Source organism: Pseudomonas fildesensis (genome assembly GCF_001050345.1).
In the GTDB taxonomy this organism is placed as follows: Bacteria; Pseudomonadota; Gammaproteobacteria; order Pseudomonadales; family Pseudomonadaceae; genus Aquipseudomonas; species Aquipseudomonas fildesensis.
On record NZ_LFMW01000039.1, the window covers coordinates 115344 to 173014 of the forward strand.

The 57671-nt window shown below is 62.0% G+C and carries 47 protein-coding genes and 1 pseudogene (1 of these 48 only partly in view); 16 read left to right on the forward strand and 32 right to left on the reverse strand.

The window, feature by feature from the left end; all coding sequences use genetic code 11:
* Together ACR52_RS27790 and ACR52_RS27795 are read left to right on the forward strand one after the other, a co-directional pair.
* Positions 1-1591: the 3' portion of an ATP-binding protein gene (locus ACR52_RS27790; RefSeq protein ID WP_048731461.1), read on the forward strand. The gene continues 1838 nt to the left of window position 1, outside the view; the window shows 1591 of its 3429 coding nt (coding positions 1839-3429); its start codon lies beyond the left edge, outside the window; its stop codon occupies positions 1589-1591.
* Entirely contained in the window at positions 1566-2231 is a 666-nt protein-coding gene (locus tag ACR52_RS27795) for a response regulator (RefSeq protein WP_048731463.1), read from the forward strand. The genes ACR52_RS27790 and ACR52_RS27795 overlap by 26 nt, the downstream gene beginning before the upstream one ends.
* A gap of 82 nt (positions 2232-2313) precedes the next feature.
* Here the strand turns inward: ACR52_RS27795 and nadE are convergent, their stop codons facing one another.
* The 3 genes from nadE to ACR52_RS27810 are packed head-to-tail and all read right to left on the reverse strand — an operon-like array spanning position 2314 to position 5001.
* On the reverse strand, positions 2314-3123 hold the full coding sequence (gene nadE / locus ACR52_RS27800; RefSeq protein WP_048731465.1) for an ammonia-dependent NAD(+) synthetase: 810 nt from the start codon (positions 3121-3123) through the stop codon (positions 2314-2316).
* Position 3124: 1 nt separating this feature from the next.
* The gene (gene pncB, locus ACR52_RS27805; RefSeq protein WP_048731467.1) at positions 3125-4342 is read right to left on the reverse strand and encodes a nicotinate phosphoribosyltransferase; all 1218 of its coding nucleotides are present in this window, start codon (positions 4340-4342) and stop codon (positions 3125-3127) included.
* A gap of 11 nt (positions 4343-4353) precedes the next feature.
* Complete coding sequence (locus tag ACR52_RS27810; protein ID WP_048731468.1) at positions 4354-5001, reverse strand: nicotinamidase; 648 nt, start codon at positions 4999-5001, stop codon at positions 4354-4356.
* 146 nt (positions 5002-5147) lie between these two features.
* Between ACR52_RS27810 and ACR52_RS27815 the strand changes: the two genes are divergently transcribed.
* On the forward strand, positions 5148-5840 hold the full coding sequence (locus ACR52_RS27815; RefSeq protein WP_048731469.1) for an NUDIX hydrolase: 693 nt from the start codon (positions 5148-5150) through the stop codon (positions 5838-5840).
* A 312-nt stretch (positions 5841-6152) separates the two neighbouring features.
* Here the strand turns inward: ACR52_RS27815 and ACR52_RS27820 are convergent, their stop codons facing one another.
* Together ACR52_RS27820 and ACR52_RS27825 are read right to left on the reverse strand one after the other, a co-directional pair.
* On the reverse strand, positions 6153-6926 hold the full coding sequence (locus ACR52_RS27820) for an L-iditol 2-dehydrogenase (RefSeq protein ID WP_048731471.1): 774 nt from the start codon (positions 6924-6926) through the stop codon (positions 6153-6155).
* Positions 6927-6944: 18 nt separating this feature from the next.
* Entirely contained in the window at positions 6945-8204 is a 1260-nt protein-coding gene (locus ACR52_RS27825) for an ABC transporter substrate-binding protein (protein WP_236692216.1), read from the reverse strand.
* Between the two features lie 276 nt (positions 8205-8480).
* Here ACR52_RS27825 and ACR52_RS27830 point away from each other — a divergent pair, with 276 nt between their 5' ends.
* From ACR52_RS27830 to ACR52_RS27840, 3 genes are all read left to right on the forward strand, one after another.
* Positions 8481-9419, forward strand: coding sequence for an AraC family transcriptional regulator (locus ACR52_RS27830; RefSeq protein ID WP_048731474.1), 939 nt, complete (start codon positions 8481-8483; stop codon positions 9417-9419).
* A 155-nt stretch (positions 9420-9574) separates the two neighbouring features.
* Complete coding sequence (locus ACR52_RS27835; RefSeq protein ID WP_048731475.1) at positions 9575-10537, forward strand: nucleoside-specific channel-forming protein Tsx; 963 nt, start codon at positions 9575-9577, stop codon at positions 10535-10537.
* A gap of 60 nt (positions 10538-10597) precedes the next feature.
* Positions 10598-11635: a purine-nucleoside phosphorylase gene (locus ACR52_RS27840; RefSeq protein ID WP_048731476.1), complete on the forward strand. Its 1038-nt coding sequence runs from the start codon at positions 10598-10600 to the stop codon at positions 11633-11635.
* Positions 11636-11753: 118 nt separating this feature from the next.
* On the opposite strand, the gene ACR52_RS27845 is transcribed toward ACR52_RS27840, so the two are convergent.
* The 3 genes from ACR52_RS27845 to ACR52_RS27850 form a co-directional block, all read right to left on the reverse strand.
* Positions 11754-12713 (reverse strand): quinone oxidoreductase family protein, encoded by a 960-nt coding sequence (locus tag ACR52_RS27845; protein ID WP_048731477.1) that lies wholly within the window; start codon positions 12711-12713, stop codon positions 11754-11756.
* A gap of 30 nt (positions 12714-12743) precedes the next feature.
* Positions 12744-12917 (reverse strand): DUF1427 family protein, encoded by a 174-nt coding sequence (locus tag ACR52_RS29990; RefSeq protein ID WP_082143267.1) that lies wholly within the window; start codon positions 12915-12917, stop codon positions 12744-12746.
* Positions 12918-13006: 89 nt separating this feature from the next.
* The gene (locus tag ACR52_RS27850; protein WP_048731478.1) at positions 13007-13771 is read right to left on the reverse strand and encodes an AraC family transcriptional regulator; all 765 of its coding nucleotides are present in this window, start codon (positions 13769-13771) and stop codon (positions 13007-13009) included.
* A gap of 116 nt (positions 13772-13887) precedes the next feature.
* Here ACR52_RS27850 and ACR52_RS27855 point away from each other — a divergent pair, with 116 nt between their 5' ends.
* Positions 13888-14130: a DUF6555 family protein gene (locus ACR52_RS27855; RefSeq protein WP_048731479.1), complete on the forward strand. Its 243-nt coding sequence runs from the start codon at positions 13888-13890 to the stop codon at positions 14128-14130.
* A 16-nt stretch (positions 14131-14146) separates the two neighbouring features.
* Positions 14147-14419, forward strand: a complete 273-nt coding sequence (locus ACR52_RS27860; RefSeq protein ID WP_048731482.1) for a hypothetical protein — start codon at positions 14147-14149, stop codon at positions 14417-14419.
* Between the two features lie 101 nt (positions 14420-14520).
* Here ACR52_RS27860 and ACR52_RS29995 read toward each other — a convergent pair whose 3' ends face one another.
* The 3 genes from ACR52_RS29995 to ACR52_RS27870 all read right to left on the reverse strand — a co-directional run bounded on the left by ACR52_RS29995 (position 14521) and on the right by ACR52_RS27870 (position 15727).
* Positions 14521-14691 carry a metallothionein gene (locus tag ACR52_RS29995; RefSeq protein ID WP_082143268.1) on the reverse strand — a complete coding sequence of 57 codons (171 nt, stop codon included), beginning with the start codon at positions 14689-14691 and terminating at the stop codon, positions 14521-14523.
* A gap of 90 nt (positions 14692-14781) precedes the next feature.
* Positions 14782-15234 (reverse strand): DMT family transporter, encoded by a 453-nt coding sequence (locus ACR52_RS27865; protein WP_048731484.1) that lies wholly within the window; start codon positions 15232-15234, stop codon positions 14782-14784.
* 4 nt (positions 15235-15238) lie between these two features.
* A complete protein-coding gene (locus ACR52_RS27870; protein WP_048731486.1) occupies positions 15239-15727 on the reverse strand; it encodes a DMT family transporter in 489 nt (162 codons plus the stop codon).
* Between the two features lie 118 nt (positions 15728-15845).
* On the opposite strand from ACR52_RS27870, the gene ACR52_RS27875 reads away from it, so the two are divergent.
* From ACR52_RS27875 to ACR52_RS27885, 3 genes are all read left to right on the forward strand, one after another.
* On the forward strand, positions 15846-16835 hold the full coding sequence (locus ACR52_RS27875; protein WP_048731488.1) for a LysR family transcriptional regulator: 990 nt from the start codon (positions 15846-15848) through the stop codon (positions 16833-16835).
* A gap of 83 nt (positions 16836-16918) precedes the next feature.
* The gene (locus tag ACR52_RS27880; protein WP_082143269.1) at positions 16919-17278 is read left to right on the forward strand and encodes a type II toxin-antitoxin system Phd/YefM family antitoxin; all 360 of its coding nucleotides are present in this window, start codon (positions 16919-16921) and stop codon (positions 17276-17278) included.
* Complete coding sequence (locus tag ACR52_RS27885; RefSeq protein ID WP_048731492.1) at positions 17275-17652, forward strand: type II toxin-antitoxin system VapC family toxin; 378 nt, start codon at positions 17275-17277, stop codon at positions 17650-17652. Before ACR52_RS27880 ends, ACR52_RS27885 begins: the two co-directional genes overlap by 4 nt.
* A gap of 64 nt (positions 17653-17716) precedes the next feature.
* Here ACR52_RS27885 and ACR52_RS27890 read toward each other — a convergent pair whose 3' ends face one another.
* The 4 genes from ACR52_RS27890 to ACR52_RS27905 all read right to left on the reverse strand — a co-directional run bounded on the left by ACR52_RS27890 (position 17717) and on the right by ACR52_RS27905 (position 23711).
* Positions 17717-19681, reverse strand: a complete 1965-nt coding sequence (locus tag ACR52_RS27890; protein WP_048731493.1) for a hypothetical protein — start codon at positions 19679-19681, stop codon at positions 17717-17719.
* A gap of 247 nt (positions 19682-19928) precedes the next feature.
* The gene (locus tag ACR52_RS27895) at positions 19929-21248 is read right to left on the reverse strand and encodes an Nramp family divalent metal transporter (protein WP_048731495.1); all 1320 of its coding nucleotides are present in this window, start codon (positions 21246-21248) and stop codon (positions 19929-19931) included.
* A 41-nt stretch (positions 21249-21289) separates the two neighbouring features.
* The gene (locus ACR52_RS27900; RefSeq protein ID WP_048731496.1) at positions 21290-22843 is read right to left on the reverse strand and encodes a DUF726 domain-containing protein; all 1554 of its coding nucleotides are present in this window, start codon (positions 22841-22843) and stop codon (positions 21290-21292) included.
* 94 nt (positions 22844-22937) lie between these two features.
* Entirely contained in the window at positions 22938-23711 is a 774-nt protein-coding gene (locus tag ACR52_RS27905) for an AraC family transcriptional regulator (RefSeq protein ID WP_048731498.1), read from the reverse strand.
* Between the two features lie 103 nt (positions 23712-23814).
* Here ACR52_RS27905 and ACR52_RS27910 point away from each other — a divergent pair, with 103 nt between their 5' ends.
* The gene (locus ACR52_RS27910) at positions 23815-24693 is read left to right on the forward strand and encodes an EamA family transporter (RefSeq protein WP_048731802.1); all 879 of its coding nucleotides are present in this window, start codon (positions 23815-23817) and stop codon (positions 24691-24693) included.
* An 84-nt stretch (positions 24694-24777) separates the two neighbouring features.
* Positions 24778-25179: a RidA family protein gene (locus ACR52_RS27915; protein ID WP_048731499.1), complete on the forward strand. Its 402-nt coding sequence runs from the start codon at positions 24778-24780 to the stop codon at positions 25177-25179.
* Here ACR52_RS27915 and ACR52_RS27920 read toward each other — a convergent pair.
* Positions 25169-26065 carry a LysR family transcriptional regulator gene (locus ACR52_RS27920; protein ID WP_236692212.1) on the reverse strand — a complete coding sequence of 299 codons (897 nt, stop codon included), beginning with the start codon at positions 26063-26065 and terminating at the stop codon, positions 25169-25171. The two genes, ACR52_RS27915 and ACR52_RS27920, sit on opposite strands and share 11 nt — an antisense overlap.
* A 726-nt stretch (positions 26066-26791) precedes the next feature.
* Between ACR52_RS27920 and ACR52_RS27925 the strand changes: the two genes are divergently transcribed.
* Together ACR52_RS27925 and ACR52_RS27930 are read left to right on the forward strand one after the other, a co-directional pair.
* Entirely contained in the window at positions 26792-28600 is a 1809-nt protein-coding gene (locus ACR52_RS27925; protein WP_048731501.1) for a monovalent cation:proton antiporter-2 (CPA2) family protein, read from the forward strand.
* A 72-nt stretch (positions 28601-28672) separates the two neighbouring features.
* Complete coding sequence (locus ACR52_RS27930; protein WP_048731503.1) at positions 28673-29227, forward strand: DcrB/PsbP domain-containing protein; 555 nt, start codon at positions 28673-28675, stop codon at positions 29225-29227.
* Between the two features lie 149 nt (positions 29228-29376).
* On the opposite strand, the gene ACR52_RS27935 is transcribed toward ACR52_RS27930, so the two are convergent.
* From ACR52_RS27935 to ACR52_RS27950, 4 genes are read right to left on the reverse strand one after another with little or no spacing between them, the layout of a single operon-like run.
* Complete coding sequence (locus ACR52_RS27935; RefSeq protein WP_048731508.1) at positions 29377-30096, reverse strand: alpha/beta hydrolase; 720 nt, start codon at positions 30094-30096, stop codon at positions 29377-29379.
* A gap of 11 nt (positions 30097-30107) precedes the next feature.
* A complete protein-coding gene (gene cobF, locus ACR52_RS27940; RefSeq protein ID WP_048731510.1) occupies positions 30108-30863 on the reverse strand; it encodes a precorrin-6A synthase (deacetylating) in 756 nt (251 codons plus the stop codon).
* A gap of 45 nt (positions 30864-30908) precedes the next feature.
* Positions 30909-31463, reverse strand: a complete 555-nt coding sequence (locus tag ACR52_RS27945; protein ID WP_048731511.1) for a histidine phosphatase family protein — start codon at positions 31461-31463, stop codon at positions 30909-30911.
* 47 nt (positions 31464-31510) lie between these two features.
* Positions 31511-32068: a DUF4865 family protein gene (locus ACR52_RS27950; protein ID WP_048731513.1), complete on the reverse strand. Its 558-nt coding sequence runs from the start codon at positions 32066-32068 to the stop codon at positions 31511-31513.
* A gap of 93 nt (positions 32069-32161) precedes the next feature.
* Here ACR52_RS27950 and ACR52_RS27955 point away from each other — a divergent pair, with 93 nt between their 5' ends.
* Positions 32162-33028 (forward strand): LysR family transcriptional regulator, encoded by an 867-nt coding sequence (locus ACR52_RS27955; RefSeq protein WP_048731515.1) that lies wholly within the window; start codon positions 32162-32164, stop codon positions 33026-33028.
* Here ACR52_RS27955 and ACR52_RS27960 read toward each other — a convergent pair.
* The 12 genes and pseudogenes from ACR52_RS27960 to ACR52_RS28015 form a co-directional block, all read right to left on the reverse strand.
* The gene (locus ACR52_RS27960) at positions 33025-34002 is read right to left on the reverse strand and encodes a LysR family transcriptional regulator (RefSeq protein WP_048731517.1); all 978 of its coding nucleotides are present in this window, start codon (positions 34000-34002) and stop codon (positions 33025-33027) included. The genes ACR52_RS27955 and ACR52_RS27960 overlap by 4 nt on opposite strands.
* A gap of 51 nt (positions 34003-34053) precedes the next feature.
* A complete protein-coding gene (locus ACR52_RS27965; RefSeq protein ID WP_048731520.1) occupies positions 34054-34995 on the reverse strand; it encodes a peptidylprolyl isomerase in 942 nt (313 codons plus the stop codon).
* Positions 34992-35465, reverse strand: a complete 474-nt coding sequence (locus ACR52_RS27970; RefSeq protein ID WP_048731522.1) for a YbjN domain-containing protein — start codon at positions 35463-35465, stop codon at positions 34992-34994. The genes ACR52_RS27965 and ACR52_RS27970 overlap by 4 nt, the downstream gene beginning before the upstream one ends.
* 17 nt (positions 35466-35482) lie before the next feature.
* Positions 35483-36109 carry a hypothetical protein gene (locus ACR52_RS27975; RefSeq protein WP_048731524.1) on the reverse strand — a complete coding sequence of 209 codons (627 nt, stop codon included), beginning with the start codon at positions 36107-36109 and terminating at the stop codon, positions 35483-35485.
* 18 nt (positions 36110-36127) lie between these two features.
* Positions 36128-37828 (reverse strand): putative porin, encoded by a 1701-nt coding sequence (locus tag ACR52_RS27980; RefSeq protein WP_048731526.1) that lies wholly within the window; start codon positions 37826-37828, stop codon positions 36128-36130.
* Between the two features lie 42 nt (positions 37829-37870).
* Positions 37871-38575 (reverse strand): energy transducer TonB family protein, encoded by a 705-nt coding sequence (locus ACR52_RS27985; RefSeq protein WP_048731528.1) that lies wholly within the window; start codon positions 38573-38575, stop codon positions 37871-37873.
* A 3-nt stretch (positions 38576-38578) separates the two neighbouring features.
* Positions 38579-39004 (reverse strand): ExbD/TolR family protein, encoded by a 426-nt coding sequence (locus tag ACR52_RS27990; protein ID WP_010211136.1) that lies wholly within the window; start codon positions 39002-39004, stop codon positions 38579-38581.
* 11 nt (positions 39005-39015) lie between these two features.
* Positions 39016-40815, reverse strand: a complete 1800-nt coding sequence (locus ACR52_RS27995) for a DUF2341 domain-containing protein (RefSeq protein WP_048731531.1) — start codon at positions 40813-40815, stop codon at positions 39016-39018.
* A 24-nt stretch (positions 40816-40839) separates the two neighbouring features.
* Positions 40840-42420 carry a ShlB/FhaC/HecB family hemolysin secretion/activation protein gene (locus tag ACR52_RS28000; RefSeq protein WP_048731533.1) on the reverse strand — a complete coding sequence of 527 codons (1581 nt, stop codon included), beginning with the start codon at positions 42418-42420 and terminating at the stop codon, positions 40840-40842.
* Between the two features lie 265 nt (positions 42421-42685).
* Positions 42686-42785, reverse strand: a pseudogene (locus ACR52_RS32035) (transposase); the annotation flags it as partial.
* A gap of 663 nt (positions 42786-43448) precedes the next feature.
* Positions 43449-56003 (reverse strand): filamentous haemagglutinin family protein, encoded by a 12555-nt coding sequence (locus ACR52_RS28010; RefSeq protein ID WP_048731537.1) that lies wholly within the window; start codon positions 56001-56003, stop codon positions 43449-43451.
* 183 nt (positions 56004-56186) lie between these two features.
* Complete coding sequence (locus ACR52_RS28015) at positions 56187-57371, reverse strand: substrate-binding domain-containing protein (RefSeq protein WP_048731539.1); 1185 nt, start codon at positions 57369-57371, stop codon at positions 56187-56189.
* Positions 57372-57671: the final 300 nt, after the last annotated feature.

Below are 57671 nucleotides of genomic sequence, written 5' to 3' on the forward strand. Positions count from 1 at the left end.
CCAAGGGTTGCCGCACTCCGAGACCTTGTACCAGGCGTTCTTCAAGGCCTTCCTGACCCTCTCGGTACTGGCCGCCGTGCTCGCCTGGTGGGTGGTGCTGACCCGCGAAAGTCGGCGCGTCGCCCAGGAAGAATCCGACCGCCAGACCCTGCTGCTGATGCACGAAATCGACGCCCACAGCCTCACCGATCAGGCCCTGCAGCAGGCCAAGGAAGCCTCCGAAGCCGCGAATGCCGCCAAGAGCCGCTACGTCACCGGGCTGTCTCACGAACTGCGCACACCGCTGAACAGCATCCTCGGTTTTACCCAGATTCTGCAGCGTGACAGCGCCATGCCCGAGCAGCATCAGGACGCGCTGGCGACCATCCTGCGCAGCGGCTCGCACCTGTTGTCGCTGATCGACGGCCTGCTCGACGTGGCCAAGATCGAGGCCGGCAAGCTACGCCTGGAACTCACTGAAATCCCCTTCCCCGAACTGATCCACGACCTGGAACAGATGTTCACGCCCCAGGCACAGGACAAGGGCCTGCGCTTTCGCCTGGACTGCGTGGGCAAGATCCCGGCGGTGGTGCGTGGCGATGAAAAGCGCGTGCGGCAGATCCTGATCAACCTGCTCGGCAATGCGGTGAATTTCACCGACAGCGGCGAGGTGTGCCTGCGGGTCAGCTACATGCGCGAGACCGCCAATTTTGAAATCATCGACACCGGCATCGGCATTGATCCGGGGCAGATCGAGCGGATTTTCCAGCCGTTCGAGCGCGGCGACCTGATGCGCCAGGACAAGGGCGTGGGCCTGGGGCTGACCATCACGCGCATGCTCACGGCGTTGATGGGCGGCGAGTTGCGTGTCACCAGCGAACTGGACAAGGGCACGTGCTTCCAGGTGCGGCTGTTCCTGTCCCAGGTACGCGCACCGCAGGCGGTGGTGCATGTGGAGCACGACATCATCGGCTACCAGGGCGAGCGCCGACGCATCCTGGTGGTGGACGACCATGTGGACCATCGCAAGGTGCTCAGCGGCATGCTCACGCCATTGGGCTTTGAGGTGATTCAAGCCAGTAACGGCCAGGACGCGATTCGCCAAGTGGCGCTGCTGGCGCCGGACCTGATCCTGATGGACCTGTCGATGCCGACCCTGGACGGCCTGGAAACCAGCCGCTTGATCCGGCGCAATGCGCTGTCCACCGCACCGATTATCGTGATCTCGGCCAACGCCTTTACCGACGACCGCGAGCGCAGCATCGCCGCCGCCTGCAACGACTACCTGGCCAAGCCGGTGCGCACCCCGGAACTGCTCGGGCGCCTGCAACAGCACCTCGACCTGCAGTGGCTACGGCGTACCAAGACCTTCACACCACCGCCGCCACCGAGCGTGCTGCCCAGCGCGGAAGACCTCGCCGCGCTCGCCGAACTCAGTGCCATCGGCTATGTGCGCGGCCTGCACGAAAAACTCGATACGATCCTTGAACACCGCCCCGATGCCGAACTTTTCATCACCAAGGTACGCGGGCTGCTCAAGGGTTTTCGCCTGGATGAACTCAACCGAACCCTCAAGGAGGCCGAAGATGAATGCACTCACCCGCAGCACTGAACCCGGCGTGGTGCTGATCGTCGACGACACCCCGGACAACCTGGCCATGCTCTCCGACGCCCTCGACGACGCCGGCTACATGGTGCTGGTGGCCCTCGACGGCCTCAGCGCGCTGAACCGCGTGCAACGCCGGCGCCCGGACCTGATTTTGCTCGACGCGATGATGCCCGGCCTGGACGGTTTCGAAACCTGCCGCCGGCTCAAGGCGATGCCTGCCAGCGCGGATATCCCGGTGGTGTTCATGACCGGGCTGACCGACAGCAAGCATGTGGTGCAAGGGTTTGAGGTGGGCGGCAGCGATTACGTGACCAAGCCGATCCAGACCGATGAAGTGCTGGCGCGGGTGGCGGCACATTTGCGCACGTCGCGGATTTTGCTGTCGGCGCGGGCGGCGACGCAGCCGAGTGTGTTGACCCTGGAGGATGAGCCGGCGCAGAGGCTTTTGACGGCCAGGTTTCAGCTGACCGAGCGCGAGGTTGAGGTGCTGCGCTGGGTGGCATGCGGCAAGACCAACCGAGATATCGGCGATATCCTGGGGTTGAGCCCGAGGACGGTGAACAAGCATTTGGAGCATGTGTATGTGAAGTTGGGAGTGGAGACCCGAACAGCCGCGACGTCCGTGGCACTCGCTGCAATCTGATCGCTCCAACGCGCAGCAATCGTTCTCAAAATAGTGACGCAGAGCGTCCAGGGCGGCATGCCTTTGCTGCGCGTGGGCATGATCATGCGGGGGTGATGGGCTGCGCGCGTTTGTGCGCTGTTTTCCTGAAGGCGCTTTCCACAATGTCTCTGACCCGCTCACTCACCCGCTCGCCCATCAGGTACGCGTCGATCTCTGCATAGGTGCAGCCATACGCCTGCTCATCCGCCTTGCCGGGCGCCAGCTCTTCCAGGTCTGCGGTGGGTGGCTTGTGCACCAGGTTCGCCGGTGCGCCGAGGGCGGTGGCGAGCAGGCGCACCTGGGTTTTGGTCAGGCCCGAGAGCGGCGCCAGGTCGCAGGCGCCGTCGCCGAATTTGGTGAAGAAACCCATCAGCGCTTCGGCGCCGTGGTCAGTGCCGACCACCAGGCCGTTGTGCAGGTTGGCCACGGCGTACTGCGCGATCATGCGGGTGCGGGCCTTGACGTTGCCTTTGATGAAGTCGACCTGTGCGGCGCTGGCGTCGGCGGCGGACAGGCTCGCCATCAGGCCGTCGACACTGGCGGCGATGTTCAGGGTGTCGATGTGGTCCGGGGAGATAAAGTCCAGGGAGGCCTGGGCATCGTTTTCATCGGCCTGGGTCTTGTACGGCAGGCGCATGGCGATGAAGCGTGCGGCGTAGTTTTCATTGCGCAGTTGCTCCACCGCCCGTTGGCACAGGCGGCCGGCGGTGAGGGAGTCGACGCCGCCGCTGATGCCCAGCACCAGGGCCTTGCAGCCTGACTGGCGCAAGGTGGTCTTGATGAAGTCGATACGCCGCTGGATTTCCCTGGCCTCACCGCCCTTCACCAGTTGCCGGTCGATATTCAGTTCCTGCGCGATACGTTCTTGCATGTCACACCTCCACACTGCCGACATTGAATACCTTCGCCGCGTACTGCAAAAACGAGGCGTCTTCGCAAACGTTCTTGATCGGGTCATCCGAGAATTTCACCACCGGCTCGCCGTGCACCCGCACCAGCTTCATCACGATGCTCAGCGGCTCGACGCCCTCCACATCGCAGGCCAGGCTGGTGCCCATGCCGAAACCGAACTTGGCCTTGCCCTGCACGTGGCGCAGGATCGGCAAGCATTTTTCGAAGTTCAGGCCGTCGGAGAACATCAGGTCCTTGGTCATTGGGTCGATGCCGAGGGCTTTGTAGCGGGCCAGGACTTTGTCGGCCCAGGCAATCGGGTCACCGGAGTCCTGGCGCAGGCCGTCATAGAGCTTGGCGAAGTAGAGGTCGAAGTCCTTGAGGAAAAAATCGGTGCTGATGCAATCGGTCAAGGCAATGCCCAAGCGGCCACGGTATTCACGTACCCAATTCTCCAGGGCCGCGTTCTGGCTTTCGCGCAGGCGGCCCAGTTGCTGGTGCACCATCAGCCATTGGTGGGCCATGGTGCCAATCAGCGGCAGGTCGAATTCGTAGGCCAGGTGCGCGTTGCTGGTGCCGATGAACTGGCCGGGGAAATCGCGGCGCATGATATCGATCACTTCGCGCTGGGCCTTGAACGACAGGCGCCGGCGGGTCGAAAAGTCGGAGACGCGCAGGTCGGCGAGTTCGTCGCGGCTGAGGTTTTTCTCCAGCCAGTCGAACTTCTGGTAGAGCTTGCGGGTGACGTCTTCCAGGGTGACGTCGGGGTATTTGTCGCGGTTGCGCAGCTCGCTGACCAACGCCAGCACCGGCTGTTCAAACATGATGCAGTGCAGCATCGGGCCAACCACACGGATGTTCAGTTGGCCGTCGACTTCACTGACGTGGATATAGCGCAGGTTGAAGCGGAACAGGCCGAGAAAGCGCTCGTAGTCCGGGGTGAGGTATTCGCGAAAGCGTGGGTTGAACAGAAAACGCAGCTCGCCTTCGCGCATCTGCAGGCTGGCGAGTTTTTCCAGTTCATCGCGCAGCTGGGGGATCAGGTGGCCGAGTTTTTCCCTGGAGCGGACGATGAAGTTGTACTCGACGTCAACGTTGGGGTGCTGGTGCAGCACCGCCTGCATCATGGTGAAGGTGTAGTAGTCGGTGTCGAGCAAGCCCTGGATCACCGGGGATTCATAGTCGTAGGCACTTTCCATGGTGTGTCTCCTTAACGCGCGGCCATCGCGGCCAGTTCTTCGCGGGTGCGGCTGATGCCGGCACCGGCCTTGAGCAAATCATTCACGGCCTGTACGCCGCCCTCCTCGGTAATGCCTCGGCAAGCCGGCAGGTGCAGCACCACTTCCAGGCCAGCCTTGAGCAGTTGCAACGCGGTGGTCTTGACGCAGTAGTCGAGGGCCAGGCCGCCGACGATCACACGGGTGACGCCCTGGGCTTTGAGGTACTCGATCACGCCCGTGGAGAGTTTGTCGTGCAGGTCGTGGTAGCAGGCACCGTAGGGGTGCAGGTCGGGTTCGACGCCCTTCCAGATGAAGTAGTCGTAGTCATACGGGGTAGGCAATTCATCCAGCAAGGTAAAGCCTTCGGTGCCCGGTACGCAGTGGCTGACCCAGGTCACATCGGCGTGGGCCAGGCCGGTGGGCTGCAGCATGTCGCTGTGCTGCGTGACCACCCACGGTGCGTGCGGGGTGTGAGCGTCTTTGCTGCCGACGCGGTGGCCGGCGAGGCTGGCCATGTAGTTGAGTTCGGCGCCGATCTGGTCGCCACCGGCCACTGGCAGTTCGCTGGGGCACAGCGGCGTGAAACTCTTCTGGGCGTCGACGTCGAATGAAGCGAGGGCAGTTTTCGAGAGGGTCATGGTGGTTCTCCGGTGGCTTGGAAGTAAAAGTACACGTCATGTACTTTCATTGCAAGAAACATTTGGTTGTCTCGGCTGGAGTCGGTACATGACATATCTGTTCGATCCGTTAGACTGTGCCCCACTGCTGTTCAGAAGGACGTCACATGCCAATTAGCCCCTACCTCCATACCGTCGACCTGTGTGTGCTGTTCTACTGCCGCACCTCCGGGGAATTAAAGCTGCTGCTGAATAAACGCGAAGCCGAGCCGTTCGCCGGACATTGGGCGCTGCCGGGCGTGGTGGTGAATGGCGGCGTGCAAGATCTGAGCCTCCAGGATGCCGTGGAACGGTTGCGCGCCAGTGACAAGGTCGGCCTGAAGCTGGCCTGGAGCGAGCAAGTCGGCACGGTGGGCGATGCGTTTCGCGACCCGCGTTGCTGGTCGTCATCCACTTATTACCTGGCAATCGTGGCGGATGAGATAAGCCTGGCTGAGCATCAAGGCTGGTTTTCGCTGAACGCGGTGGCCGATGGCAGTATCAGGTTGCCGTTCGATCACAACACCATCGTGGCCGCCGTGCAGGAACGGCTGTTCTCCAAGTCGCTGTACAGCAGCTTGCCGTTGATGTTTTTGGGCAATGAATTCAGCGCGCCAGAAGCGACGACGATCTTCTCGCTGGTGCTGGCGCGGCCGGTGTTGAAAACCAGTATTCGCCAGCGTTTGTTGAAGCTGACCGAGGCAGGATATTTGCGCGAGACGGGGCGCAAGAAAAATGGCGAGGGCGGCAGGCCCCAGGCGACGGTGGAGAACCTGAAGCCTGGGGAGATATATTTCTTTGACCGCAGTTTTGCCGATTAACCCTCAAGGTGTAGAAGCCAGCTCTTTGTGGCGAGCAGGCTTTTTGTGGCGAACGGGCTTGTTGTGGCGAGCGGGCTTGCCCCGCGTTGGGGCGCGGAGCGGCCCCATTTCAAGCGATACGCTTGTACCTGAAACACCGCGGTGTCAGGTGTTAGGGCTGCTTCGCAGCCCAACGCGGGGCAAGCCCGCTCGCCACAAAAAGCTCGCTCACCACAAAAAATCAGGCTTGCCACAACAAAGCCCGCTCGCCACAAAAAAGCAGGCTGGCCACAATAAGCGGGCTCGCCACAATGATCCCGCCATCGCGACGACTTAGTTCATCCAGTTGCCGCCATCGACGTTGTAGGTCTGCGCCACCACATAGTCGGCGTCCCTGGAGGCCAGGAAAATCGCCATTCCGGTCAGATCCTCCGCCGTGCCCATGCGCCCGAACGGCACCTCGGCGCCTACCCGCTTCTTCTTCTCGCCCGGCGCCAGGCCTTCATGCCTGGCGAACATCGCATCCACCCCGTCCCAATGCTCGCCGTCCACCACGCCAGGGGCGATGGCGTTGACGTTGATGCCCTGCTTGATCAGGTTCAGCCCCGCCGACTGCGTGAGGCTGATCACCGCTGCCTTGGTCGCGCAGTAGATCGCCACCAGCGGCTCGCCACGCCGCCCAGCCTGGCTGGCCATGTTGATGATCTTGCCGCCATGGCCCTGGCTGATCATTTGCCGGGCTGCGGCCTGCAGGGTGAACAGCGTGCCGGCGACGTTGATCGAGAACAGTCGCTCATAGCTGTCGCGGGTGATGTCGACGATGGGCGCCAGGTCGAACAACGCGGCGTTGTTGATCAGGATGTCCAGCTTGCCGGCCTCGGCCACCACAGCCGCAATCGCACCGTCTATGGAGGCCTGGTCGGTGACGTCCATCGCCACCGCGTAGGCCTGGGGGCCCAGTTCAGCAGCGGTCGCCTGGGCGCGTTGCAGGTTGATATCGGCGATGGCCACGGTCGCGCCTTCAGCGATGTAAGCCTGGGCAAAGGCGCGGCCGATACCGCGCGCCGATCCGGTGATCAGCGCGCTTTTACCTTCGAGTCGTTTCATGGGTTTTGTCCGTCAACGTTATTTGGGATAGCCGGCGCGTTTCATCTCGCGCTCGGTGGTGGACTGGGCCTGGAGCAACGCCTGGTCAACCGACATGCCGCCGGTCAGCGCCGCCGAGAACAGTTTGCCGACAGACGTGCCGATGGCCTGGAATTCAGGAATGGTCACGTACTGGATGCCCACATATGGCACGGGTTGGGCCGAGGGGTGCGCGGGGTCGGCGTGCTTCATCATCTCCAGGGTCACTTGGGCAAACGGCGCGGCCTTCAAGTACGCCTCGTTGTAGGTGGATTGGCGGGTGCCCGGCGGTACGTTGGTGATGCCTTCTTTATCGGCAACCAGCTGGATGTAGTCCTTGGACGTCGCCCAGGTGATGAAAGCCTTGGCGGCGTCCTTGTGCTTGGACGTGGCCGGGATCGCCAGGGACCAGGCGTAGAGCCACGAAGAACCCTTGTCGGTGACTTCGGTCGGAGCGGCGGCGAAGCCAACGCTGTCGGCGACTTTGCTCTGGGTTTTGTCGGTGGTGAACGAGCCGGCGACGCTGGCGTCGACCCAGATCGCACATTTGCCGCTGTTGAACAGCGCCAGCGTCTCGTTGAAGCCGTTGCTCGACACACCCGGCGGGCCGTATTGCTTCAAGGTGTTGACGTAGAAGTTGGCGGCCGCCGTCCACTCGGGGCTGGTCAGTTCCGGCTTCCACTGCTCGTCAAACCAGCGCGCGCCGAAAGCGTTGGCCATGGTGCTCAGCAGCGCGATGTTCTCGCCCCAGCCGGCCTTGCCGCGCAGGCACATGCCGTACTGGCCTTGGTCTTTAGCTGTGAGCTTGGCGGCGAACTCACCGAGCTGGGTCCAGGTGGGGTGCGCGGGCATGCTCAGGCCGGCTTGCTTGAACAAATCGATGCGGTAGTAGGTGACGGTGCTTTCGCCGTAGAACGGCAAGGCGTACAGCGTGTCGTTCACCGACAGGCCCTGGCGCACCGAGGGGAAGATATCGTCGGCGTCGTAATCGGCCGGCAGTTCGGTCAGCGGTTCCAGCCAGTGCTTGGCGCCCCACAGCGGGGTTTCGTAGGTGCCGATGGTGAGCACGTCGAACTGCCCGCCCTGGGTGGCGATATCGGTGGTGAGGCGCTGGCGCAGCACGTTTTCTTCGAGCACCACCCAGTTGAGCTTGATGTCCGGGTGCTGCTGCTCGAACACCTTGGACAGGCGTTGCATGCGGATCATGTCGCTGTTGTTGACCGTGGCGATGGTGACGGTGTCGACGGCGTAGCTGGGCATGGCCAGCGCCAGGCCGGACAGCAGGAACAGCGCTTGCGGAAGCTTGGCTTTGCAGGTCTGGAGCATGGCGGTTTCCACCTGTTGTTTTTGTTGTAGAGGGCCGATTACAGCAGCTTGGCAAGGGCCTCACAAACGAATGGCGAATGCTCGGCTGATACTTTTTTAACCGAGCACCCAGGATCAAAAAAGTATCAGTGCCGGGCGAATGCGGGGGTAGCGCTCACAGCGCTGAGGCGCGTATTTTGGGGTGATTCCACAAATAAAAGAGGCATCACCATGCCCGTCAACCCCGCCACCCTGTTCGAACACCGCCCCGCCGAGCTCGAAGTGATCCTGCCGGAACCGGAGCACTGCTTTCGCTGGTTCGAACACGACTATCCCTATGACTTGGCGCGCTGGAACCACCACCCGGAATTTGAAATCCACCTGATCCGCCAGGGCAGCGGCAAGTTGGTGGCGGGCGACTATATCGGTGCGTTCAGTGCCGGGCATGTCGCACTGATCGGCCCGGACCTGCCCCACGACTGGATCGGCGAACTGGCCACCGACGAATACCTGACCGGGCGCGATGTGGTGCTGCAATTCGACGGCGCCGCCCTCCTCGCCTTGCGCAAAACCCTGCCGGAACTCGGTGACTTGCAGCAACTGTTCGAACTGGCCCGACGCGGCCTGCAGTTCACCGACGAGACCGCGGTGCAGGCGGCCGGGTTAATGGAAGCCATCGGCAGCGCCCACGGCCTGCAACGGCTAATCCTGTTCCTGCAACTGCTCGACACGCTGAAAAACGCCCCGCCAGGGCACGTCCAGGCCCTCGCCAGCCCCTGCTACGCGCCCACCCTCGACGCGCGCAGCGCCGAGCGCATCAACAAGGCCTTCGACTACCTGATGACGGAGCTGACCGGCGATGTGCGCCTGTCGGTGATCGCCCAGCAGTTGGAGATGAGCGAACCGGGCTTCTCGCGCTTCTTCAAACGCAACACCGGCCACGGTTTTATCGACCTGATGCGCAAGTTTCGCGTGCAGCGCGCGTGCCGACTGTTGCTGCAAAGCGACATGTCGGTGGCGGATATCTGCTTTGAAGTGGGCTACGCCAATCTGTCCAACTTCAACCGACACTTTCGGATCGAGATGAACCAGACGCCCAGCGAATACCGGCGCGAAACCGCGATGCACCTGTTCAATCGCATCGAAAAAATGACACCGAGTCATTTCTGATCAAAAGGTCGACTAATTCTGCTTTTTTCCATGCCATTCAAGCCATTGAGCAAAGTTGGTACAGCCTGTGCAAACGTTTGCGGAACGAACTTGTCAGCCAGGTTCACCCTTGCCCGCTGAATCGGGTCTAAACCGCGAACGAATAGGGATTTTCAATGCACCCCACCTCAAGGCGTCCTGCTTCCTTTGGTGTTTCCTTGCTACTGGCGGCCGTTACGGGAGTACTCAGTGTCCCCATTTTGGCGCAGGAAAAACCCGTCGATGACTCAGCACAGGGCGAAACCCTGAGCCCAAAAATCAAGAGCCCCGAAACCAGCCCGACGAAAAAAGGCGTGTATATGTCGGACTGGTTCAACCAGGACCTGACGCTGATCGGCAGCAAAGACATCAGCTTCGGCCCCAAGCCGCAGGATGATGTCTACCTGGAATACGAGTACTTCGGCCGCAAGGGGCCGTTTGAGCTGTATGGCTATATCGACGTGCCGAAGATCCTCACCATCGGTAACAGCAATGACAAAGGCGTGTGGGACCATGGCTCGCCGGTGTTCATGGAGCACGAGCCGCGCATCTCCATCGACTACCTGGCGGGCCGCAGTTTGGCCATCGGGCCGTTCAAGGAATGGTATGTGGCCTTTGACTGGATATACGACCACGGCAGCAATAAAGAGAACCGCGCCAACACCCTGTACAGCGGCCTTGGCACCGACATCGACACGCACTCGCGGGTCAACCTTTCGGCGAACTTCTACGGGCGTTACCAGTGGGAAAACTACGGCGCCAGCAATGAATATTCGTGGGACGGTTACCGGGCGCAGATGAAGTACATCGTACCCATCGGCAAGTTCGACAACGGCGCCTCGCTGACCTACATCGGCTTCACCAACTACGATTTCGGATCAAGCCTGCACAAGGACAACCCGGCGCGCACCGCCAACTCGCTGGTGGCGACCAATGTGTTGTTGTATTCCTTCACCCATCTGCGCTTTACCCTGGTCGGTCGCTACTTTCACAACGGCGGCAACTGGGAGGATGGCAGCGAGTTGAATTTCGGCGAGGGCAACTTCCGCGCCCGCTCAGATGGCTGGGGTTACTACGCCGGGGTGGGATATCAGTTTTAAGTTGCACGCTTCAAGCGGCAAGTTAGAAGCCGTTCGTCATTTATTAAGTGAGGGGGTTTTATGCGCAGAGTCACTCGTCTTTCTATGGCCTTGAGTTTGACCGTCGGGGCCTTTATGGGCTGCGGCGTTGTTGCGGCACAAACGGCACCGATCAAACCGAAGGTGATGCTGATCACCATGTTCGCCCCCGAGGCGCAAACCTGGATCGATCGCCTGGCACTCAAGCAGGAGGTGCGCGTGCCGGGCCTGTCTGCCGAATACCCGGTAATTCGCTGCAACACCCAGGACGTGTGCCTGCTGGTGACGGGCATGGGCCAGACCAACGCCGCCGCGTCGACCCTGGCACTGGCGTTGTCGCCCAAGTTCGACTTGCGCCAGAGCTACTTCCTGATCGCCGGGATTGCCGGCATCAGCCCCAAGCACGGCACCATCGGCACCGCCGCGTGGGCGCATTACCTGGTGGAATTCGGCACCCAATGGGAGCTGGATTCGCGAGATGCGCCCAAGGATTGGCCGACCGGCTATATCGGCATCAACACCAAGGGGCCCAACGAAAAGCCGCCGCTGGACTACAAGACCGAAGTATTTGAGCTGAACCCGAAACTGCAGGCCAGGGCGTTTGCCTTGTCGCAGAAGGTTGAGCTGACGGAAAGCAAGGAGTCCGCCGCCTGGCGCAAACACTACCCCGCCGCCCCGGCCAATCAGCCGCCGCAGGTCACTCGCTGCGACACGCTCGCGGGCAACACCTGGTTCTCCGGCACACGCCTGAGCGAGCGCGCCGAGGTGTGGACCAAGTTGCTGACCGACAACAAAGGCGAGTACTGCACCACGCAACAGGAAGACAACTCCACCTATGAAGCCCTGCTGCGGGCGAGCCGCGAGGGGTTGGTGGACATCCAGCGCTTGGCCGTCGTAAGGGCAGGTTCAGATTTCGACCGCCCGTACCCTGGCTACAGCGAGGTGGATAACCTGCTGAAGTATGCCGACCAGGGTGGATTTGTGCCGGCACTGGAGAACCTGTACCGCACGGGCAACCCGCTGGTACAGGCGATCCTGAAGAACTGGTCCGCGTGGGAAAAAGGCGTTCCAGAGGCCTAGTGTTGATCGTTCCCACGCTCTGCGTGGGAATGCATCCCGTGACGCTCCGCGTCACAAGAGCGGACGCAGAGCGTCCGAGGCGGCATTCCCACGCGGAGCGTGGGAACGATCAGCGCTTTCAGGGCAGGAAGATAATTTTGTCTGCGCTGCCTTGATTCACTTCTTCGTAGCACTGCACCCCGTCGGCCAGCGCCACTTCACGCAGGCCGGTAGGCAGCGGCAACAACCCTTCATCAAAGAAGCGACCGAACTGCTCCAGCATCACCGCACACTGTTCGCAGGTGTAGAGCAACGAGTTGATGCCCACCACTGAACCTCCTTTACGGTAAAGCGCCAGGGCCGGCAACTGCACATGGCCGTCGACCGGTGCGGCGATGATCGCGATGCGGCCGAACGGTGCAAGGCCTGCGACGGCTGCGGGCAACCAGAAGCCCGTGGTGTCGAAGATCACATCGGCACCGCCCTTGAACACGGCATTCACCTGCGGGCCCAGATCTTCTGGCTTGCCCAGCGCAATCGCGTCGAAACCCTGGGCCTGCAACAGCTCTACCTGATCCAACTTGCGCACCGCAGCCAACACCTCGGCTCCGCGAATTTTCGCCAGGGCCAGGGCCGCGCTGCCCACGGCACCGTTCACCCCAATCACCAATAAGCGCGTGCCTTTGCCGACACCGCTGCGCTCCAGCGCATCCCAGGCGGTGGTGTACGGCACGCCGAGGCTGGCGGCCTGGGCAAAACTCAGGTGCGTGGGTTTGTGGGCCACGCCCTTGGCGGACACGGTGAGGTATTGCGCGTGGGAGCCGTCGGCGAAAAAGCCCAGGTCGCGACCGGTGCCCCACACTGCCTGGCCGACCAAATTCTGCGGACCTTGCACCACCACGCCAGCGAAGTCACGACCGGCAATGCGCGGCAGCGTGGTGTAGGGGAAACGGCCAAGTACGTTTTTCACGTCGCTGGGGTTCAGGCCGGCAGCCTTGATTTGCACCAGCACTTCACCAGCGGCGGGCACCGGGGTGGCGACGTCGACAAAACTCAGGGTGGCGAGGTCGCCAGTGGCGGTAAATTGCAGTGCTTTCATCAGCGGTATCCATCAAAGAGAAAAGAGCAATCAGGACAACCAGGCGCTGACCCATTGCCGGCCCATGGGCCAGAGTTTCTCGCCGAGCAACATGCCCATCAGGCCGACCAGTGCGATGGCCGGTGGCGCGGGCGAGCGGAAGTCCAGCGCGCCGTAGATCACGCCGACGAAAAGTCCAATGGCAAGGGAGATCAGGTAACTCATGGGGGCTGCGCCTCGACGGTTGATGGGCTCAGTGTAGGGAGCCCGTCCCGGCAGCATCGGCCAAGAGCTTCAGGATTTCGGCCAAACCCTCAACCGGCATACTGCGACGGCGCCACACCGAGTTCACGGCGGAACATGTCGCTGAAGCTGCTCGGCGAATAACCCAGGGACCGCGCAATACCGCTGACTGACTGGCCCTGGATCAACTCGGCCACCGCCGTGGCCAGTTGCACCTGCCGGCGCCATTCGGCGAAGCCCATGCCCAAGTGGTTCTGGAACAAGCGCGCCAGCGTGCGCACGCTGGCACCGGCGGCTTCGGCGTGTTGCTCGAAGGGGATCTCCAGGGATGGCGCGGCCATGACCGCCTGGCAGGCGCTGATCAGGCGGCGGTCGGCGGCCACCGGCATGGCGATGCGAATGGGCGAGCGCCGCGCCCGCTGCAGCTCCAGCAGCGCCAGGCCGACCACCGCGTCGTAGTACGCCGCATCCGCACTGTCACCCTGCTCCACCAGGTTCACGATCAGTTCACGCAGCAGCCCGCCGACTTCGATCACCTGCACCTGGCTGTCCAGCGTCGCCGCCAACGCCGGGCGCAGGTAGATATTGCGCATCTGCAAATCCGAGACCACGCGAATGCCATGCTCCACCCCCGGTGGCAGCCAGACCGCGCGCTGGGGCGGCACCACCAGTGCTTCCTGTGGCGTCTCGACCCACATCACCCCGCTCATGGCGTACAGCAACTGGCCCCAGTCGTGGCTGTGGGGCTCCACATACAACCCACGCGGGTACGTGCGCGCCAGAGGTTGCACGGGGACGGCGTGATCACTGAGGTCGGGGGGCGCGGCCAGGGCCATGGGGAGCACATCAATGGAGGAGGAACTGGCATGGTAATGACCACCGCTCGAGAATCCGAGTGAATTTTTACCGCCCGCGAGGATCACTTGCTTACACCTGAAGGGTTGAGGGACCAATGAATAATGCAAAGCTGTTTGTGATCGACTACACCCTGCATGGCGAACCCAAGTCATTCATCATCCGCCTGGAAAAACTGGATGCCGCCGAAGCCTGGCATTGGGCAAGCTGTGACGCCGGCGTGGGCCGTATCGGCCGTTTCGCGCGTGAGCAAGTGAAGAAGACCAGCCAGGAGCAGGCCGAGAAATTCGGCATCAAAAACGTACAATGGCGCCGCTCGGATGCGCGCGCTCAGGCTTGATCAAGGAGAGACAACCATGGATTCACCAGGGCCGGTCAACGGCAAGGCGCGGATTGACTACACCCAGGACACCTTGTTCGGGCCATTGGCCAGGCATGTCGAGTGTCAGGTGAGCGTGCGGCACACGCCGAGGCGGATGGAGCTGCGGGTCTTTCAACCGCTGCCGGATGACCTGCATGCGGCGCAAACCGTGGTGCTTGCGTTGGAGGGACGACGGACCAGCGGGGTGGTCAAGGCTCGCCAACGCCTGCCCGACCATAGCCTCAAGCTCGAACTTGAACCCCAATAACACCCAAACCCGTGTAGGAGCCGGCTTGCCGGCGATGGCGGTCTCATGATCAGCGCAAGGCTTGAGGGAGAACTGCCGGCAAGCCGGCTCCTACAGGGAGGTTAGCCTTTGGCCGACTTGGCGCACTCGCAGCCCGTCGCCGCCGCACAAGGCTCGCCGTGTGCATGATGCTCGGCACAGCCCTGGCAGCAATAGCCCTTGCCTTCTTTCATTATCGCGTCAGTTCCCAGCACACACTTGCAATGTGGGCAGGCACAGGTTGTATCTGGCATGGTCAGAACTCCTTCTTCATGGTCGTCCCGGTGCGGCGAGCGCCAGCACCTTAAGCAGTGACTGCGGCCCGCCGTCGATGGTTCAAACCTTCAGTCGGTGCGCGTATTGCTGCGGTACATGAACACCAGCGCCAGTGCCAGCAAGGCCATCGCCACGATCCGGCTGCCCGACAGCTCGATGGCCGGGTTGCCCAGCCAGCCGAAGTTGTCGATCAACATGCCCATGCCCAATTGCCCGACGATGACCGCCACGGTGGCGACCGCCGTACCCACGACAGGCACTGCGCCGACCATCACTATCATGTACACCACGCCGAACAACGCGCCGGTCAGTTGCCATTTCGGCACGTCCAGCAGACTGACGGCCTGGGCCGGCTCGAAGAAGAAGATCAATAGCGCAGTCGTGAGCGCGCCCACCGAGAAGGTCAGCAAACTGCTGCGCAACACGCCCACCGTCTGGCCCAGGCGACCATTGATCGCCGCCTGCACACTCAACACGGCACCCGCAGCGATCACCAGTACCAATAACAGAATCAAATTCATCGCCTTAGCCTCGTGCAATCAAAACAAGTGCCGCCACAATCAACGCCAGGGCAATCCAGCGCTCGACATTGACCCGCTTGCGCGCCGTGCCGAACCAGCCAAAATGGTCGATCAACACGCTCTTGCCGACCTGGCCCGACAGAATCGCGATCATGGTCATGGCGATACCGATGTGAGGCGTGGCCAGCGTCAGCACCACCACGTACATCGGCCCCAGGAAACCGCCGATCAACTGCCAGCGCGGCAGGTCGGTCAACGCAGGGCCCTTCTGCGGGCCGCTGAACAGCAGCAGCACATACAGAATCGCCGTACCGACGCCAAAGATGCTCAAGGTTGCCCACAAGTGCCCCACCTGTACGCCCAGCGGCCCGAGTAACCCGGCTTCCACCGACAGGCCCATGCCGGCCAGGATCACCAGCGGCAACAGCAACAACCGTAGAAGGTTTTTTTTCGGCCTGGCCTGCGCCACACCCTCGATAGAACTGGCTTGCATACATCACCTGCACGTCAACAAAGGATTGGATGACGCGCATTATCCGGTGGTCGTGCTGTGCGATAAATGGGATTATGCGGACAACACCTTTGCGTAAACCGCACAGCATGGAGCCACGATGCAGGGTTTGAATGAACTGAGCTTCAAGGCGCTGCGCCTGTTCGTCGCGGTGCTGGACCACGGCAGCTTTTCCGAAGTGGCGCGCCGCGAGGGCCTGGCGCCCTCCTCCATTTCCCGGCAGATCCAGTTGATGGAACAAGCCCTCGGCCAGCAGCTGCTTTACCGCCACACCCGCGCGGTGAGCCCCACCGAGGCCGGGCGCCTGCTCGGGCGCCACGCACGCTTGATGCTCGAGCAACTGGAAGCCGCCGGCCAGGCGCTGCAGGAACAGGAAAGTGAACCCAGTGGCCTGGTGCGCATCAACGCACCGATGGTATTCGGCCAGCGTCACCTGTCACCGTGGCTGGGTGAGCTGTGCCGGCGTTACCCGAAGCTGCAACTGGACATCCAGCAAACCGACACCTTCGTCGACCCGCTGCAAGACGGCACCGACCTGCTGTTTCGTATCGGCGTGCTCAACGACTCCAGCATGCAGGCCCGTATCTTCGCCCCACAGCGCTTCCGCATCGCCGCCAGCCCCGCCTACCTGGCGCAACATGGCACGCCTCACCACCCGGATGAACTGGTCAACCACCAATGCCTGGCCTACAAAGGCATCACCGGCCAGCAGCGCTGGTTCTTCCGCCGCGCCCAGGGCGACTGGACGCCGTACAGCGTCAAAGGCCCGATCACCGGTAACCACGCCGACACCCTGACCCACGCCGCCGAACAGGGCCTGGGGCTGGTGGTGTTTCCTTCGTGGTTGATTGGCGAAAGCTTGCGCGCCGGTACCTTGCAGGCGGTGCTGACTGAATATGAGGTGGCGACGACGCTGGAGCCTCAGCAGATTGCGGCCTTGTGGCCCGGAAGCCGGCGGTTGTCGCTGAAGGTGCGGACAGTGATTGATTATTTTGTGGAGTGTTTTGGGACGGTGCCGTATTGGGATCGAGGAGCGGTACCGATTATGCAGGCCACGTCTCCTGAGGAAACGTCCGTATTGAAAAAGTAGGCCCGTTCTGATTTTACGGGCCACTATTTCTGGACACGGAATACTGCAGCAGACTTTGGCGCAACCCTTTAAGGAGAGCTGCCATGGATTTCATGTACTACAAACCATCGCGCGCTGAACGAGCCGCTTCAACCAGCGGTCGGGCCGTCTTTGATAGCTCACATGATTTTGGCTATATTTGGCCAAAATATGGAGAGAGCCGAATGATTACAGTACCGCTGGGTGAAGCGAAAAATAATCTGTCAAAACTGGTTGATGAAGCCGCCGCCGGGAAAATCATCACCATTGCCAAGCATGGACGTGCGATGGCACAACTCGTCCCAGTCGGTAAATCGCAAGGCCGGCGAATTGGCGCAATGAAAGGAAAACTGGTCATCCCTGATGATTTCGATTCGCCATTGCCAGACGACGTGGTCGGCGCGTTCGAGGGCAGCCCTACATGAGAGTGTTGCTGGATACCCATATCCTGCTATGGACATTAAGCGATGACCCAAAGCTATCCACCAAGGCAAGGAAGCTGATTGAAAACGCCGCAGAGGTCTACGTCAGTGCTGCGACGTTTTGGGAAATGGCGATAAAAGTCGGGCTGGGGAAACTCGATGTAGACCTCGACAAAGTCCGCGAGTACTGCCTGGCAAGCGGCTTCGTCGAATTACCTGTCACGTCGGAGCATGCGATTGCGGTCAAGGATCTTGAACACCATCACAGGGATCCTTTTGATCGACTCATCGTTGCGACCGCGATGAGCGAACCGATGAAGTTATTGACTGCTGATCCGCTGGTTGCCCAGTACACCTCGCTGGCTATCCTGGCTTGAACCTCCTTTAACTCGACTGCATTCAAAATCCCCGCGCCCACTCAACCCCGCATTCGCCCACTGATCACTTCTTTGGAGCTTCCTCATCCCAGGTCGCCAACATATGGGACGGTATGTAATTCCACACCCCACCCTCGTAACTTCGTCTCTCTACGTAGTAACGTCCCGGCTTAGGGTTTGCAAACTGGCATGTAGGTAAAGGAGCTGAGTCACGACAATCGTATTCCGTATCGGTGGGAAACTGGCCTTGGCGAATCAGTAAATCCCCCCGCCACCCTGGATTTGGAGGGATCGGGGTACTAACGTGCAGCATTCGAGTACCTTGCGGCACATCAAAAAAATATTTGCGTGGGCTATCGTTGTAGATAGGAGGACCTGAGTACGCTTCACCGTTGACGAGTTTTATACCTTCGATACAGCGTCGGCCTACTTCATCAAATACCTGTGTAACCCGCTCCGATGGCTGTCCAATGTCCTTTGCTGCGCGCTCCAGCCCACAAACAGTTGTCCCGCCATGATCAAACGGATCGTTCCAATACAATAAATTGGCGCGGGCGACCATCGCGAAGGCGGGCCCTGTACCCCACTCTTTGGCGAGCTTACAAAAAGCTTGGCTGATAAGGCCATTTAAAGGGCTTGGAGGTACATTGGCTGTACACATATCACGCATGAAGCCGTCCGGGTCCTTATACGTGTCAGAGGCGATAAGAAAATGTTGCTGCTTGGTCACATACCATCGGAGAGAGGCGCCAATGACATCGGGAAAGGAGTCATAGATACCGTCAAATATGTGAGTCGCATCAAGATTATTATCAAGAAACAGACCATGGCCCAACTCATGCCCTACAACATCCGGCACTGCGGAAGAGTAAAAATCTTTCTCGTCGCCGTTGTCCATGGCAAGCGTACTTGGAGGGTTCCATCTGGCACCGTTTAGACTACGAGACACGACAATTAGTTGTCGAGAAAACGCTGGCACGTTTACATATTCCCGGTACATTTCAAGCGCAGTTTCAACCAGGTAGTGGGCATCATTAATCGGTGAAAAAGCCCCATTAACTATGGGCTCATTGCTAACGGGACAGGGGAAAACCCACGGCGTGCCTTCATCGCTGGATTCGTTGTGAATCCGCGAGGATACCCGCGGATTGCTCAGGGTACAGACGGTTCCTGCGGTGTTCGAAAGCCCATCAAGTGCAGGACGCTCCTCACCGGTAGTTTCTTCGCCGGTGGCCCCGAGGCCGTAGGTATAGTGCCCTATCTTGAGGTTCCCTCCCGTTCCCTTGATCAAGGTTGGAACAGTAAACTCTTCCGCTATCGCGGTCACAGGCTTAACGGGATCAATCACCTTTACCCATTCGGCACCGGCGTTTCCGACAGGCGAGTCATCGGCAACACGCAACACGCTTCCATCCACTGCATTGACTACCACCCGTAATACCCTTTGCTGCGCGGGGTATTCGATCATCATTCGGTACGCCCACTTTGAATGCCTCGGTTGCGCAACAATACCCAACGTAGCGGGTACCAATTGACGAGCACCGCTCAACACCAAAGGTGGAAACTTATCGGCCAAGAACCTGCCGGCACTGGCTGCCGCCACTTTCGCCTTGTACGCCTGTGCCCTGGGATCACTTTCATCCTGAGGCAAAGCAACCCAGGCATCCTGAGCACTTGGCAAGGAAGCACGCTCAGGCAATTCAGCGTCCAACCCCAAGGCAAGGGTTCCGACAGCGTTTATTATTTGCCCCTGATTGTCGCGTTCCACCACCAACCCGGCACCGAATACCTGTTGATCACTGTACATTTGCTGCAGACGAACTTGTTGAGTGCCATGCTCTGTCGGTACTGCCAGCAATTTTTTCAAGTCGTCGTGGCGACTCATACCCAATAGCTTGGGAAGCGCCTCAAACGCAATCGGAGGATCAAAATGCTTATCCACTGACGTAAGTGTGGCGGCCATTGCAACCGAGGTCGCCATCGCGCCCCAAAAGAACAACCCTATACAAATAACTGATCTAGTCGACATTCCAAACTCCTTATTAGTAATACTAATAAGCCTGTCAGAAAAATTCCGTGTAATGCGCGTCACTGATATCCATACCAGAGCACAACATCCGGAAATGCTATTGCCGAATAGAACCGAATAATTTAGCGGGCTTGCGTAAACCTCACTTCGTCACAAGAGCCCGCAGATCAAGACGTAAACACACTATTTCTGTAATGGCTACAACGCAGCTTAGGTCACTTTAAAGACAAAGCCCGATTTTGTTGGGTTAAAACACCCACTGCCCAATCAACCACGCATTCGCCCCACTGATCACCGCAAACAGAAACCACGCTAACAACCGCGTCGGCAGGCGATTGACGAACGGGCCCATCAGTTGTTTGTCGCCCGTCATACGGATCAGTGGGTACAGCGCAAACGGCAACTGCAGGCTGAGCACCACCTGGCTGAGAATCAGCAATTTTCCGATGGCATCATCGCCCATCAGCCATACGCCGAGGAACGCCGGGATCAGCGCCAGCCCGCGGGTGATCAGGCGTCGCTGCCAGCACGGAATACGCAGGTTGAGGTAACCCTCCATGATCACTTGGCCGGCGATGGTGCCGGTAAAGGTCGAACTCTGCCCCGAGGCCAGCAAGGCGACGCCGAACAGGATGCTGGCGAAGGCGCCGCCCACCAGCGGGTCGAGCAGGTGGTAGGCGTCCTGGATTTCCACCACGTCGGCGTGGCCGGTCTTGTGGAACGCGGCGGCCGCGAGTACCAGGATCGCCGCGTTGACCAGCAAGGCCAATGCCAGTGAGCCAATGGTGTCGATGCGTGCGAGCTTGACCGCGTCCTGTTTACTGGCGAGGTCTTTGCCGATCAGGCGGGTTTGCACAATCGAGCTATGCAGGTAAAGGTTATGCGGCATGACCGTCGCGCCCAGAATGCCGATGGCCAGGTACAGCGGTGCAGCATCGCTGATGGCCGACAGTGACGGCGTGAAACCGCTGAGCACGTCCGGCCAGTAGGGTTTGATCAGCACCAGTTCAATAAAGAAACACACGCCGATGGTTGCCACCAGCGCCAGCATGATCGCTTCCAGACGGCGGAAACCCCGGTTTTGCAGGGCAAGGATCAGCAATGTGTCGAAGGCGGTGATGACAATACCGGTGGTCAACGACACACCCAGCAGCAGGTGAAACGCCAACGCGCAGCCGAGCACCTCGGCGAGGTCGGTGGCAATGATGGAGATTTCGGCCAATACCCACTGGGTGCGGGCGGAGCGTTTGCTGTAGCGCTCGCGGCACAGTTGCGCCAGGTCCTTGCCGGTGGCGATACCCAGCCGCGAGCACAGGCACTGCACCGCCATCCCCGCCAGGCTGGCCAGCAGCACCACAAACAGCAGGTTGTAGCCGTAGCGCGAGCCGGCTTCGATGGCCGTGGCCCAGTTGCCCGGGTCCATGTAGCCGATGGAGATCAGCAAGCCGGGGCCGGCGAACATCAATGCCCGTTTGAAAAACGGAGCGTTGGGGTCAACAGCGACGGAGCCGGCCACTTCGGGCGGGCAGAACGGGGCGGTAGCGATTTTCGGCAGGCTGAATTTCACGCAGTATTCCAGGCAAACACACAAGACAGGCCCGCAGCTTATCAGTCGGACGCAACCGTGCGCATCACCGTCTCCCTTGGCAGATCAAACGTCTCCACCACTTGCACCACCAGGTCCATCTCCTGGTTCAGCGCCTCGCGCTCCATGCGTTGGCGAATCACGCCAATCACCAATACCGCCAAGGTTGTAATGGAATACGCGGGCCCGGAAAACGCCCGTACACCACTCACCAGCAACATTGCCGCCGCCAACGCCTGGCCTACCACCGGAATCGCCGAGGCGGCGCCGCGTCGCAGAACAAACCCGGTGAGCCCCGCCAACGCGGTGCCGCTCAAGGCCGTGGTGGCCGAGCGACCGACATCGAAGCGATTGAACAGCCCCTGCTCCTTTTGCGCGGCCGCCTTCAGTTCGGCATCGAATACCTGGCGGTCGGCGTTGCTGAGTTTGTCCTTGTACTGCTCGATCAGCTTTTCTGCGACTCGCGCTTCGATATCCGCCAGTGCGACAGTTTCCAGCGGCTCATCGAACTTGATTCCCAACCGCTGAACCACATCTTCGGCTATCTGGCGGTAACTCACGCCATGGCCTCGGGCGATGTTCATAAAGCTGTCGCCGCCCATGCGCTGCAACTCGATGGCCAGCTTCAGCGGCTCACGCACCGAGGCATCAATCGAAGCACTGCGCTTTTGCGCCATCAATTCGGCGAGGAATTTCAGTTCGTCGGGACGCGCCTGCACCAGCGCAGGGAACAGATCGATGTCCTCCTCGGCAAAGCGCACTTCAGTGCTGCGCTGATCGGCACGGATCATGCCGCGCCGCTCCTGCAGCAGGTCGGTGTACTGCACCACCGTCTGCAACTGGGGCCAGTACGCAGCGTGGTCGAAGGTGGCCAGGTGCACATTCGTCACCTTGGCCTTGAGCGCGGGCGTGACGGGAATCGCATAACGCCCGATGCACCGCTCGGTGTCCGGCTTCATCGCCAGGGCCCAGTCCTTGCTGGAATAACAGTTGATCACCCGCCCCTTCAACGGTGCGGACACTTCATCCCAAGGGCTCGACGTACAGATCGCCCCGCCCATCAGCAATAAGTTGTTCAACGGCAATTCGCGGGCGGTTTCTGGGTTGGCCAGCACACTCTTGACCAGGATGCGCGCGCCCAGGGAATGGCCGATCAGGTTGATGCGCCGCACTTCCAACGACTCGCCGTGCAGGTAGTTGGCCAATTCCGGCAGCAGGCTGCGGGCGACTTCATCCACCCGCGCCTCGACACTTTTATAGTGGTCGAGAAAATACCCGATCGCCTTGCCCACCCCCACGGTCGCCGCGCCAATGCCGCCACCGCCGAGCATCGAGGTGATCACGTCCTTGAAGGGAGCAAACAGGTTTTCCAGAAAATGCCCCGCCGGCCAGAACAGAATCAGGTTGGTCGAGCCTTCGATGCTAGCCAGCTGCTCCTTGAAATCGCCCAGTTGTTGCCGATTGAAGAACGCCGAATAACCGTGAACATAGAGATTGAGCACATCACCCTGAGGCTCGCCGCACAATACGAACGTGGGCTTGCGGGTGCGGTGCATTTCATCCCACTGGTGCTGCATGGGCCGGTGACTCCTGGTGACGAGGGACGGCGATAGTAGCAAAGCATTACCGAGAGGACGGTGAATCCTGACCGGCGTGGCGCTCGAGACGCTATCAGAACAATGACGCAGCCTTTGATTTAGCCAGGTAGCGCGCCGGCGATTCCCCCAGGTTGCGCCGGAATACCGAGGTGAAGGCGCTGGAACTGCTGAAGCCCAATGCGAGCGCCACTTCGGTGATAGGCGCCCCCTGGCCGAGCCGGGCGGTGGCTTCCAACAGGCAAACCTGCTGGCGCCAGGACACGAACGTCATGCCGGTGTGCTCAAAAAAGTGGCGGGTAAACGTGCGCCGGCTCATGTTCGCCCAAACGGCCATTTCGTCGAGGGAGATGTTTTGTGTGGGCGCTTCCAGAAAGCGCTGGCAGGCGCCCGCCAGCCGGGGTTCGGAGGGCAACGGCGCACTCAAGGGCAACTCGGGCATGGCGCCGATTTCATCGACCAACAATGTCAGCACGCAGTGCTGCCGAACACTGGACAACCCAATGCCCAACGCCGCTTCCAGCAGATGCCGCAGCAATGGCGACACGTCAAACACCTGGCAGCGGTCCTGCAGCCCTGCCCGCGTGGCGGCTTTGTCGTCCAAGTAGGTATTGAGCATCACCACATCACCGCGCATGTGCATTTCGTGGGGCACGCCACCGGGTACCCAGATCGCCCGTTGCGGCGGTACTACCCAATTGCCGAGGTCGGTGAACATCTTCAGCGCGCCGGTGGAGGCATACGCGAACTGACCACGTGAGTGAGTGTGCCGCGCAAAAACGGTGCCGGAGGGGTATTCGCGCAGCGTCACCACGGCGTCAGGGCTTTCGGAATCAAGGATCGGAATCATGGCCCGATACTGTCAAATATTGACCCGGCATTGCAAGCAGGCCATCACCCAGCGCCCTAACATCATCGCCTTTGAAGACGTCCGACAGCCCAAAGGCCAACCCATGCTGAAAAAACACCTGTTCCTTGCCGTACTGGTCACCTTGGTCTGGGGTGTGAACTTCCCCCTCACAAAGCTGGGTTTACGTTCGATCGACCCCTTTGTCCTCACCGGCATCCGTTTCGCGCTCGCCGCCTTGCCGCTGGTGTTTTTCATCAAGCGCCCTGCCGTCAAATTCAGCTACGTGGCTGCCTACGGCTTTATTTTCGGGCTGGGCATGTGGGGCGTCATCAACTATGGCATCCAGGTAGGTGTGAGCCCCGGTATCGCATCGCTGCTTATCCAACTCAGCGTGTTTTTCACCCTGGGCTGGGGCGTTGTGTTGTTCAAGGAAAAAATCCGCCCGGCGCAGATGGCCGGTGCCTTACTGGCCCTGATCGGCCTGACGGGGATCATGTCCATCCAGGAAGGCAACCACGCCGTGCTGGGGGTCATGCTGATCGTACTCAGTGCGCTGGCCTGGAGCGTGGGCAACGTCATCATCAAGAAATCCGGGGTCCAGGAGATCTTCGCGTTCATGGTGTGGGCCAGCCTGTTTCCGCCGATCCCGCTGTTTCTGACGGCGTGGCTGATGCACGGCAGCGCTGCGTTCGAAGGTTTGGCAACCAGCCTCGACCTGACGGCCATCCTGCCCATCCTGTTCCAGGTGTACCTGGCCACGCACTTTGCTTACTGGGGCTGGAACTCACTGCTCAAGGCGTACCCCTTGTCCACCGTGGCGCCGCTGTCCTTGTTGATTCCGGTATTCGGCATTACCAGTTCGATGCTGATTATCGGCGAGCGCATTTCCACGCCCAACCTGATCTGCATCGCAATCATCATCGCCGGGCTGGCAGCAGGGCTCTACCGTCGCCGGCCTGCGCCGGATTATGCATACAGATAGACAGTCATGACAAAATTCACGGATTTTGTTCGCCGATTCAGTCCACTAGCATGGCCGGACCCTGAACTGAATCGAGGACCTACCATGAGCACGCCTGAATTTTTCGTCACCCCTGGCTACGGCGATTACCTGCGCGAACACTTGCACTATTCCCAAGCGGTCAAGGTCGGCAATCGCGTGGAAACCTCAGGCCAGGGTGGCTGGGACGATGAGTTCCAGATCCCGGCCAATATTGCCGATGAAATCGCCCAGGCATTCCACAACCTGGCGCGCACCCTGGCCAGCGCCGGTGCCAGCTGGGAACACGTGATTCACGTCAATTCCTACCATGTGGGCGGCTTTCCTCCCGACGTCAACGAGGCGATGGTCCAGCAATACCGTCACTACATGCCCAACCACGCGCCGATCTGGACGCAAGTTGGCGTCGAAGCCCTGGGCCTGGCGACCATGCGCGTGGAAATCCGCGTGACCGCGATTATTCCTTGACGCCGAACGTGCGAATCACCCAGTCGGTGAACACCCTGAGCCGTGCGCTTTGATGCCGATTGGGTGGGTAAAGGATATGCAGCGGCGTGGCCGGGCGGGACCAGTCCGGCAACACGTTGACCAGTTGGCCGGCGTCTATGTAGTACTGCACGATCGAGGTGAAGTGCTGCCCCACGCCCAGCCCCGCCACCAACATTTCCTTGAGGCCATTGCCTTCGTTGGTGGAAAAGGCGCAGTCGCCAACCTCGACACGCCTGCCTTCCTTTTCGAAAACCAGCGGTTCCGGCCTGCCCGACCCGGCGAAGAAATAACCGACCTTTAGGTGATTTTCCTGCAGGTCTTCGGGCGATTGCGGCACGCCCCGGCGCGCCAGATAACTCGGCGCGGCGCAGGTCAGGTACTCAAGGTCCGCGACCTTGCGCCCGATCATCGCCATGTCATCGAGCTTGCCGGCGCGAATCACACAATCCACGCCCTCCCCGACGATGTTCACCGCGCGGTCGCTGATGCCCAGGGCAATGGTGATATCCGGGTACTCACGATGAAAATCCAACAGTGCCGGGATCAAAAGGCAATTGGCAAACGACGCCGGTGCATCCACGCGCAAGTGCCCACGGGGCTTGAGGGTTTTACCGCGCACGCCGTTGTCCACCTCATCCAGTTCCGCCACGAGGCGCCGGGCGTGCTGGTAATACGCCAACCCATCGGAGGTCGGCGCCAGGGCGCGGGTGGTGCGATGCATCAACTGGACGCCAAGGTGTTGTTCCAGATCGATGATCAACTTGCTGACGGTGGAGCGCGGCAATGCCAACTGGTCGGACGCACGGCTGAATGAGCCGGTGTCGACCACACGGACAAAGGCACGCATGGCGAGGAGTTGGTTCACGGTGGTGTCCATCGGGGTTGGAGTGGGGAGTATTGTCCATGAAGCTGCACAATGCAGGTAAAATCGCCGACAACGCTCATTCAAATTGAACCTCCATCTGTGGCGAGGGAGCTTGCTCCCGTTGGACCGCGAAGCGGTCCCAATAAGGAAGGATGCGCTGTGTCAGACACTCCTCACCGGCCGGTTTCAGGGCTGCTGCGCAGCCCAACGGGGGACAAGCCCCCTCGCCACAAAGAACGCGCGCCCTCACTTTCCGAATTGATGACATCGGGGCTTGCCAGAATCAAGCGCAAAAAAAGCCCCTCTCGGGAGGCTCAAAGAACTCGGACTTGATCAGAGTCCGAGGGAGAAACCAATGGTCATCGCGTGGCTCTTATGGTTACGCGGGAGTTGTCCCGAGTACCCCAAACCCAGCCTGCCGTTCTGGCTGATTTGGTAGTCCAAGCCTTTTATCCATGAATGCGCAGAAGCTCTTCTACCTAGATCTCACACGCATGGCATTCGAAATTCCTGACCGTGGTGACAACAGACCCTGTTTGACGAAACGGTAGTAACCCAGCGAAAAAGCCATTGAGTTAAATGGTATTCATACTTTCGTAAGTCCTCCGCACGTATAGGCTGACAGCCCGTATCCATTGGCATTCGCCGCAAAAATACAATTTTCATAATGTAAAAAGCGCTCTAATAACATCCTGTTGATTCGCTTTAAAGATCCTGGAGTTCGCAATGCCCCATGAAGGCAACCTGTTACAAGCAGCGGTCGTGTTCCTGCTCGCCGCCGTGCTGACCGTGCCCCTGGCCAAACGCCTGCAATTGGGCGCGGTGCTGGGCTATTTGTTTGCCGGTGTGATCATCGGCCCGTCGGTTTTAGGCCTGATCGGCAACCCGCAAAGCGTCGCGCAGTTCTCCGAGTTGGGCGTGGTGTTGCTGCTGTTTATCATCGGCCTGGAGCTGTCGCCAAAACGTTTATGGGTGATGCGCAAGGCCGTGTTCGGCGTCGGCCTGGCCCAGGTGTTGCTCACCGGTCTGGTGATGGGCGTCGTGGCGTTGTGGCTGTTTGACCAGTCATGGAACAGCGCGATTGTGCTGGGCCTGGGCCTGGCGCTGTCCTCCACCGCCTTTGGCCTGCAAAGCCTGGCCGAGCGCAAGGAACTCAATCAGCCCCACGGTCGTCTGGCCTTTGCCATTTTGCTGTTCCAGGACATCGCGGCGATCCCGCTGATCGCCATGGTGCCGTTGTTGGCCGGCAGCGATCACCCGACCACCGAAGCCCAGGGCTTGCAGCATGTGTTGCAGATCCTCGGCAGCATCGCCGTGGTGATCATCGGCGGGCGTTACCTGTTGCGGCCGGTGTTTCGCGTCGTGGCCAAGACCGGCCTGCGTGAAGTCTCCACCGCCACTGCGCTGCTGGTGGTGATCGGCACCGCCTGGCTAATGGAACTGGTGGGCGTGTCCATGGCCCTTGGGGCGTTCCTGGCCGGCCTGCTGCTGGCAGACTCGGAATACCGTCACGAACTGGAATCGCAGATCGAGCCGTTCAAGGGCTTGCTGCTGGGGCTGTTTTTCATCAGCGTGGGCATGGGCGCCAACCTCAGCCTGCTGATCAGCTCGCCGCTGGTGGTGATCGGCCTGACGCTGCTGTTGATCGGTTTGAAGTTGCCGCTGTTGTACGCCGTGGGCCGGATGGTCGGTGACCTCAACCGCGAAAGCGCTCTGCGCCTGGGCGTGGTGCTGGCGGCGGGCGGTGAGTTTGCGTTTGTGGTGTTCAAGATTGGCCGCGATCAAGGCCTGTTCGAGCCGCACCTGTACGACATCCTGGTGCTGACCATCACCCTGTCGATGGCCATCACGCCGCTGCTGTTGCTGGTGTGCCCGAAGCTGTTCAAGCCCAAGGTCAAGCCGGTGGAAGTGCCGGAGGAATACCGCGCCATTGAAAGCGACGCGCCACGCGTGGTGATCGCCGGCATGGGCCGTATGGGCCAGATCGTTGCGCGGATCCTGCGCGCGCAAAACATTTCGTTTATTGCCCTCGACACCTCGGTGGAAACCATCGAATTGACCCGCAGCTTCGGCGGCATGCCGGTGTTCTACGGCGACCCGCAGCGCCCGGAAATCCTCCACGCGGCCAAGGTCGACCAGGCGGAATTCTTCGTGATCGCCATGGACGACCCGGAGATCAATATAAAAACCGCCGGACTGGTGCGCAGCCTCTACCCGCACATGAAGATCATCGCCCGCGCCCGTAACCGCCAGCACGTACACCGCCTGGTGGACCTGGACGCCTCCCCGGTGCGCGAGACCTTTTACTCCAGCCTGGAAATGAGCCGCCGCACCCTGGTCGGCCTGGGTTTGAGCCAGGCCCAGGCGGATGCGCGCATCAACCGTTTCAAAAACCACGACCTGCAAGTTCTCGCCGCCCAGCACGCGGTGTACGACGACGCGGCCAAGGTGATGCAAACCGCACAGGAAGCGCGTACCGAACTGGCGCGACTGTTTGAGATGGACCGACTCGAGGAAGAGTCCGACAAGGTGTAAGGCAGTGGATGAACGATATTGCGAAATTTCTGACAAAATACGGCGCAATTTCGTTCATCACCGGAGCGCTTCATGGCCACTTTCACCAAGACCGCAGCCCTGCTGGCCCTCGCACTGACCGCCGGCAGCGTGTTCGCCGCCGCCAAGCCGACAACGCAAACCATCGCCACCCTGGGCGGCAAGTTCACCTTTACCCTGCCCAGGGCCTATGTTGCCGACAGCCTGCCCGCCGGCAAGGCCGAGGATGGCACCGCCGACACCCAGGGCACGATGTACGCCAACCAGACCACGAAAAGTGTGGTGATCGTCGCCGAAACCGTGCGCAACGACGGGGTCAATATCACCGACAATGACTCGCAGTTTCTCGATGGCGCCGTAGCGGGTTTCGTCAAAGACCAAAGCGCCGCCCTGCCCGACTTCAAGAAGCAGAGCGAGAAGAAACTGACCTTCAAGGGGCTCGGCCTGCGCCAGGTCGACAGCACGGCCACCCAGGGCGGCGGCAAGACCTTGAACTCGACCTTCCTGGGCGGCTCCGGCAACCACTTGCTGGTGATCCAGGCGATTTCGCGGGCGGATGATGTGAAGGGGCATGCGGCGTTGGTGAAGCAAATCACCGGCGGTAAGTAACCATCCCAGCCGATCGTTCCCACGCTCTGCGTGGGAATGCCTCTTGGGACGCTCCGCGTGCCGCCATTCAGCGCCTGGGCCAAGTCTTGCGCAGTGGTGACGCAGAGCGTCACGGGATGCATTCCCACGCAGAGCGTGGGAACGATCATTTACTGCAGGCTCTTTTCCAGCCAGGCCTTCAGGTCCTGCACTTCGGCCTCACTGATGGTGTGGTTCATGCCCGTATACGTATGAAGCTCCGGCTTGAGCCCCAACCCGGTAAGCACCTCATTCGCCCGCGTCGCCGACGCATACGGCAGCGCCTGGTCCAACGTACCGTGGCCGATAAAGATCGCCAGCTTGTCCAAGCGCTTATCCGGCTTGAGCTCAGCCTTGAGCACCGGCAACACGCTGCCACTCAACGCCGCAATCCCGCGCACCAACTGCGGCTGACGCAACGCCACCTCGTAGGACATGATCGCGCCCTGGCTGAACCCCACCAGGAACACCCGGTCAGGTTGGGTGTGGTACTTGGTCGTGGCCTTGGCGACAAAGTCTTCGAGCAGCTTGGCGCTGCCCTGCAAATCGGCGGTCACGCCGTCGTAATCGCCATCACCCGGCGTCTTGGTAAACCAGCGAAAGCCATGGGGGTCGACCGTAGATGGCGCGCGCGCCGACAGGTAAGTCCAGGTGGACGGCAGCGCATCCTTGATACCAAACAGGTCTTCCTCGTTGCTGCCGAACCCATGCAGGAAAATCACCAGCGGCTGGTTGCGCGCATCGCCCTGGGTCTGCTCCAGGTACGACAACGGCAAATCGGTGTGCAGGGTGGCATCGGCGTGGGCCGCACCGGCCACCAGGGTCAGTGCCAGGGCAAACAGTTTGAGCATGGGAAGCTACCTCAGGGTTTGCGCAACAAATAAGTGTCCATGATCCAGCCATTTTCCAGGCGCGCGGCCTTGCGCACCCGTTGGATTTCTTCAGCCACTTCACTCACTTTGCCGCTGATAAGGATTTCATCCGGCGTGCCCAGGTAGGCACCCCAGTAAATATCCAGGTCCTGATCGGCCACAGTGCGGTAGGAATCTTCGGCGTCGAGCATCACCACCAGGGTGTCGGCATCACTCGCCTGCCCCGCCGCCAACCGGCGCCCGGTGGTGATCTCGATGGACTTGCCAATGCGGTTCAGCGCCACCTTGTGCTGGGCCGCCAGGGCCTGGACGCTGGTGATGCCGGGGATCACTTCGAATTCAAAGTCACAGCGGCCACTGGCCAGAATCGCCTGCAAAATGCGAAGAGTGCTGTCGTACAGCGCTGGGTCGCCCCACGCCAGGAATGCGCCAACTTCGCCGTCAGCCATTTCCTCGTTGATCATGCGCTCGAAGGTCTGCTGCTTGTCGCGGTTAAGGTCTTGCACGGCCGTGGTGTAGTCGATCTCACCGCGCACGCGCTCGGGGCACTCGGCCTCGACGAAACGGTAGCCGGGCTCGGTGATGTAGGTCTCGCAGATCTCGCGGCGCAGGTCGATCAGCTTGTCTTTGCTCTGGCCCTTGTCCATCAGGAAAAACACGTCGGTGCGGTTGAGCGCCTTCACGGCCTGCATCGTGATGTAGTCAGGGTTGCCGGCGCCAATGCCGATGATCAGGATGCGTTTCATGGGTTGCTCTCATTGCGGGGCGTGGATTTTGCCATGTTCAGGCGGCTAGTCGCGAGTTTCCAGGCGCAGGCGCCACACACGGTTGAAGCGCAGCTCGGTGCAAGACAGCGGCTCGACGTCGATCAGGTAGAACATCGCGACCGGGAACTGCAACACGTACAGCATCGCGGCCCGGATGACAAAGGGATGGGTGATGGCCACTACGTGACCGGGTTGTGATTCGAGGGTTTTCATCCATTGCGCCACACGCGAGCAAACCTGATCCACCGACTCGCCACCGTGAGGCACGCTGGCGCTGTCGGTGAGCCAGGCCGTCAATTCGGCGCTGTCGAGTTGACCGACGTCCTGACCTTTCCATCGGCCGAAGTCGCCATCGCGCAAGGCGTCCTCGATCTGCGCATTTTCGCCGAACAAGGTCGCGGTCTGACGGGTCCTGGCCTCAGGCCCGCACACCAGCCGCAGCTTTTTCCTGAAGCGGCCGGCCAGGGATAACGCTGCGGTTTGCCAGTCCATGGCCAGTGACTCGTCATCAGGAAACCGCCCCTGCTTTTGGAAAGGGGTGACGGCATGGCAAATCAATGTCAAACGGGTGGCTTGCATCGTAGATCGCTGCTACGCAGAGGATGAAGCCACCAAGACTGGCGCAGTTAGCCCTGCGACGCAACGCCTTGGGCCAGATAGAGCACCTGGTAACCCGTCCCCGGGTGGTCCGCCTCCAGCGCCTTGGCCGACAACGTGACCCGCACCAGGCACCACGCCTGCACGTCCAGCGCCAGGAACACCGCGAACGTGTCGCGGCTGTCCGCCAATTGCTGATTGCGCAGTTTTTCCTCGGCCAATATCACCGCCCGATCCGCCCCCGGCTCCAGCGCGAACGCCTCCCGATACAGGCTCAAGGCGCCCTGCGCCGGCCCGCGCTGTACGTCCAGCGGCAACCAGCTCTCGATATGCGGCCGGCCAAAGCTGTCGAGCACCTTCTGAAAGCGCTCACCCAATAAAAAGTCAGCGGCCTGCAGCGGGTCAGCCCACAGGTATACAGACGCATAAACATTGCCCAGCGCTTGCCCACGCTCCTGAGCGATAAACGCCTTGAACAACAAGCCCTCGGTGTGATCCCACAACGGCCCCAACTGGGCCGCGCGCCGGCGAATCACGCTCATGTCGTAGTCGGCGGGCAAACGGTGTGAATACTGTTTGGCAAACATGGCAAAGCTCCCGTGCAAGTTGAGCGCCCAGCTTGCGCAGCCGCCATGATTTCAGCAAGATATCACCCGATATAGGTGCGATAAGGACTTGATATGACTGATGCACTCAAACCCCTGGATATCGACACCGTGCAGGCCTTCGTGCTGGTCGCCGATTTCGCCAGTTTCACCCGCGCCGCCGAAGCCCTCGACACGTCCCAGGCCGCCATCAGCCTCAAGCTCAAGCGCCTCGAAGAACGCCTTGGCTATCGCCTGCTGGAGCGCACGCCACGGCATGTGCGGCTGTCGCCCCAGGGTGAGCATTTTATTGTCGCTGCGCGCGCCCTGCTCAATGCCCATGAACGCGCCTTGGGCGACATGGGCACCCACGCGCCCCGGCGCCTGGTGATCGGCATCAGCGACCACGTGGCCGGGCCCGACCTGCCCGCCTGGCTCAGCCGCCTCGCAGCCTACGACCCGCTGGTGATCCTTGAGGTGCGCATCGCGTCTTCCCGCGACCTGGTCGGCGCGTTCGACCGCAATGAACTGGACGCAGTGATCGTGCGCAACGAAGGCGCTCGCCAGGACGGCGAAGTGTTGGTGGTGGAACGCTTTGGCTGGTTCGCGGCGCCCAGCTGGCAACACACGCCAGGCACGCCGCTGCGCATGGCAACCATGGCCGCGCCCTGCGGTGTTCGCCACCTGGCGACAAGCGCTTTGAATGACGCACGCATCGACTGGACCGAAGTGTTTGTCGGCGGCGGCGTGATGGCCGTGGGGGCGGCCGTCAGTGCCGGGCTGGGCGTCGCCGCCCTCGCCCACCGCGTGGCCCCGGCGGGTGCGGTGGACGTCAGCGCGCAATACGGCTTGCCCGCCTTGCCGGTGAGTGAAGTGGTGATCCACAGCCGGATCAGTGATGCGCGTTCCCGCGAAACATTACGCGCACTGAGCGCGACGTTTCGTGGGGTACTGCATCGCTAATCAAACCATTCACGCCGCCCCTCGAACGTGCTCACAATCAGCTCGACAATCATCTGCACCGCCTCGGCGTGTCGCACCTGCGCGTTCACCGCTAACCACACCTGGCGCTGCATGTTCTGGGCGAGCACTCCCGGCAAGGCCACCAGCCCACGGTCGAAGCTGCTCATGTAGTGCGGCAGCAAACCAATGCAGGCGCCGCAGCGGATCATTTCCAGCATCAGCGAATAGGCATGTACGTGCACCACGGCGGCCAGGCGTTGTTGCACCACGCTGTTCCAGGGCTGCAAGGCGTCGACCTGCGCGTCGGGCTGCCACTGCACCAGCATGTAGTCGGCCAGGTCTTCGAGGCTGTCGGGGCGGGTCGTCAGCCGCGAGTAACGCTTGGCGATATGCGGCAAATACTGCAAGCGCGCCAACACCTGCGGCGGCTCAGTGGGAAAGTTCGGGCCGGGCACAGGGCCGTCGGCGTCCGACAGCCACAGCACTACATCAACGTCAACCGATTGCAGGGCCAACTGGCTGTCGATGGAGATGATTTCCAGGCGCACACTGGCGTTGCGGCGCAGCAACGCGATCAGGTCGCGCCCGAGGATGTCATGCAGGATCGGCTCGGCCACGGCCAGGCGAATCAGCGGTTGCTCCACCACCGGCAGGCGCCGTTCATGGGCCAAGGCAATCAGTTGCGCCTGCAATTGCTGGCCATCGCGAGTGAGCATCAGGCCGTTGCCCTGGTAGCTGAACAACACCTGGCGCAGCTGTACTTCCAGTTGTGCCAGGCGTTTACGCAGCAGCGTCGCCTTGATATTCAGGCTGCGCGCCGCCTGCATGAAACAGCCGCAACGCGCACTCACCAGGAAGTAGCGCGCCACCTCCGGCTCGATCTCGTTGGCCATCGCCAGCCAGGTGCCCCGCGACGGGCTCGACGCGCGATACGGTGCAGGCCCCTGGGGGGCAGACGGTTCTAGATATGCCATGGGGGACTCCCTGTCTTGTGGGTCTTGTGCATCCAATGCGGTCGACGCGGGTTACTCCAGCACCGCGTTCAACTGCGCCCCGTCGATGCTCAAGGTCGCGGTATTGAGCATGCCTTCCAGGTACGCCTTGGCGATCTGTTCCTGGCGTTGGGCGCGCAGGGCCTGGGTCAGGCGTTCGCGCAGTTCGTCGAGCGTCGCGGTGCGTGCCGGTTGCTGGGCGGTAAGCTTGAGCACATGGAACCCCGCCGTGCTTTGCACCACGTCCGACACCGCGCCTACCTTGAGCCGCGCCACCGCCTCACGCACGGGCGGCACCAGTTGCTGCAACGGTTGCAGGCCCGAATCGCCGCCCTGTTGCGCGGTGCCAGGGTCCTGGGAGTATTGCGTGGCCAAGGCAGCAAAATCACCCGGTGCGGCCTGGGCCCTGCGGCTCAGTTCCTGGGCCTGACGGCGCACGGCATCGACACCCTGGGGGTCATTTACTGCGAGAAAAATCTGGCTGACCCGATACAACGGCGGCGTCATCCACTGCGCCTTGCCGCTGTCGTAGGCCTGCTGCAACTCGGCGGCGCTGGGGTAGTCGGCCGGCACCTGGCTGACCGACAGCATGTAGTCGCGAAACACGATCTGTTCAGTGGCGTCGCGGGTCTGTTGCTCCACCTCCGGGCGTTGGCGCCAGCCCTGGGCGTCGGCCTGTTCGAGCACGGCCTTTTGCGCCAGGCGCGAACGCAGCCAGGTCTCCAGGGCACCACGGTTGCCGCGCAGTTGCTCACGGGATTCGGCCGGCAGGCTCGCCAGCACGCTTTTCAGTTCAGGCAGGTCGATTTGCTGGTTGCCCAGGCGCGCCACCGCCGGCCCGCCGCGTTCGGCGCTGACAGCGGGCAGCGGTTGCTGAGCAGCGACCGGGTCACTGCCCGGCCGCAGACTCAACCCCACCGCCACTACCAGCAAGGTCAGCGCACCCGCGCCGACCCACAGGGTTGGTTTCTTCACAGGGCAGGCGCCTCTTCAGCGACCGCAACAGCAACCGTCTGCGCCTGCAACTGCGCGGCTTGCTGGCTGTATTCACGCAGGTAGACGATAAATTCCTGCAACAGGCGGTCCCACAGCTCCAGTTGGCTACGCAGGTGCGTGGCGCCGACACCGGCCACCACCACGTCCATCTCCATCAGCAGGAATTCGCCCTGCACCGACAGCCGAGCAAAGCGGCGCGAGGCGTTCCAGACCTGGGCCAGGCCTTCGGGCAAGTCGCCCTGCACGCGCAGCGCACAGCTGTAGGTGAAGTCCACATAACTGCCCTGCTCTGCCGCCGGGTTGCCGAAGCGCACGGCAAAGCCGATGCCCTGGCTGGCGCTGAGCAGTTGCACGATACCGTTCTGCTCGGTCTGGTTGACCCGGTACCCGGCCTCTTGCAGCAGTTCGGTGAGGCTCGAAGTGGTGACGCTGGTGATCAATTCGCTCATGGTGTCTTCCTTGTCTATCAGTGATTGGCTGCGGCCTGGGGCGCATCAAAACGGCTCTTGTACAAATCGTCGCCAAAGCCCTGGGCCAGTTCCTCGAACTTGACCCGCGCGCCACTGGCGAAGGGCTGGCGAATACTCATCACCTCGGCCACATCGATTTTTTCGTAGGCCGCGAGCAACTGCTGGGCCACGCCGTACATCTGTTGATTCTTGACTGAACATTGCTGCACTTGTGTGTCACGTTCGCTCAGTTGCGCCTGCAAGCGGGCGCGCTCGGCCTCCTTGCCCTTGGCCAGCACCAGCAGTTCGTCATAGGCCTTCTTGAACTTGCCGATCTGCTCGTTGCTCGCCGCTACCTGGGCTTGCGCCTGGCTGTGCAAGCTCTGTTGCTGGCCGGCCATCTGCTCGGCCACGCCACGGGTCTTTTCCAGCTCGGCAGTCAGTTGCTTGATTTGCGCCTGAGCCTGCTTCGCCTGGTTCTCGGCGGCCAGGCGCGCGGCACTGGCCTGGGCCTGTTCGCTTTGCAGCGCCTGCAACTGCTGGGTGGTGCTGCGCAATTGCGTACGCAGGCGCTCTTCCATGCCTTCGGCCGAGGCACCTGTGGCGACCAGCAGCAACAGCAGCGCGCCTATTCGGGTGTTCATGTGGCATCTCCCTGCGCATCAAAAGCGCGTGTTGAGTTCCAGTTGCATCACATCGACTTCGAACGGCGCGCCATACACTTCCGACGCGCTCAACCAACGCGCACTGGCGTAGATGTTTTTGTCGATGCCGTAGTTGCCGCCAATGAAGTAGCCCTTGGCGTTGGTGCCACCGAGGTGAAACGAGGAGTCGTTGAAGCCATCGGGCAAGGCGTCAGGCTGGATGTACTTGTAGCCAGCCAGCACGTTCCAGTCGCCGCGCTTGCGCATCTCCAGCGCGCTGCCGAGGGTGAAGGAGACCATCAGCGCGTTGCCGCCACTTTCAAACTGGCCCTTGCTGTTGATGTTGTTGACGATCTCGCCTTCGCTGCGCTTGAGCATTTCGCCCTTGTCGTAGCCCAGGTTGTGGATGAAGTTGCCCTGGGTACGCAGCTTGAAGTCACTCGGCAGCTCGCTGTCCCAGACCAGGTTGAGGTCCAGCACATCGAACTTGGACGCCAGGCCCACGTACTGTGGGTCTGGGGTCGTGGCTGGGGTGGCCGGGTTGGTGGTGTTGTTGCGCAGGTTGAACACGCTGTTGCCTTTTTGCATAAAGGCCACGCGCGTGCCGTCGGTGTCGCAACCGGGTGCGCCCTTCCACGGCGAGCAAGGGCTGGAGCGCTCACCCTCGATATCCTGGAACTGGTAGTAGGCGGCGGCAAGCTTGAGACTGTTGCTGCGGTTGATCTTCCAATCCGCGCCGATCTGCCCGCCGAACAGCCACTTGGTCTCACTGTCTTGCTTGTCGATGCCGTTGGTGCTGGCCGCATCCGAGGTGTATTCGACCGGGAACGCGCCGAGGGTGCCGAACAGGCCCCACTCGTTGTTGAGTTTGTGGTTGAAGATCGCGGCCACACCGTCGAAATTGAGGTCGCCGGAATACATCATGTCGGTGGAGTAGAACGGGTTGGCGATTCGCCCGGCGGTCAAGGTCATGGCGTCGGTGGCTTTCCAGCTCAGGTAACCCTGGTCGAGCCAGATGTCTTTCTTGCCGAAACCACCGCCCAGGGTCTGGGTAGTGGACACCGGGTTATTGTCAGAGCCGGTGCCCAGGCGAATACCGGCGGTCCACTCAGGCGAGATCACCGCTTTCATGCCCAGGCGTGCGCGCAGGCGGAACAGGTTTTCGCGGTCCTTGGTGGTGTTGATCAACGGCGGGAACTTGGTGTTCGAATTCTTGTTGACGTCATAAGGGCCCGTTTCATTGACCTTGGCGAAGTCGGTGATCTCCGGGCTGTTGTTGCCCGAGAAATAGCGCGACTCGTCACGCAGGCGGATATCGCCATCAAAGCTGATGCGCGAGACCCAATCCGGGAACGTATTGGGCTGGGCCCAGTTTTCCTGCTTGGCGGTGGCCATGACCTCGGCCTTCACCTGGTCGCGAATCTGGTCGCGCACCGCTTGCGGCACGTACTGCACGCGCACATCGCCTGGCGCCGCCGTCGGGCCGCTGGCGACCACCGGGGCCGCGTTGGCCTGGCGTGCCTGTTGGGCTTCTTTTTCCGCCTGGGCGATCAGCCCATTGGCAGTGTCCTGGGTGAGCACGCCTTGCTGCACCAGCAGGCGGATCAGGTTGATCGTGACGTTTTCCGAAGGGGCGACCGGGGCTGCCGTCGCCTGGCCGACCAGGGTCGCAATGACCATGCCGACCGCCAGGGTCAGTCGATTCACGGGGGAAATCATTCGTACGCAACTCCTGTAAAAAACTGCAAAAAATGGGTTCGATCAATCCGGGCGTCGGCCCTTGAGGGACAGGCGCACCGGCATGCTCACCGAGGCCGGCACGCGTTGTGTGGCATGGGGCGCACGCAAGGCCGCCAGCACCTGGGCGTCGGTCTCGGCGTCGCCGCTGGACTTGGCCAATTCCACCCGCGTGACTTGGCCCTCGGCGCTCAACCACACATCTGCCTGTACCGCGTAGGCCTTCTTGCGCAACTGCGGGTCGTCCCTCAGCAGGCGTTGAAACACGCCGGCCAGGTACTGCTTGTAAGTACCGGCACCGAGGCCACCGCCGCCGGAACCGGCCATGCCGCCGCCCTTGCCCGCACCGATGTTGAAGCCGTCATTGCCGGACTGCGCATCGCCGTCCATCTGCATCGGGTTGGCCAAGTCATCGGCTGGTGAAGGCGGCGCTTCTTCCGCCGGTTTCACCTCTTCGGGTTCCGGGGTGGGTACCGGCTCCGGCACTTTCTCCTCCACCTGGGGCTCGGGTTCCTTGGGCTTTTCCGGTGGCGGTGGCGGTAGTTGCGGCAACGGGATGATGGTCGGCACCTTCGGCGCTTCGCGGCGTACGCCACTCATGTCATTGGCCCATTGCCAGAGAAACCAGGCCGCCACGGCGCCCAGCAGCAGGCCGAGGCCCCACTTCAGCGGGCGCAACGGCGGCTTGTTCTTCACGGGCAACGGCGGCATCGGGATCTGTGCAGTCATGGCTCAGCCCTGGCTCGGTTTGCCGGTGACCAGCCCGACCTGGGACAGCTCCAGCCGCCGCAGCAAATCGAGCACTTCGATCACCTTCTGGTACTGCACCATGGCGTCGCCGCGCACGATCACCGGGAAGTCCGGGTTCAGGGCTTTCTCGATGCGCAGGCGCTCTTCCAATTCACCGAGGGTGACCGGGTAGGCATCGAGAAACACCTGGCCGCCATCGTTGACCGAGATGGCCTTGGTCTTGGCCTCGGACAGCGACACCGAGGCGCTGGCCTTGGGCAGGTGAATCTGAATACCCGAGACCTGGGCGGTGGCGGTGAGGATAAACATCACCAGCACCACCATCAGCACGTCCACCAGGGGCGTGATGTTGATGCTGTCGACGGCGGCATCGTCGTCATCGTCGTGGGAGGCATTTACGGAAGCCATGGCGATTCTCCTCAGGCCGGAACCGGCGCGTGGTGCGCAACGCGGTGCGCTGCTTCACTGGACTGGCTCTCGCCATGCATCTCCGCCAGGCGCGTGATGAACTCGTCGACAAACACGCGCATGTCGGCGCTGACTTCCTTGTTCCGCGTGATCAGGCGGTTGTAGCCGAACAGCGCGGGAATCGCGACGAACAGGCCCATGGCCGTAGCCAGCAAGGCCGCCGCCATACCTGGGGCGATGGCGTTGATGTTCACGTCACCGGCCATCGCCGTGCCGAGGAACACCACCATGATGCCCAGCACCGTACCCAGCAGGCCGATGTACGGGCCGCCGGCGATGGCGTTGGACAGGGTCGACAGTTTGGAACTGAGTGCCTGGTTTTCGCGGGTGCGCACGCCGTCCATGGAGCAGCGGATGGCTTCGATGGTGGCCGCCGAGACGGACGAAGTGTCGGCGCCCTGGGCGCGGCGGGTACGGATCTCCTTGACTGCCACGCAGTACAGGCGCCACAGCGAGGAATGGGTCAGGCGTTCAGCGAGTACGCTGTCGTCGTAGAACATTTCCAGGCGGGTACCGATCTGCGCGAACTGCTCGCGAAACACCTCGTTGGCACTGCTCACACGGCTGACCATGCGGTTCTTGCGGATCATGATGACCCACGACTGGAACATCATCGCCACCAGCACCAGGATGATCACCCAGGCATCCACCGGCACGGCGTTGAGCAAAAAGCCCAGGCTGCCGAAACCGTAGCCCGACTGTTCTTCATCCACGCCGTAAGCCACCAGTTTCGACTCGGCGCCCTGGGCGCCGGCATCGGCCAGCAGCAAGGTCGCCGGGCGGGCCACCTTGGACAGGCGCAGCTCATCCATCGCCCCGGCAAACGGCAGGTGCGTGCCGGCTGCTTCCGGCACGTCGGCACCGACCGCCAGTGGCGAATTGAATGCCGGCATGGCCACGGCCAGGCTCGCAGTTTCGCGGCCATTCACATACAGCGCGACTTTTTCACCCTCGGCGGTGAACGCCAGGTGCTGCCATTGACCGGGGTTCAGCGGCTGGGTCGACACCGCGCGCTGGCCGTCGATCTCCACAAACGGCATGCCCTGGTTCAGCCCCAGTAACAGACTGTGGGGGCCGTCACGGCGAGCCAGGACGACTTGCTCGCCGCTGGCCTGGTCCAGGCGCAGCCAGGCGCTGAAGGTGAATGCGCTGCCTGCGGCGTGTTGCAGCGAGGGGCTGGCCGGCAACAACAACGGCTGGCCGGTGAACTGCAAGGCGCGGCCGATCACACCGTCAATACGGGTGCCAGTGGCGTTCTGTGCGGTGTTGGCGTAGGCCGTGGTATCCCGTGGCGGCGTGCCATTGGCCCCGTCAAAGTGGTACAGCGCGGTGTAGTTCGGGTCGAAGGCCAATTGGCCGTTGGCCGTGGCCGGGGCCTTCTGGTTGCCGTAGTACATCCACAGGTCCTGGCGCTGGCCGCCTTCGACCTTGGGCACATCGACCCAGATCAGCGCCATGCCCATCAGCGGGTCGAAGCTTTCGATCTGGTGGTTGAACACGGTCTTGTCATCGGCACTGACAAAGCGCAGGTCGGCGCCGTCATCCTTGACCCCGTCAAAGGTGAAATTGCCGGTGTGCAGGCGCACCAGCAGCGCGGTACGGCCCAGGGCCTGGTTGATCGCGGCGCCTTGGGCGGTGGTGTCCACGGTGATCTGTTTGCGGTAGTGCCAATCGTCTTGCCACCAGGCATGGGCGGTGGCCGGGAGCGCGAAGCCCAGGCAGATCAACAGGCTCAGGAATAGGCGTTGCATGGGAAGAGTCTCCGGGAAAAAAGGTCAGAAAGTCGCCTGCACACTGAAGTGCAGTCGCGAGTCCTGTTTCTGGGTATTGGGTCCATCGAGCAGCGGGTAGCCCCAATCCAGGCTGCCGGACAACCATTTGCTCAAACTGGCGCGGGTGCCCAGGCCGACACTGGCCAGGCTGTATTCGTCTTCCTGCTCGGGCAGCGGGTCGTGCAGACGCAGGCGCGCGCCTTCGGCGAACGCATAGAAGCGCCACTCCTGCACGTAACTGCCGAGGAACTTGGCCAGGGACGGTGTGCGCAACTCCTGGGAGAGCAGCAGCCCCTCATCCCCCGTGCGCTCCGCCGCCAGGTAACCGCGCACTGAGGTGGCGCCGCCGGCGGAATATTGCTCGTTGGACACCAGCGGCCCCGAGGCCAGCTGGAAGCCGGCCTTGGACGCCGACTGCCAGTCGTTGGCAAAGGTGTAGGTGTAATTCAGGTCGCCCTTGAGCACCGCAAAGCTGGCGCTGGCCTTGTAGCGCTTGTAGTCGAACTCTTCGGCGTCGCTGCCATAGCCAAAGAATGCGCGGGTGCCGACGACCAGGTTCAAGCCCAGGCCCAGCTGGGATTTTTCGGTGTAGCGATAGCCGTTGTAGCCCAGGGTGAACGGCGCGTACTTGAGCGGCACCTGGTCGCTGCTGGCGCCGAACTTCACCTGCTCGTCGAAGTCCTTGAAGTCGATGCCTAAGGAGAACGAATTGGCCCAGTTGCCCGCCGCCGGCAGGTTGTAAATGGCCGACACGCCGTAGGAGTGGCCCTTGCCCAACACGTTGCTGCCGCCGATGGTGGCGATGTTGCTGTCGGACTGGTAACCGGAGAACTGCAGCGTCCAGCGCTCATCCAGCGGCGCGCTGTAGGAGCCCGACCAGACCTTGGCATTCGCGCTGTCCTGGGGCGCGGTGAAGTAAGTCAGGGAAATGCTGTGGCCCAGCTGCCAGAGGTTGTCGTAGCCCAGGGTCGCAACCGAGCGCAGCTTCTCGGTGTCGGCGCTGTAGTCGTTGTTCAGGCCAATACTGGCGTGCCAGGGGTTCTGGTCTTCCACCTGCAGGTCGACGTCCATGGTGCCGGGGCGCTGGCCTTCGCGCACCAGCGGCGTGACCTGGCGGCCGGCGCTGCGGTTGAGCCCGGCGAGCTGGGTTTGCACGCTGGCAAAATCCGGCACGGCGCCTTCCTTGAGCCCGGGGACTTCTTCGCGAATCTCGACCGGCGAATAGTGCTTGGCCCCCACCACCCGCACGCGGCCGACCTTGGTTTCGCTGACTTGCAGGTAGACGATGCCGTCATCGACCTTCTGCTCCGGCAGTTCCACAAACACCGACTGGTAGCCGCGCGCCTGGTAGATTTTCTGCAGCGCATCGCGGGCGCCTTCGATATCGTTCAGGGTCTTTTGCGGGCCGAGAAACGGGTACACCGTTTCCTCGATCGTGGCCGCATCGAGCACGGTATTGCCGCGTACGAAATACTCGTTGACGTCTACCCGCCGCGCCGGGGCGTCGCCCTCCTCGGCTGCCACCGCCAGCGAACATAGCGTCAGGCAGCACAGCGCCAGCGTTGACTTGAACAGATGCTCCACACAGCCCCCTCGTTTTATAAAATGTTGCGCCATCGCCGATTGCACGGCGTCTGGCCTGCTCAATTGCGGGTGGTCGAAAGTTGGCTGTGGCGGGCCAGCCAGGTGTGCAACAAGGCGAAGTTCAACGAGAACTCCGGCATGTGCAGCAAGGCGCCACAAAACACTTCACCGATGATGGTCTGGATCAACTGCACCGCCCGTGGGTTGCTCAACAGGCTGTCGATGTCGCGCTGCAAGACGTGGATGCCCCACACCTTCTGGTTCAGGTCGAGGCCGACGAACCAGCGGAACAGCAGGTTGTAATTGAGTTGCTCGTGCAATTGCTGCTCGCTGGGTACGGAGTACAGCAGTTGCAACAGCAGGATCTGCACCACCGTACGCGGCGCGATCAACATGCCGGGCTCAGCCTGGAGCAGGTCATGGTGCTGCTCGAACACTTCGTCGATCTGCGGGCGCAGCAGCACCAGCGAATGGCCCGCAGGGATGTAGCTGGAGACTTCCTTCAAGGCGCCCTGCCAATCGTCCTGCGAAACGATCCACACCCAGGGCGCGCCGTAGCGGTACACCGAAACCGGCTTCTTGCGCGCGGCTTCGACGATCTTCGACAGGCGCTGATCGAGCTCCTGCATGCCGACTTTCGAGTAACGTTCCATAGTTCCCATTTACCCCACTCCTGGCGTGCTGCCGACGGCTGGGGAGGCGACTTGTGGCCGCCTCCAGCGCGTTACATAGGCAAGACGGGAGTGGCTGGGCGCTACCGAACTTTTGTCATGAAAGCTTCATTTTGAATTGTGAGGGAGGCATTTGTGGCGAGCGGGCTTGCCCCGCGCTGGCTGCGAAGCGGCCCCAATAAGAACATCGCGGTGTGCCAGGTAATCCTCAGTGCATGGTTTGGGGGCTGCTTCGCAGCCCAACGCGGGGCAAGCCCGCTCGCCACAACAGCTTCACAGTTGCCTCAACAGCAGACGAAAAAAAGGGGCGATCACTGATCGCCCCAAACGGTACATCGAGAGGTCCCTTCTAAAACCTTACAAACTGATCTGCTTGCGCTCCTCATCCGTCAACTGCGCGCGCGCCTGTTCACTCAGCGGCCCCGCGCCCAGCACTTGCACCGGGCTGTTGGGGTTATAGCCGGAGGTTTTCTGCTGTGGATCACGCGGCACAGGCTCCGTACCGAAGCTCAACACCTCCACCGTCACAATCGACGCCCTGCCCTGCTTGGCCGCCGCCTGCTGGCTGCGCGCTGCGTCTTCCGCCGCCTGGGACGCCGCCGCCCCTGCCGCGCTGGCCGAGCTCATGGCGCCGGTGTTGACGGTGGCCGACACCGGTACCCCGGACGACTTGCCCTGGGTCTGGATGTTGGCCGCGTTGACCACGTGCAAAGCGGCGATGTTGACGTTGCCCGACACACGAATGCCCGCCTCGCCTGCATCGATGGTGCCCAGTGGCGCGATCAGGTCGATGTCCCCCGCTGGCACTTCCGGGATCGGGTTCAGCGTGGCGATCCCCGCACCGGTACTCGGCACCGACGGCGACAGGCTCACGTTGCCCCAGTTGTCATAGACGCGCTTGGGCGGCGTGTACACCACGGTGGTCTTGGAGCCACGACCGGCGTTGATATCGCCCCCGCTGGTCCAGCCCATGATCGAGCCGCCGAAGGTGGTCATGATGCGGCTTTGGCCGAGCAGAATGCTGCCCAGGGAATACAGCTGGATATCGCCTGCGCCCTGGGTGATCACACCCGCTGTGGACGGCGGCGCCGCGCCTTCGATGCCAAAGGTCTGGCTGCCGCCTGGGGTGAGCATCTGGATCGAGCCGCCGAAGTTGGTGTGCACGCCCGAGCCACCGAACAGGGTGATATCGCCTTTGTAGGTGATCGGGTTGCCGGCCACGTCCTTGTCCGGGAACAGCGCGGCAATCGCCGCCCGACCACGGATGTAACTGCCCTGGCGCACGCTGCCATCGCTGTTGTACTCGCGGCCGGCGGCCTTGAGTTCGGCGAAGTACACGTCGCGGGCGAAGATGCGTTGCTGCTCCGCCGGCAGCGCGGCGTAGTAGGCGCGGGCCTGTTCGCTGTCGCCGACGAAACCGAAGCGCTCGGCGAGCCAGGTGACCAGTTCGTTTTCGTAGGTCTTGGCGACTTTGCTGCCCTGGATCGACAACGCTTCGCCGGGTTGCGCCAGGTTGATCGGGTCGAGGTAAGCCTCGACGAATCGGCGGTAATCCGGGCCGTTGGGGCCCACGCCGGCTTGCATCACGATACCGGCGCCGGGGCGGTTGTCGCCCGGCACAATCGCGCCGAGGCTGGTCACGCTGGACTCGCCCGCATTGCCGGCGCCGGTCATCAGGATATTGCCACCCGCCGACAATTCCAGAAGGCCGGGGCCGGCGACCTGGAAGTTGCTGTAGAGAATGTCGCGCCCGGCCGACACGATGGAGATGTCGTTGGGGGTGTTGTGAATGAACAGGTTGCCCGTGGTGACCACGCCCGAGAGGGGTATATCAACGCCGAAACTGCGACCACCGCTGACGATATCCCGCCCGGCCATCATCCACACCGGGCCGTTCCCTTCATACCAGGTCTGACCTACATGCAGGTCTTTTTGATTCGTGCTGAAGGTGATAATCCGGCCACTGCTCACCCCGACCAAATCCCCGTCTATGGCGTAGAAGCGCGCCGGTTCTCTGCCACCCACGGCTGACGCTGTTGCGGTGCCAGGCCCAAACGCGAACAAGGGTTGACCGGCCCCGTTGCCATTACCGGCCAGGTTACTGGTCACGACCTGACCGCCAACGCGGCCCTCGAACGCCGGATGCCAAGGGGTTGCCATCGCAGTGAGTGCCGAACCGGACTGGCTGACAGGCATGTCAGCGCCGTAAATGGAGTGCTGGGCGAAAAACTGCAACTGACCATTTTCGCCAGGCGCCAGGAGCAACGGGAACGTATAGGAAGTGTCCTTGGCTTGCACATCGACTGCCTTGCCGTAATACAGGCTGCCCCCGGCGGCTGTTGCCCGGACAATTGACGGGTAAATCACTGCCAGATCGGCCAACGCTCTATCGGATTGGGTGAAGGGCGTCAGGTTGCCACCCAGGGAAAACAGGTCAATGGCTGTGCCCTTGGTCCACAACGTAAACCAGCTGGAGCCAGTCCCCGGATTGGCACCTTGTGCAAACGGCGAGGCATGCGGGGGCAGTGCCCGGCCCGGATCTTCGACGTTTTTTACCACCAAGTCACCCAGGGCCTGCAGGTTGAACGTGGCATCACCCGGCACCAGGGTCATCCCGCCGCGAGCAATAGCACGGGTTGCGACCAGCGGGTCGTAGGCACGCAGCTCTCCGGGACTTTGCGTGGAGCCCGTGCTCCCGTACGTCAGATCGACGCTGCCCACGGTGGCGCTGCGCAACTGCGCGTCACCCCGAAGGTTGACCAGCATGCCGTCACGATGATCCTGGGTGGCTGACTCACTGGCGGGGTTCAGGTTGCCACCGATGCGCACGTGCAAATCCCCCCCGCCGGTCAACTGCAGGCTGCCGTCGCTGGCCACTCGGCCGGTGCTGCCCACCGCCAGCACCAGACCCTGGCTGTGCGGGTTGGCTTCGTCGTGGTTGACGTTATAGCCCAGGGTGTTCAAGACCCCGGCGTTGCCGTTTACATTCACCTCCAGGTCGCCGCCACCCAGGGTGGCGAAGCCGGTGAATCCGACCATTTGGTCTGCAGTTCCAGCCCTGGCGTAACTGCCGAAGTTGATCCACCAGGCCGTCGGTTGTGGCTGCCCGCCTGTTGCCACATCGGCGCTGCCCTGGCGCCACAGCCAGTTGCCGATGTCTGCCGAGTCCAGCCCCTTATCCTTAGGGTTGGGACGCGCAAAGCTTAAAGCAGGGCTGGTGATGTCCCCGGTCAGGTCGCCGCCGACGTTCATCGTCAAATTGCCCCCTGCCTCCGGGTACCAGGCCCGGTACCGGCTGGTAGGAGTACCGTTGACGAACTGTTCGAAGAAGCTGCCCGGATCGCCCAGCACGGTTTTGACCAACGGGTCCGCGCCACTCAGTTGCGCCTTGGGTTGGTTGTAGGGATCGCCCTGGTAGGTGGCGGCAGAAGAGGTGCCGGCGGTATAGACCCCATACAACGAGTCCATGCTCAGGTTGCCCGCACTCAGTAACTCAAGATCGCCAGTGCCGGTGCGAATCACGCTGAAGCGCGTGCTCGATGGCGTGGCGGCGTAGTCCCTAGCCGATTTGATCAGGCAATAATCGGGGGCGGTGGCGCAAACCTCATCCACGGCGGGGTAGCCAATGCTCTGGAAAAACGCATCCGTCATCTCAGTGCCGACCGTGACGATGACGCCGTTATTGGCCAGGTCATCGACCGCGTATTGCGTGAACACATAGGTGACCTTGGGCTTGCAGTACTCCGGGGTGGCCGCGCAGAAGTCCTCAACCGATCCCTGTTCAAGAATGTCGAGTATCGCCTGATCGATCGGATCACCCTCTTTGACGATCACACCAGCGAAGCCCAAATCTATAACCGCTTGTGCCGTCCAGGTTTGCACGCCTTTGGCCGGCAACTCCTTGGCAAACATGCCGTAGTGACTGTCGGCCAGTTGCAAGTTACCGCTGCGTGGATGGGCTTGCAGGATACGGCTGTCCGCCGCCTCGGTATCGGCGCCCGCCACCAGGCGCAACGACCACGACTGGCTGCCTTCGGCCAGCATCGGCGAAATGGCCCACAGCTGACCGCTGCCACCAGTGCGCAATTGCACCGACGCCACATTGGTCGGCAATTTCACATCGGTGCCGCCCGGAATCAACGCGCCCTTGGGCAAGTCCTTGCTGCCGTTGAGCAAGACGATGTTTTGGGCAAGGTTCGCCTGGTGCACTGTGGGCAGCGGCACGCCTTTTGGCCAGATCATGTCCTGCAAACGGGTGCCCTGGGTCAACAGTGTGCCGGCGTCCAGTTGGGTGCCCGCGACCAGGGTTTGAGCCTCACTGAGCAAGGTGCCGGCGGCAAACAACAGGTTGCCACCGGCATCGCGCACGGCAGCCGCCAAAACAGTGCCCACCGGCAGCACCAGGTCCTGGCCCAATGTCGCGGCCACCGGCAAGCGCGTACCGGCAGCTACGGTCAGGCCCTTGATGGGCACGTCGTAATTGAGGGTGACGCCGGCCGGGAAGGCCGTGCCGTCGGCCAGGGTCACGCCGTTGTCGGGCACCACAGTCGCGCCGCCTCGCGGGTCGACACCCGGCAGCAACACCCAGCCTTTGTCGTCCACCGTCTCGGGCGGCAGGGCAAAGCCATCATTGATACTGCCGTAGATGTTCAGGTCGCCACCGGCACGCAGGGTCAGGCTGCCGGACTCACCGGAACCGTAAACGCTGTCGTGTTTCTGGCTATGTGGGTTGAGGCTGGCGTAACGGAAACCGGAGAGGTCCAGGTCACCCTGCACCACCAGGTCGCCGTCCGGCGTCTTGCTGACGATTTCTACACCTGGGCGCAGGTGGAAGGCGTCGGCGTAGGTTGCGTTGTTCAACCCGGCGAGCTTGTTTTGCAGCAGGTTGTTGTTGAGCAATGCCGCATTGATGAACTTGACGCTCAGATCGTCCTTTTTCTTCAGGTAATCCTGAGTGATTGCCTGATACGGCCGGCCGCTGGCGGTCGGGTCGGTTTTTTCCGGGGCATCGTCATAGGTCGCCATGCCATTGAGGGTGATCGAGCGCGCGCCCTGAATCGCCAGGCGCCCGCTGGCGTCGACAGCAATGTCATTGCTGCTGCCGTCGGCGTTGAACAGCCGCGGCGCGTTCAACTCCAGGGTGCCGCGATTGCGCCCGTCGTTGCCGGCGGCGCCAGCGGTGCCGTGGCGCAGGTCGATGCGTACGCCATCGGCCAGGGTCAGTTGGCCGGTGCCGGAGTTCAGCACCACCATGGCCCGGTTGGGCGAATCGATGATCTTGCCGTAGCTGTCCACCCGCAGTGTGCTGCCATGGGCATCCAGCACCGCCGTGCCGTCAAGGGTCAGGCCGTGTTTGCCGGCCAGGGTGATGCTGCCGACGCGCGCACCGCTGGCATCCACCCGGCCGTTCACGCGCAGGCTGCCATTGTCCACCGACACGCTGATGGTGCCGGCCTTGAGGCCGTTGCCGATGGTCAAGTCGCCCTGCTTGAGTTGGAAGCTGCGGGCACCGAAGACCTCGCCCTGGTTCAGGCGCTGGTTGAGGTCGGCAAACTGCTGGTCCAGGGAGCCATCGCTGCCCAGGCGCTGGGCCTGGATTTCCACGGTCGCGGCCTGGTACGGCAAGGAGGTGCCGCCGGCCATGTAATCACCGCTGCTGCCGCCGAGGATCTTGCCTTGCAGGTCGACAATGCCGCCGGCCGCGTCCGTCGCCACCGCGTGCAATTTACCGGCCTGGTTATGCTTGGCGGACAGGTCGATAGTCGAGCCCGCCGCCTGGAAAATGCTGCTGCGGCTGTCCAGCAGTACGTCGCCGCCCCAGCCGTATTGGGTCACATCGTTGAAGGCGATGGCGCGACCGGCCACGTCGATCAAGGCACCGTCGGTTAACACCACGTCGCCACGGGCACTCAGGCTCACCTTGCCACTGGGCAGCACCACCGCACTGGCCAGGCGGATGCTATCGCCTTGCAGCGACAGTTCGGCGCCCTGGCCGCTGGCGGTACCACGGGGGCCCGCCGAAGCACCGATATCAATCGCGCCGCCCGCCGTGATCTTGTTCACCGAGCCGGCTTCGCCGGTCATCAGCGGGGTACGGATCGTCAGGTTGCCGCCGCTGTACTGGAAGCCTTTGACCGGGTCATAGGCGCCCTGTTGCTGATACACCGACAGGCTGCCCTTATGGTTGGCGGTGATGCGCTCGCTGGCATTGAGGTTGACGTTGGCAAAGCCCAGCGCCAGGCGGTCGAAGCTTTTCACATTGCTCGGCTGGCCAAACGCGCCATAACCAAACTCGATACGCTCGGCGTTGATATCCAGGCGCCCGCTGCCGGTGCCCGCACCGCCCGCCACCACGGCGCCTGGCGCAGTGATCGCGCCCAGCCAAATCAGGTTGGCGGTATGGATCGTCGCCACATCGCTGGCGCCGCCAGCACCATACAGCGCCGGGGTGGACAGCATCAGGTTGCTCAACAGCGATTTGCGAGTGAGCGGGTCGTAGGTGTCCAGGGCCGTGTTGCCGTAGAAGTTGAAACCGTCACGGGCCGAGAGTTGCAGGGTTTCCAGGGCGGGGGCGCCGAACTGGGTATCACCGCGCAGCAGGCGGTCGAGCAGGGACTGGGTCAGCATCAGGCCCGCCGGCAAGCGATTCCCGGCGGCAGCGGCGGCGAGGGCTTCGACGCTGCCCAGGTTGATGGTGTTGACACCCAGGTTGAGGTGGCGAGTGCCGTAGCGCACCTGGTCGCCCAGTTGGAAGGTGCTGTCGGTCAGGGCCACGATGCTGCCGTCGGAATACAAGCCGGTCTGGCCGCTGCATGCACCGTTAGTGCAAGCACCGAGGTTGATTCCTCCGCTGACCACTCCCCCTGGTTGCGCCAAGCCAATGACATTGAGCAGTCCGTTGGACATCGCCAGCATGTTGGCGACCTGGTAGATAAAGCCGTCACGGGCATCGTAGCTGGCCTTGCCACGGCCAAGGGTGTTGATCGAAGCGCCCTGCTCGACGACGATTGCGCCAGTGCCGCTCACCAGAAACACTTCCGGAGCAGCCAGCGTTGCGCCTTCACGCAAGGTAACAGGACTGTTGGCGCCATTAGCCCCACCCGCCAAGTAAATAAAGTTGCCGGACTGGCCGTATTCCACCGCCGTCATCCCACCCACTATCAGCCGTGATGCGCCCAATGCGTTGAGGCTATCCGTTTTAAGGGTGATACCCGCGAAGCCGGTGGTCGCCGACCGATCCGCCGCGACCACCTCAATACCGCTCTGGTTTGGACCCACTACCGCCACCGTACCGCCATAGCCGCCGGCCGCAGCATCAAAATGCCCGATACCGGCAAAGGTAAAGGCATCGGCCCCGCCGCCAGGGCGCAACGCCAACTTCAAGGTCTTGGCATCCGCCTCCAGAATCGGGCGCGGCACACCCAGCCTGGCCGCGTCGGCTCGGGCGAACTGGGCGTAGCTGGTTTCGTTGTATTGGGAATAACGACGCAAGGTATCAGCCGACGTCAGGATAAGCTGGCTGGCGACGCTGTTGCTGATCCCTGTATGGGCAATCGACAGCTGCCCGGAGGTGGTCCACGAGCCATTGCGCATCAGCGTGGCTGCGGCGTCGCTGCCAAGCCCCGCCGCCCCGTTGATCTCGACGCGAAACGCCCCCGGCATCAGCGCGTAAGTCGACGGCATCAAGGTGTAGGTGCCCGCCGGCAACCCCGGCACACCCGCGCCGACGGTGACCTGCTGGCCGATCAACGGCGACACGGCGCCGCCCTCCGCTGCCACTGGCGCCGCGCCGGGTTGTACGCCCGGCACAATCGCGTAGATCGGGTTGGTGGACAGGCCAGGCAGCACAAACCCACCGTTGGCACCAAACTGCACCAACGGGTTGTAGCGCGCATCCGTGGAACCTCCGCGCCCCGACACAAACCCGGCGCCCAACAACTCGCCACCGCCCGACAGGTCCAGGGTGGCATCCGGCAGCACACTGATCGTCTTGCCACCGAGAATGACCCCGACATTTAGGTCACCATCACGGCTTGCCAAGCCACCCTGGCCGAGAAATGTCACCGTCTTGCCGTCGTACTTGTACACCTGGCCATCCAGGGTGCCGCCGTAGGGCAGTACCAGCCCCTTGCCGCTCACCGACGTCAGGCTGCCTGGCAGCAACTGCACAAGGCTGCTGCCCGTGCTGCCGATATCGATCAACCCTAAGGGCGCGCGCACTACACCGCCTTGGCGAACGGTCGCGGCGCCCAGTTGCAGGCGGCCGAATACCGAGTACGGCACGGGGGCATCAGCACTGCCGGTGCGGCCGATGGTCAGCGTACGCGAAGGGTCAAACGTGATGTTGAAACCGCTGATCTCACTCTGATAGCCCGCGATGATCCGCGCGCTGGCGCCCGTGGCCGGATACAACTGCGCCGCCCGCAAGGTCATATCGCCCTGGGTCAGCAACTGGGTACTGATACCCACGGCGACTGCGTTTTCATTGGCGCCTGCAAGGAAACGCAAGTCGCCCTGGCTGGTCAGGTTGACCTGATCAAAACCGCGACGTTCAACACTCACCAGGCTCTGGTCCGCCTGACGCAGGCTGCCCTTGACGCCAAACAGCACGCTGTCCCGCACATCAATCAGGTTGCCGTCGACGTTAAACTGCGCCTCGGTTGCGCGCAGCGATGGTTTTGGAAGGTTGATCACTGGACGCACGAAGGAGTCCAGGCCCGGTGTCGACATGCCGGCCAGCAACACATACGGCGCCGACAGGTTCACCCGGGAGGCGCCGCCAGCGCCTTCGCTGAGGTTATACGCCGCACTGTACAGGCGCAGGCTCTGACCCATGTGCAAGGCAATATCGCCATCAAAACTCATCAGGCCGTTGCTCATCAGCGCCAGGTTATCGAAACCGCCCGCGTTGATTTGATCGATCCCCAGCCGCCCATGCCCATATTCCAGGCTGTCGGCGGCCTGCTCGGCGGTGTCCGCGAGTGTGTGGCGCTGATGCATCTGGCTGATCAGCAATTCACGGCCTTTGAGCACCCGATCAGTGGCTTTAAACCGGTTGTAGTTCGGGCTTTCCAACGCCACGGTTAGGCTGCCACCCGCCGCGCCGGCGCCACCGGCCCTGGCGACAAAGCTGCCGTCCAGGTACAGGCCATTGAGCGAGGCCAGGCTGATGCTGCCGCCATTGCTGGCCACCTGCACCGCGCCCTGCCCCGGAACATTCAACAGGGCCTGGGCCCCCGATGCTTCCAAACGGGCACCGTCACGCACCACCACAAACACATCACTGGCGTCGGCGATGCCGGTCGCCAGGTCAAGCGTGCCGCCCAGGCTGATGGTGCCGCCGTCGTGCACAAAGCCGTAGGTGCGGCCACGGTTGTCCACGGCCGTCGCAGCCCTGGCCGAAACGTCGATCAACGCGTGTTCGCCGAGCCAAATCGAACGACCATGGCCAAGAGGGTCTGCCTGATCCAACACCTCTGGAGGGGCTTCCACCCCCCCCAAGTTGACGCTGCCGCCCCAGGCATTGAGCGTGCCGTCCATCGTCAATTGGCCGACGCTGCGCAGGTTGATGGCCTGGCCGGGGTCGACGGTGATCACCGCGCCCTGGCCCACAGTCAGGGCGGTGGTTGCCCGTTGTGCGTCGGTGGTGCTCAGGTTGCCGGCGTTCAGGCTCAAGCCCGCGCCACGGCGCTGGGTCAGCACGCCATTGGCGGCGTCTTCCTGGTACAGCGGTGGCGTCCAGCGCTCCAGCGCGGTGGCGGGGTCGCTGCCGGTCGGCGTGGTCGATGCCTGTGCGCCCACGCGATAGGCCGGCAGGGTGACATCGACCTGAGTGCCGTCGGTGACGATCAGCCCTTCGTTGCCGGTGATGTCGTAGGCCGAGAAGCCCTTATCGAAGAAGCCTCCGGAGAGTTTCAAGGTGCCGGCGGCGGCGGCCGTGGCGCTGTCGCCGATCTGCACCTTGCGCGCCTGCAGCGCCAGGGTGCCGCCGCCGCTGACGCCGTAGCCGCGGATCTCTGCGTCCAGGGCCAGGTCGCCGAGGGAGCCCAGGGTCACGTTGCCACCCTTGCCACCCGTGAACTTGCCATCCAGGCCGATGGCTGCCCCCGAGGACACATCCACCAGGCTGCCGACGCCCAGGTTGACGTCGCCGGTTCCACGTAGCGACACCTTGCCGCCATTCAGATACGCCACGCCATCGGTGGCGGAAGGGTCCAGCGGCAGGTTGTTCCAGCGGCCGCTGGCGTCCAGCTTGACGCCTGCCGCCACATAGACTCGCCCGCTACCCGCCAGGAACACATCGCTGACGGCATTGCCTTTATCGAGGTTGACCTGATTGAGGATGTTACCTGCGTTAATGCTGCCACCCTGGGCGGTCAAGTTGGCGTTGACCCGGAGCTCTGGCCCAAACAGGGTGATGTCGCCACCGTCGGTCACCTTGAGTGCGCCATTGACGGTAATCTGCTTGGCACCGACCTTGATTGCGCCCAACTGGTAGCCGTTGAGCTGGTCACTGTCGAGCACCATTTTGCCCCGGCGATCCGCCGACAACGCGGTGGTGAGGTCCAGGCCATCGGCGATTTTTTGCGTGTTGCCTGCGATCAGTACGTCGTCGGCGTTGGCGCCCAGGGCGTAGCGCAAGGTGCCGGTGGTTTTGTTATAGATCGGCGTGTACTGCCCGATGATCAACTGCGCGCGCTGGGCCATGGCTTTCTGCGACTGCTGGTAACCATCGAGGTTGATGTTCGGCGCCTGGGTCTGCCGATCGCCCTGGAACACGTCGCTGATCAACTGCCCTTCGAGCACCGCGCTGGTGGTGCCGACCACCAACTTACCGGCATCGCGGCCCACGCTGTAACCGGCCTCGTAACGGCGTTGCGAGGCGATCATCGGGTTGTAGTAGTACTCGGTTTGGCCCCAGCGTTTACTGGTGTCTTCAAAGCCCTTGTAAAAGCCGGAGTAGAGAATATCTCCCGGCGCTTTGGACACTTCATACAAACGCCCATCGGGCCCCTTCAGCCAAGTCTGTTGGATATAACCGGCCTGCACATCCACGGTGCCGCCCGACAGGTTGATCTGCGCGCCCTTTTGGGTCACCACGTCCTTGCCAGTAAACGTCACGGTGCCGCCCTGGGCCATCCACTCGCCTACCGAGTGGCCCTGGGTGCCGAGGTAGCCGCCGACTTCCAGCAAGCCGCCGCCGGTGTACCAGCGGTCTGTCGCATAGCCGTTGGTGCCCGCCGGCACAAACACCAGTTCGCGCAAGTCGACCCACACATCGTTGTTGATCAACTGCCCGCCTTCACGGTTGACCGGCGCATCGCGCTGCTCGTTACCCTGCACGTTGATCTTGATGTTGTTGGCTTCCATCGACACCTTGAAGCCGACCGCACCCGACACGTCGATCATCGCGCCATCGCGTACCAGGCTGCGCCCGCCGGCACTGACCGCCACCTGGCCGCCGGTGGCCAGGGTGATCGAGCCCTTCTGGAAGTCGACGGTGCCGCCGCTGACGATCTCGATACGCGACTGGTCAGTGCGGTCGGCCACCGCGCTAAGGTTGTTGAACTGGCCGGTGGTCAGGTTGGCGGGCTTGCCATCGAGGTTGACCAGGCCGTTATTCTTCTGGCTATTCAGCGCAGTGCTGCCGCTGGCGTCCAGCAGGATCGCCGTGGTGCTGCCCTCGCCCAGGGTCACGCTGCCGGTGTTGTCAGAGGCCGAGTTGAGCAAGTGAATCGTGCCGCGCGCATCCACTGAAGTGCTGGTCAATGCCACGCCATTTTGCTGCACCTGGTGCCCGGTGAGCGTGATGTCGCCGGTAGAGGCCATGATCAGGCCGCTGTTGGTGACCTTGCCCGCAGCGCTGCCGGCCTTGAGGCTGGTTGCAACTTCATTGCCACGGGTGGTGGAGCGGTCGTTGCCGGCGGTGCCGACGCCTTTGCGAATGTAGAAACTGTCACCGGCCGCCAGGGTGGCCTGGCCCTTGGCGGTAATGATGGTACCGGCGTTTTCCACTTCGGTGCCGAGCAGCAAGGCATAACCACCGGCATCGGTGGAGGTGGCGGCGTTGTGGGTCTGGATCAACGCGCCGCGCTGCACTTCAACCTTTCCCGCCGCCTCGGTGAAAGTCGGTTGGGTGCCATTGGTGTCGAAGTAGAGGCCGCGCTGAGTGAACTGATCGTCGGTAATAGTCGCTGCCGCCGCCACCAGGTTGCGCACGTTGGTCTGGCTGGTGCCGCTGAAGATCACGCCGTTACGGTTGATGATCATCACCGTACCGGCGCCCTTGATCTGCCCCTGGATCTCGCTGGGCCGCGCGTCGGGATCGTTGACGCGGTTGAGCACCGCCCAACTGGACTGCTGCTGGAAATCGACAGTGGTGTTGCGCCCGACGTTGAAGGTCTGCCAGTTGAGGATCGCCTTGTCGGCGGTTTGCTCGATGGTCACCGTGGTGTTGCCGCCCGACTGGCTTTGGGTCGGGCCTTTGGCGTTGGTCCAGCCCTGGGTCAGGCTGTTGTCGACCTGCAGGCCGCCCTTACCCAAGCCGTCGGGAATAGTCGAGACCTGGCCGAACGCAGCCTGCCGGCCGGCCGCTTGGGCAGCCTGCTGCGCGGCGATCGCCGCGACGCTGGTGTTCAGCGTGCTGATGGACCGCGCCAACCGCTGGTTGACCTGCGCCTGCTGGTTCAGCGTCGGAATCCCCGGCACCTGCCCGGCACTGATCCGCGCCGCCGTCGCAGCCTGGGTCGCGCCTTTGTCGGCAAACCAGCCGGAACTGAACGCCGTGGCCGCCTGGGCATTGCCCGCCACCATCAACAGGGCAATGGCCTGAGCCAGGGGCTTGAGGCTCAACACAGCCTGGGCACTCGGGCCTTGGGCATTCAGCTTAAGCGTTGGTTTGCAGCGGACCATCGGGAATCTTCCTTCTTTGTTATCGCCCAGGGGCAAGACAGGCTCACGTATGGGAGTTAGGCGGTTGGCGAGGGGCACGACTGAACTTCTGTCATGCAAAGTTCACATGGAGCGGGTACGCAAAAAAATCAGCAACGGCACAAGCCGTTGCTGATCGGTGTGGCAGGTCGTTGAAAGCTTGGGTTACAGCGGACGACCGATGGCGTTGCAGACGCTGGTGTTGCCGATGCCTTGCGCGTTGGAAGCGGTGGCGAAGGTGTCACGCACGGCTTTTTTCCAGTTGCTTGGCAGTGGTACGAAGCGGTTGTTGTTGATGGCGGTGTCGTTGTTGCTGAAAGCACCGTAGTGACGGGCGAAGAAGGCGCGCACTTGAGTGGTCTGGGTCGCGTCGGCGTAGCACTGGCTGAAGATCACGTTGGTGAAGCCCAGGATCGGGTAGCCGCTGGCTGGGTAAGCGAAGGTGCTTGCACCGCTGGCCGTGGCCGCGAAGACCGGCACCCAGTTGTCCTGGACGGTGGCGTCGATGAAGGAGCCATCAGCGCGCGCTTCGGTTGGCGCCGGGATCAGGCCGATGGCGGTGGAAACGTTGGCAGGCGCAGGCGAAACACCGGCGACCTTGGCCACTTTGGTGGCGTCGTCCAGACCGGCCAATGTGGTTGCGGCGTAATCCGGGCTCATGTAGGTGATACCACCGTCCGTAGCGTTCAGCGCAGTCATCACGCCTTGGCTGCCGTTAGCAGCAACGGCACCGGCCGGCACGCTATTTGCCACGTTGCCGTAGCTCGAAGAGAAGGTTGTGGTGATGGCAAACGCTTTGGCTTCGGTGCACTTGGCGTTCAGGAAGCGGGTGAAGAGTTCAGTTGTACCGCTGGATTCGCTGCGGTAAACAACTTTGATGGCACCCGTGCGGCCGGAACCCGTGATCTGGCTCCAGTCGCTCAAGCGACCGGAGAACACGCCGCACAGTTGGTTAACGCTCAGGTCAACCGCGTTGGTGCCGGCCTTGTTGAACGGAATGGCAACCGAAGTGGCAACCGAAGGCACCTGGATCAATTTGCCCCAGGCAGCTTGGTGGCCATTTTTGTAAGCCAGCAGTTCAGCAATCGACAGTTTGGAATCGCTGCCAGCCCAGTGCACGTTCGTGGCGCCAGTGCCGAACTGGCTATAGTCGTTGTTCAGGAAAGCGATTTTGCCTTTACCGCTGCCCACGCCGATGTACGGGGCGAAGCCTGTGGTGAGCACGCCGGCAGTCTGGTACAGCGGCTGTGGCAGAGTCGCGCCGCCGCCGTTGATGTCAGCCATTGCAGCCTGTGCCGAGCACAGTGCAGCGAGGGTCATGGATGCCGCGAGAACGTTGCGCTTAAACATGAAGAAGCTCCTTTCGTCGTGTTTGTACGTTGGGGTAGATGGCGCTTGCATGACGCTATGGCTCCGGTCCCAAGCCATGTTGCGGGGGTGGCTGGGGGTGAAAACCATGGAGAGAAAGTCGCAGTTTCCGATGACGGTTATAGGAAAAAACCTCGGGAGGAAGGGCTTGATTTTTAAAAAGATTCTCGGGTGTTTTAGTCATGGTTTTGAGCGGTTTCGACGCAGGTGACAGCGAGGTTTCAGCGGGGATTTCGTCAAGGCCGGGCGGGCTGTGGCGAGGGGGCTTGGATGTGACGGAAT

Bases quoted from the DNA above. Each gene is read 5' to 3' on its own strand.
- ACR52_RS27980 (WP_048731526.1), bottom strand. From the start codon at position 37,828: ATGATTTCCCCCGTGAATCGACTGACCCTGGCGGTCGGCATGGTCATT.
- ACR52_RS27835 (WP_048731475.1), top strand. From the start codon at position 9,575: ATGCACCCCACCTCAAGGCGTCCTGCTTCCTTTGGTGTTTCCTTGCTA.
- ACR52_RS27860 (WP_048731482.1), top strand. From the start codon at position 14,147: ATGGATTCACCAGGGCCGGTCAACGGCAAGGCGCGGATTGACTACACC.
- ACR52_RS27975 (WP_048731524.1), bottom strand. From the start codon at position 36,109: ATGAACACCCGAATAGGCGCGCTGCTGTTGCTGCTGGTCGCCACAGGT.
- nadE (WP_048731465.1), bottom strand. From the start codon at position 3,123: ATGCAAGAACGTATCGCGCAGGAACTGAATATCGACCGGCAACTGGTG.
- ACR52_RS27950 (WP_048731513.1), bottom strand. From the start codon at position 32,068: ATGTTTGCCAAACAGTATTCACACCGTTTGCCCGCCGACTACGACATG.
- ACR52_RS27875 (WP_048731488.1), top strand. From the start codon at position 15,846: ATGCAGGGTTTGAATGAACTGAGCTTCAAGGCGCTGCGCCTGTTCGTC.
- ACR52_RS27925 (WP_048731501.1), top strand. From the start codon at position 26,792: ATGCCCCATGAAGGCAACCTGTTACAAGCAGCGGTCGTGTTCCTGCTC.
- ACR52_RS29995 (WP_082143268.1), bottom strand. From the start codon at position 14,691: ATGCCAGATACAACCTGTGCCTGCCCACATTGCAAGTGTGTGCTGGGA.
- ACR52_RS27970 (WP_048731522.1), bottom strand. From the start codon at position 35,465: ATGAGCGAATTGATCACCAGCGTCACCACTTCGAGCCTCACCGAACTG.
- ACR52_RS27850 (WP_048731478.1), bottom strand. From the start codon at position 13,771: ATGGCCCTGGCCGCGCCCCCCGACCTCAGTGATCACGCCGTCCCCGTG.
- ACR52_RS27995 (WP_048731531.1), bottom strand. From the start codon at position 40,815: ATGCAACGCCTATTCCTGAGCCTGTTGATCTGCCTGGGCTTCGCGCTC.
- ACR52_RS27825 (WP_236692216.1), bottom strand. From the start codon at position 8,204: ATGCCCAGCTACGCCGTCGACACCGTCACCATCGCCACGGTCAACAAC.
- ACR52_RS27815 (WP_048731469.1), top strand. From the start codon at position 5,148: ATGCCAATTAGCCCCTACCTCCATACCGTCGACCTGTGTGTGCTGTTC.
- ACR52_RS28010 (WP_048731537.1), bottom strand. From the start codon at position 56,003: ATGGTCCGCTGCAAACCAACGCTTAAGCTGAATGCCCAAGGCCCGAGT.
- ACR52_RS27990 (WP_010211136.1), bottom strand. From the start codon at position 39,004: ATGGCTTCCGTAAATGCCTCCCACGACGATGACGACGATGCCGCCGTC.
- ACR52_RS27865 (WP_048731484.1), bottom strand. From the start codon at position 15,234: ATGAATTTGATTCTGTTATTGGTACTGGTGATCGCTGCGGGTGCCGTG.
- ACR52_RS27960 (WP_048731517.1), bottom strand. From the start codon at position 34,002: ATGGCATATCTAGAACCGTCTGCCCCCCAGGGGCCTGCACCGTATCGC.
- ACR52_RS28015 (WP_048731539.1), bottom strand. From the start codon at position 57,371: ATGTTTAAGCGCAACGTTCTCGCGGCATCCATGACCCTCGCTGCACTG.
- ACR52_RS27830 (WP_048731474.1), top strand. From the start codon at position 8,481: ATGCCCGTCAACCCCGCCACCCTGTTCGAACACCGCCCCGCCGAGCTC.
- ACR52_RS27855 (WP_048731479.1), top strand. From the start codon at position 13,888: ATGAATAATGCAAAGCTGTTTGTGATCGACTACACCCTGCATGGCGAA.
- ACR52_RS27795 (WP_048731463.1), top strand. From the start codon at position 1,566: ATGAATGCACTCACCCGCAGCACTGAACCCGGCGTGGTGCTGATCGTC.
- ACR52_RS27900 (WP_048731496.1), bottom strand. From the start codon at position 22,843: ATGCAGCACCAGTGGGATGAAATGCACCGCACCCGCAAGCCCACGTTC.
- pncB (WP_048731467.1), bottom strand. From the start codon at position 4,342: ATGGAAAGTGCCTACGACTATGAATCCCCGGTGATCCAGGGCTTGCTC.
- ACR52_RS27915 (WP_048731499.1), top strand. From the start codon at position 24,778: ATGAGCACGCCTGAATTTTTCGTCACCCCTGGCTACGGCGATTACCTG.
- ACR52_RS27870 (WP_048731486.1), bottom strand. From the start codon at position 15,727: ATGCAAGCCAGTTCTATCGAGGGTGTGGCGCAGGCCAGGCCGAAAAAA.
- ACR52_RS27820 (WP_048731471.1), bottom strand. From the start codon at position 6,926: ATGAAACGACTCGAAGGTAAAAGCGCGCTGATCACCGGATCGGCGCGC.
- ACR52_RS27840 (WP_048731476.1), top strand. From the start codon at position 10,598: ATGCGCAGAGTCACTCGTCTTTCTATGGCCTTGAGTTTGACCGTCGGG.
- ACR52_RS27945 (WP_048731511.1), bottom strand. From the start codon at position 31,463: ATGCAAGCCACCCGTTTGACATTGATTTGCCATGCCGTCACCCCTTTC.
- ACR52_RS27890 (WP_048731493.1), bottom strand. From the start codon at position 19,681: ATGTCGACTAGATCAGTTATTTGTATAGGGTTGTTCTTTTGGGGCGCG.
- ACR52_RS27885 (WP_048731492.1), top strand. From the start codon at position 17,275: ATGAGAGTGTTGCTGGATACCCATATCCTGCTATGGACATTAAGCGAT.
- ACR52_RS27955 (WP_048731515.1), top strand. From the start codon at position 32,162: ATGACTGATGCACTCAAACCCCTGGATATCGACACCGTGCAGGCCTTC.
- ACR52_RS29990 (WP_082143267.1), bottom strand. From the start codon at position 12,917: ATGAGTTACCTGATCTCCCTTGCCATTGGACTTTTCGTCGGCGTGATC.
- cobF (WP_048731510.1), bottom strand. From the start codon at position 30,863: ATGAAACGCATCCTGATCATCGGCATTGGCGCCGGCAACCCTGACTAC.
- ACR52_RS27845 (WP_048731477.1), bottom strand. From the start codon at position 12,713: ATGAAAGCACTGCAATTTACCGCCACTGGCGACCTCGCCACCCTGAGT.
- ACR52_RS27905 (WP_048731498.1), bottom strand. From the start codon at position 23,711: ATGATTCCGATCCTTGATTCCGAAAGCCCTGACGCCGTGGTGACGCTG.
- ACR52_RS27880 (WP_082143269.1), top strand. From the start codon at position 16,919: ATGGATTTCATGTACTACAAACCATCGCGCGCTGAACGAGCCGCTTCA.
- ACR52_RS27985 (WP_048731528.1), bottom strand. From the start codon at position 38,575: ATGACTGCACAGATCCCGATGCCGCCGTTGCCCGTGAAGAACAAGCCG.
- ACR52_RS27810 (WP_048731468.1), bottom strand. From the start codon at position 5,001: ATGACCCTCTCGAAAACTGCCCTCGCTTCATTCGACGTCGACGCCCAG.
- ACR52_RS27930 (WP_048731503.1), top strand. From the start codon at position 28,673: ATGGCCACTTTCACCAAGACCGCAGCCCTGCTGGCCCTCGCACTGACC.
- ACR52_RS27910 (WP_048731802.1), top strand. From the start codon at position 23,815: ATGCTGAAAAAACACCTGTTCCTTGCCGTACTGGTCACCTTGGTCTGG.
- ACR52_RS27935 (WP_048731508.1), bottom strand. From the start codon at position 30,096: ATGCTCAAACTGTTTGCCCTGGCACTGACCCTGGTGGCCGGTGCGGCC.